The sequence below is a fragment of the Streptomyces sp. NPDC051909 genome (genome assembly GCF_040681095.1).
Classification (GTDB): Bacteria; Actinomycetota; Actinomycetes; order Streptomycetales; family Streptomycetaceae; genus Streptomyces.
The window spans coordinates 284,827-341,216 of the sequence record NZ_JBFAYA010000004.1; the positions used below are offsets into that span (position 1 = coordinate 284,827).

General features: G+C 73.0%; 50 protein-coding genes (2 of these 50 only partly in view). 25 read left to right on the top strand and 25 right to left on the bottom strand.

Translation table 11 applies throughout. The features are described from left to right. Positions 1–14 carry the 5' end (the start) of an FAD-dependent oxidoreductase gene (locus AB0M18_RS08810; protein ID WP_365756107.1) on the bottom strand. 1,408 nt of this gene lie to the left of the window's left edge, so the window shows 14 of its 1,422 coding nt (coding positions 1–14); it begins with the start codon at positions 12–14; its stop codon lies off the left edge, out of view. Beyond that, positions 11–1,468 carry an FGGY family carbohydrate kinase gene (locus AB0M18_RS08815; protein ID WP_365756108.1) on the bottom strand — a complete coding sequence of 486 codons (1,458 nt, stop codon included), beginning with the start codon at positions 1,466–1,468 and terminating at the stop codon, positions 11–13. The genes AB0M18_RS08810 and AB0M18_RS08815 overlap by 4 nt, the downstream gene beginning before the upstream one ends. Positions 1,469–1,796: 328 nt before the next feature. Here AB0M18_RS08815 and AB0M18_RS08820 point away from each other — a divergent pair, with 328 nt between their 5' ends. Together AB0M18_RS08820 and AB0M18_RS08825 are read left to right on the top strand one after the other, a co-directional pair. Further along, entirely contained in the window at positions 1,797–2,792 is a 996-nt protein-coding gene (locus AB0M18_RS08820; RefSeq protein WP_365756109.1) for a hypothetical protein, read from the top strand. Between the two features lie 107 nt (positions 2,793–2,899). Continuing rightward, positions 2,900–4,432, top strand: a complete 1,533-nt coding sequence (locus AB0M18_RS08825; protein WP_365756110.1) for an amino acid permease — start codon at positions 2,900–2,902, stop codon at positions 4,430–4,432. Between the two features lie 110 nt (positions 4,433–4,542). Here the strand turns inward: AB0M18_RS08825 and AB0M18_RS08830 are convergent, their stop codons facing one another. Further along, positions 4,543–5,340 carry a GntR family transcriptional regulator gene (locus tag AB0M18_RS08830; RefSeq protein ID WP_365756111.1) on the bottom strand — a complete coding sequence of 266 codons (798 nt, stop codon included), beginning with the start codon at positions 5,338–5,340 and terminating at the stop codon, positions 4,543–4,545. 232 nt (positions 5,341–5,572) lie between these two features. Here AB0M18_RS08830 and AB0M18_RS08835 point away from each other — a divergent pair, with 232 nt between their 5' ends. Next, positions 5,573–6,913 (top strand): DUF2252 domain-containing protein, encoded by a 1,341-nt coding sequence (locus tag AB0M18_RS08835; protein WP_365756112.1) that lies wholly within the window; start codon positions 5,573–5,575, stop codon positions 6,911–6,913. 36 nt (positions 6,914–6,949) lie between these two features. Here the strand turns inward: AB0M18_RS08835 and AB0M18_RS08840 are convergent, their stop codons facing one another. The 7 genes from AB0M18_RS08840 to AB0M18_RS08870 all read right to left on the bottom strand — a co-directional run bounded on the left by AB0M18_RS08840 (position 6,950) and on the right by AB0M18_RS08870 (position 14,757). Beyond that, on the bottom strand, positions 6,950–8,344 hold the full coding sequence (locus AB0M18_RS08840; protein WP_365756113.1) for an FAD-dependent monooxygenase: 1,395 nt from the start codon (positions 8,342–8,344) through the stop codon (positions 6,950–6,952). A 154-nt stretch (positions 8,345–8,498) separates the two neighbouring features. Then, entirely contained in the window at positions 8,499–9,035 is a 537-nt protein-coding gene (locus AB0M18_RS08845) for a helix-turn-helix transcriptional regulator (protein ID WP_365756114.1), read from the bottom strand. Positions 9,036–9,078: 43 nt separating this feature from the next. Continuing rightward, a complete protein-coding gene (locus AB0M18_RS08850) occupies positions 9,079–11,103 on the bottom strand; it encodes an NADPH-dependent 2,4-dienoyl-CoA reductase (RefSeq protein WP_365756115.1) in 2,025 nt (674 codons plus the stop codon). Between the two features lie 150 nt (positions 11,104–11,253). Next, positions 11,254–11,661: a PTS fructose transporter subunit IIA gene (locus AB0M18_RS08855; protein WP_365756116.1), complete on the bottom strand. Its 408-nt coding sequence runs from the start codon at positions 11,659–11,661 to the stop codon at positions 11,254–11,256. Beyond that, positions 11,658–12,299 carry a dihydroxyacetone kinase subunit DhaL gene (gene dhaL / locus AB0M18_RS08860; RefSeq protein WP_365756241.1) on the bottom strand — a complete coding sequence of 214 codons (642 nt, stop codon included), beginning with the start codon at positions 12,297–12,299 and terminating at the stop codon, positions 11,658–11,660. Before dhaL ends, AB0M18_RS08855 begins: the two co-directional genes overlap by 4 nt. 40 nt (positions 12,300–12,339) lie before the next feature. Then, entirely contained in the window at positions 12,340–13,332 is a 993-nt protein-coding gene (dhaK, locus tag AB0M18_RS08865) for a dihydroxyacetone kinase subunit DhaK (protein ID WP_365756117.1), read from the bottom strand. A 387-nt stretch (positions 13,333–13,719) separates the two neighbouring features. Continuing rightward, complete coding sequence (locus AB0M18_RS08870) at positions 13,720–14,757, bottom strand: PP2C family protein-serine/threonine phosphatase (protein ID WP_365756242.1); 1,038 nt, start codon at positions 14,755–14,757, stop codon at positions 13,720–13,722. A 411-nt stretch (positions 14,758–15,168) separates the two neighbouring features. Between AB0M18_RS08870 and AB0M18_RS08875 the strand changes: the two genes are divergently transcribed. Next, positions 15,169–17,673 (top strand): polysaccharide lyase 8 family protein, encoded by a 2,505-nt coding sequence (locus AB0M18_RS08875; RefSeq protein WP_365756118.1) that lies wholly within the window; start codon positions 15,169–15,171, stop codon positions 17,671–17,673. On the opposite strand, the gene AB0M18_RS08880 is transcribed toward AB0M18_RS08875, so the two are convergent. Then, positions 17,555–18,004, bottom strand: a complete 450-nt coding sequence (locus tag AB0M18_RS08880) for an AMP-binding protein (protein ID WP_365756119.1) — start codon at positions 18,002–18,004, stop codon at positions 17,555–17,557. The two genes, AB0M18_RS08875 and AB0M18_RS08880, sit on opposite strands and share 119 nt — an antisense overlap. Before the next feature lie 326 nt (positions 18,005–18,330). Here AB0M18_RS08880 and ppsA point away from each other — a divergent pair, with 326 nt between their 5' ends. Then, positions 18,331–20,778, top strand: coding sequence for a phosphoenolpyruvate synthase (ppsA, locus tag AB0M18_RS08885; RefSeq protein ID WP_365756243.1), 2,448 nt, complete (start codon positions 18,331–18,333; stop codon positions 20,776–20,778). Positions 20,779–20,892: 114 nt separating this feature from the next. Beyond that, positions 20,893–23,664: a cation-transporting P-type ATPase gene (locus AB0M18_RS08890; protein ID WP_365756120.1), complete on the top strand. Its 2,772-nt coding sequence runs from the start codon at positions 20,893–20,895 to the stop codon at positions 23,662–23,664. On the opposite strand, the gene AB0M18_RS08895 is transcribed toward AB0M18_RS08890, so the two are convergent. The 7 genes from AB0M18_RS08895 to AB0M18_RS08925 all read right to left on the bottom strand — a co-directional run bounded on the left by AB0M18_RS08895 (position 23,661) and on the right by AB0M18_RS08925 (position 31,100). Further along, positions 23,661–24,749 (bottom strand): hypothetical protein, encoded by a 1,089-nt coding sequence (locus tag AB0M18_RS08895; protein WP_365756121.1) that lies wholly within the window; start codon positions 24,747–24,749, stop codon positions 23,661–23,663. The genes AB0M18_RS08890 and AB0M18_RS08895 overlap by 4 nt on opposite strands. Positions 24,750–24,920: 171 nt before the next feature. Further along, complete coding sequence (locus AB0M18_RS08900; RefSeq protein ID WP_365756122.1) at positions 24,921–25,154, bottom strand: phosphopantetheine-binding protein; 234 nt, start codon at positions 25,152–25,154, stop codon at positions 24,921–24,923. Positions 25,155–25,189: 35 nt separating this feature from the next. After that, positions 25,190–26,542 carry a 2-oxo acid dehydrogenase subunit E2 gene (locus AB0M18_RS08905; RefSeq protein ID WP_365756123.1) on the bottom strand — a complete coding sequence of 451 codons (1,353 nt, stop codon included), beginning with the start codon at positions 26,540–26,542 and terminating at the stop codon, positions 25,190–25,192. 1 nt (position 26,543) lies between these two features. After that, a complete protein-coding gene (locus AB0M18_RS08910; RefSeq protein WP_365756124.1) occupies positions 26,544–27,557 on the bottom strand; it encodes a pyruvate dehydrogenase complex E1 component subunit beta in 1,014 nt (337 codons plus the stop codon). Further along, positions 27,554–28,612, bottom strand: coding sequence for a pyruvate dehydrogenase (acetyl-transferring) E1 component subunit alpha (gene pdhA / locus AB0M18_RS08915; protein ID WP_365756125.1), 1,059 nt, complete (start codon positions 28,610–28,612; stop codon positions 27,554–27,556). The genes AB0M18_RS08910 and pdhA overlap by 4 nt, the downstream gene beginning before the upstream one ends. Then, positions 28,612–30,423: an acetate--CoA ligase gene (gene acsA, locus AB0M18_RS08920; protein ID WP_365756126.1), complete on the bottom strand. Its 1,812-nt coding sequence runs from the start codon at positions 30,421–30,423 to the stop codon at positions 28,612–28,614. The genes pdhA and acsA overlap by 1 nt, the downstream gene beginning before the upstream one ends. Next, positions 30,420–31,100, bottom strand: coding sequence for a CBS domain-containing protein (locus AB0M18_RS08925; protein WP_365756127.1), 681 nt, complete (start codon positions 31,098–31,100; stop codon positions 30,420–30,422). Before AB0M18_RS08925 ends, acsA begins: the two co-directional genes overlap by 4 nt. 167 nt (positions 31,101–31,267) lie before the next feature. Here AB0M18_RS08925 and AB0M18_RS08930 point away from each other — a divergent pair, with 167 nt between their 5' ends. After that, positions 31,268–31,531, top strand: a complete 264-nt coding sequence (locus tag AB0M18_RS08930; protein ID WP_365756128.1) for a DUF1918 domain-containing protein — start codon at positions 31,268–31,270, stop codon at positions 31,529–31,531. 113 nt (positions 31,532–31,644) lie between these two features. Here AB0M18_RS08930 and AB0M18_RS08935 read toward each other — a convergent pair whose 3' ends face one another. Beyond that, positions 31,645–32,256: a CBS domain-containing protein gene (locus tag AB0M18_RS08935; RefSeq protein ID WP_365756129.1), complete on the bottom strand. Its 612-nt coding sequence runs from the start codon at positions 32,254–32,256 to the stop codon at positions 31,645–31,647. Between the two features lie 220 nt (positions 32,257–32,476). Here AB0M18_RS08935 and AB0M18_RS08940 point away from each other — a divergent pair, with 220 nt between their 5' ends. Together AB0M18_RS08940 and AB0M18_RS08945 are read left to right on the top strand one after the other, a co-directional pair. Further along, entirely contained in the window at positions 32,477–33,508 is a 1,032-nt protein-coding gene (locus AB0M18_RS08940; protein ID WP_365756130.1) for an ATP-binding cassette domain-containing protein, read from the top strand. Continuing rightward, positions 33,505–34,323, top strand: coding sequence for an ABC transporter permease subunit (locus AB0M18_RS08945; protein ID WP_365756131.1), 819 nt, complete (start codon positions 33,505–33,507; stop codon positions 34,321–34,323). The genes AB0M18_RS08940 and AB0M18_RS08945 overlap by 4 nt, the downstream gene beginning before the upstream one ends. A gap of 31 nt (positions 34,324–34,354) precedes the next feature. Here the strand turns inward: AB0M18_RS08945 and AB0M18_RS08950 are convergent, their stop codons facing one another. Both AB0M18_RS08950 and AB0M18_RS08955 read right to left on the bottom strand, forming a co-directional pair. Further along, positions 34,355–34,900, bottom strand: a complete 546-nt coding sequence (locus tag AB0M18_RS08950) for a flavodoxin domain-containing protein (RefSeq protein WP_365756132.1) — start codon at positions 34,898–34,900, stop codon at positions 34,355–34,357. Beyond that, positions 34,900–35,586, bottom strand: coding sequence for a hypothetical protein (locus tag AB0M18_RS08955; RefSeq protein ID WP_365756133.1), 687 nt, complete (start codon positions 35,584–35,586; stop codon positions 34,900–34,902). Before AB0M18_RS08955 ends, AB0M18_RS08950 begins: the two co-directional genes overlap by 1 nt. A gap of 239 nt (positions 35,587–35,825) precedes the next feature. Between AB0M18_RS08955 and AB0M18_RS08960 the strand changes: the two genes are divergently transcribed. Next, positions 35,826–36,737 (top strand): universal stress protein, encoded by a 912-nt coding sequence (locus AB0M18_RS08960; protein ID WP_365756134.1) that lies wholly within the window; start codon positions 35,826–35,828, stop codon positions 36,735–36,737. A 78-nt stretch (positions 36,738–36,815) separates the two neighbouring features. On the opposite strand, the gene AB0M18_RS08965 is transcribed toward AB0M18_RS08960, so the two are convergent. Further along, positions 36,816–37,403 (bottom strand): CBS domain-containing protein, encoded by a 588-nt coding sequence (locus AB0M18_RS08965; protein ID WP_365756135.1) that lies wholly within the window; start codon positions 37,401–37,403, stop codon positions 36,816–36,818. Positions 37,404–37,690: 287 nt separating this feature from the next. On the opposite strand from AB0M18_RS08965, the gene AB0M18_RS08970 reads away from it, so the two are divergent. From AB0M18_RS08970 to AB0M18_RS09025, 12 genes are all read left to right on the top strand, one after another. Continuing rightward, on the top strand, positions 37,691–39,211 hold the full coding sequence (locus AB0M18_RS08970; protein WP_365756136.1) for an ATP-binding protein: 1,521 nt from the start codon (positions 37,691–37,693) through the stop codon (positions 39,209–39,211). Next, positions 39,208–39,423, top strand: a complete 216-nt coding sequence (locus tag AB0M18_RS08975) for a hypothetical protein (RefSeq protein WP_365756137.1) — start codon at positions 39,208–39,210, stop codon at positions 39,421–39,423. The genes AB0M18_RS08970 and AB0M18_RS08975 overlap by 4 nt, the downstream gene beginning before the upstream one ends. 170 nt (positions 39,424–39,593) lie before the next feature. Beyond that, positions 39,594–40,478 carry a universal stress protein gene (locus tag AB0M18_RS08980; RefSeq protein ID WP_365756138.1) on the top strand — a complete coding sequence of 295 codons (885 nt, stop codon included), beginning with the start codon at positions 39,594–39,596 and terminating at the stop codon, positions 40,476–40,478. A gap of 130 nt (positions 40,479–40,608) precedes the next feature. Further along, positions 40,609–41,070 (top strand): hypothetical protein, encoded by a 462-nt coding sequence (locus AB0M18_RS08985; protein WP_365756139.1) that lies wholly within the window; start codon positions 40,609–40,611, stop codon positions 41,068–41,070. Next, complete coding sequence (locus AB0M18_RS08990; protein ID WP_365756140.1) at positions 41,067–41,966, top strand: hypothetical protein; 900 nt, start codon at positions 41,067–41,069, stop codon at positions 41,964–41,966. The genes AB0M18_RS08985 and AB0M18_RS08990 overlap by 4 nt, the downstream gene beginning before the upstream one ends. Next, positions 41,950–43,350, top strand: coding sequence for a V-type ATPase 116kDa subunit family protein (locus AB0M18_RS08995; protein WP_365756141.1), 1,401 nt, complete (start codon positions 41,950–41,952; stop codon positions 43,348–43,350). Before AB0M18_RS08990 ends, AB0M18_RS08995 begins: the two co-directional genes overlap by 17 nt. Continuing rightward, a complete protein-coding gene (locus AB0M18_RS09000) occupies positions 43,347–43,760 on the top strand; it encodes an ATP synthase subunit C (RefSeq protein WP_365756142.1) in 414 nt (137 codons plus the stop codon). Before AB0M18_RS08995 ends, AB0M18_RS09000 begins: the two co-directional genes overlap by 4 nt. Before the next feature lie 3 nt (positions 43,761–43,763). After that, positions 43,764–43,982 carry a V-type ATP synthase subunit F gene (locus AB0M18_RS09005; RefSeq protein WP_365756143.1) on the top strand — a complete coding sequence of 73 codons (219 nt, stop codon included), beginning with the start codon at positions 43,764–43,766 and terminating at the stop codon, positions 43,980–43,982. A gap of 56 nt (positions 43,983–44,038) precedes the next feature. After that, positions 44,039–44,512: a hypothetical protein gene (locus tag AB0M18_RS09010; RefSeq protein ID WP_365756144.1), complete on the top strand. Its 474-nt coding sequence runs from the start codon at positions 44,039–44,041 to the stop codon at positions 44,510–44,512. Further along, a complete protein-coding gene (locus AB0M18_RS09015) occupies positions 44,500–46,218 on the top strand; it encodes a V-type ATP synthase subunit A (protein ID WP_365756145.1) in 1,719 nt (572 codons plus the stop codon). The genes AB0M18_RS09010 and AB0M18_RS09015 overlap by 13 nt, the downstream gene beginning before the upstream one ends. After that, on the top strand, positions 46,215–47,612 hold the full coding sequence (locus tag AB0M18_RS09020; protein ID WP_365756146.1) for a V-type ATP synthase subunit B: 1,398 nt from the start codon (positions 46,215–46,217) through the stop codon (positions 47,610–47,612). Before AB0M18_RS09015 ends, AB0M18_RS09020 begins: the two co-directional genes overlap by 4 nt. Beyond that, entirely contained in the window at positions 47,609–48,247 is a 639-nt protein-coding gene (locus AB0M18_RS09025) for a V-type ATP synthase subunit D (RefSeq protein ID WP_365756147.1), read from the top strand. Before AB0M18_RS09020 ends, AB0M18_RS09025 begins: the two co-directional genes overlap by 4 nt. Before the next feature lie 103 nt (positions 48,248–48,350). Here AB0M18_RS09025 and AB0M18_RS09030 read toward each other — a convergent pair whose 3' ends face one another. Together AB0M18_RS09030 and AB0M18_RS09035 are read right to left on the bottom strand one after the other, a co-directional pair. Continuing rightward, entirely contained in the window at positions 48,351–48,545 is a 195-nt protein-coding gene (locus tag AB0M18_RS09030) for a hypothetical protein (RefSeq protein WP_365756148.1), read from the bottom strand. A gap of 76 nt (positions 48,546–48,621) precedes the next feature. Beyond that, positions 48,622–49,488 (bottom strand): universal stress protein, encoded by an 867-nt coding sequence (locus AB0M18_RS09035; RefSeq protein ID WP_365756149.1) that lies wholly within the window; start codon positions 49,486–49,488, stop codon positions 48,622–48,624. Between the two features lie 367 nt (positions 49,489–49,855). On the opposite strand from AB0M18_RS09035, the gene AB0M18_RS09040 reads away from it, so the two are divergent. From AB0M18_RS09040 to AB0M18_RS09050, 3 genes are all read left to right on the top strand, one after another. Continuing rightward, positions 49,856–51,907 carry a SpoIIE family protein phosphatase gene (locus AB0M18_RS09040; RefSeq protein ID WP_365756150.1) on the top strand — a complete coding sequence of 684 codons (2,052 nt, stop codon included), beginning with the start codon at positions 49,856–49,858 and terminating at the stop codon, positions 51,905–51,907. Between the two features lie 133 nt (positions 51,908–52,040). Continuing rightward, entirely contained in the window at positions 52,041–52,727 is a 687-nt protein-coding gene (locus tag AB0M18_RS09045; protein ID WP_365756151.1) for an NAD(P)-binding domain-containing protein, read from the top strand. Positions 52,728–52,809: 82 nt separating this feature from the next. Further along, on the top strand, positions 52,810–53,403 hold the full coding sequence (locus AB0M18_RS09050) for a TetR/AcrR family transcriptional regulator (protein WP_365756152.1): 594 nt from the start codon (positions 52,810–52,812) through the stop codon (positions 53,401–53,403). 137 nt (positions 53,404–53,540) lie between these two features. Here the strand turns inward: AB0M18_RS09050 and AB0M18_RS09055 are convergent, their stop codons facing one another. Further along, positions 53,541–56,390: the 3' portion of a carbohydrate binding domain-containing protein gene (locus AB0M18_RS09055; RefSeq protein ID WP_365756153.1), read on the bottom strand. 144 nt of this gene lie beyond the right edge of the window; 2,850 of the gene's 2,994 nt are visible here — the last part of the coding sequence; its start codon lies beyond the right edge, outside the window; it ends in the stop codon at positions 53,541–53,543.

Genomic DNA, 56,390 nt, shown 5'->3' on the forward strand with positions numbered 1-56,390 from the left:
CTGGTGACGGTCATACGGCCGGGTTCCCGGCGCCGTCCCCGTCCGCGAGCAGTCGCGCCACGGCCGTGCGGAACCGGCCGAGGCGCTCGGCGGCCTCGTCGGCCGACGCCCGGGGCTCGTACACGGCGGACGGCTTCCAGTCGGGCACGGCCTCGTGGACGGCGAGGCCCGGGTCGTGGCCGAGCCGCGCGACCGCCGCGACCCCGAGGGCGGTGGCGTCGGGGAGCGCGGAGACCTCGACGGGGCGCTGGAGCAGATCGGCCTGGGTCTGCATGAGGAGGGCCGAGCGGGTCAGGCCGCCGTCGACCCGGAGCGCGGTGAGCGGTGCGCCGAGGTCGGCCGCGGCGGCCCCTGCGAGCTCGGTCACCTGGGCGGCGATGCCCTCGCACAGGGCGCGCACCAGGTGGCCGGGTCCGGTGTCGAGGCCGAGTCCGGTGACCGCGCCGCGGACGTCGCCGCGCCACCAGGGCGCGGCGAGGCCGGCCAGGGCGGGGACTAAGGTGACGCCGCCCGCGTCGGGGACGGCGCCGCCGACCGGGTCGAGCTCCTCGGGGCCGGCGATCACGCCGAGGTCGGTGAGCCAGCGCACGGCGGACGCGGCGGTGTAGACCTGCCCGTCCAGGCAGTACGCGGTGCGGCCGGCCAGCCGCCAGGCGACGCAGGCGACCAGGCCGGTGTCGCTGCGGCGCGGCGCGGGCCCGGTCTGGGCGAGCAGGAAGGCCCCGGTGCCGTAGGTGCACTTGGCGCTGCCGGGGGCGGTGACGTCCTGGGCGAGCAGCGCGGCCTGCTGGTCGACGAGCAGCCCGGTGAGGGGGAGCGGCGGCCCGAAGGCGGTGGTGGTGCCGACCGGGGTGTCGGCGTCCACGACCCGGGGCAGCCGCTCGCCGCCGAGGCCGTACGCGTCGAGCGCCGTGTCCGACCAGGCGAGGGTGTCCAGATCGAGCAGTCCGGTGCGGCCCGCGGTGGCCGCGTCGGTGACGAAGGCGCCCGTGAGCCGGTGTACCAGCCACGCGTCGCTCGTCGTGACCACCCCCGCGCCGGTCAGGTGGCGGCGGATCCAGGCCATCTTCGGGGCGGCGAAGTAGGGATCGACCGGCAGACCGGTGATCCGTGTCAACTCGCTTGCGTTCGCGTGGAGGTCGGAGCAGATGTCGGCGGCTCTGCGGTCCTGCCAGACGAGTGCGTCGGTGAGCGGCGTGCCGGTCGCGGGATCCCAGGCGAGTACGGTCTCGCCCTGGTTCGCCAGGCCCACGGCGACGACCGGTTCACCGGCCTCGGCGAGGGCGGCCCGGCCGGCCGCGACCACGGAGTCGTACAGCTCACCGGGGTCGACCTCGACCCGTCCGCCGGGCAGGGCGCGCGGGTGGACGGGGGCGAAGCCGGTGCCGAGCACCCCGCGCCCGGGATGGACGACGAGGGCCTTGGTGCCCGACGTGCCCTGGTCGACGGCGAGTACCGGGCCCGTCATGTGTGCGACTCCCTGCCGGTCATGGGTTCCTGGAGTTCCTTGATCGCGTTCCTGAGCGTGGAACCGGTCAGCCTGTCGGTGCGGGAGCCCCGCGTCAAGGCTTCCGGATGGAAGCCGTCAGGTCCGGACCTACTGCTGACCGCAAGTCAAATTCGGTCGCTGGCTTGATACTTGCGATCACGGAGAAAAATGGATCGGTCACGTCCGGCTACCTCTATAGTGATCGCCGATCAACGGCCGGGTCGGCCGGGACGCCCCCGGGGACTGACCACCCCCTCCGCCCACCGCACCGAGGAATCATGTCGCCCACCCCCCGCCCCGCCTTCTGATGGCCGCGCAAGGCTTCCGGCCCGTCTACCATCCGGCGGGCCACGACCATGCCCTGCGCGGCGCCGTCCAGGAGCTGCGCACCGGGCGCTGGGTGGCGATGGCCCGATTACTCGACGAGACCTCCGGCTGGTCCGGCTGGACCCGGCGCACCCAGGTCCTCGCCGCCGTGGCCGCGGGCACCGACGTCGTCGAGGCCTGGCGGGTCGAGCAGCCCGACTCCGCCGTCGCCGGCGTCATGCACGCGCGCGTGTCCGTCGAACGCGCCGTCCGCGCCCACCGCACCGCCCACCCCCGCACCCGCGAACTCTGGCAGGAGGCCTGGACCGCCTGCCTGGAGGCCGCCGACCGCGCCCCCGCCGACCCGGTGCCCTGGGTGTGCCGGCTCGCCCTCTCCGTACTCGACGCACAGCAGCGCATGGAGGAGCACCGCGCCGCGCCGCCCGCGCCGATGCTGCCCTCCGGCCCCTGGGGCCTGCTCGCCGAGGCCGAGAAGCGCGACCCGTACAACCGCGAGGCGCACCACCGGATGCTCCAGTTCGTCTACGCGCGCCGCCCCGGACCGCTCTCCGAGGCCGTCAACTACGCCCAGTGGGCGTCATCGACGGCACCCGTCGGCTCCGCCCTGCACGCCCTTCCGCTGTACGTCAGGGTCGAGCGCTACCGCCGCGAGCGCGGCCATGAGCGCGCCCTCGACCTGCACTGGGTCGCCGAGGACGCGGTGCGCGACGCGGACCGGGCGATGGACGCCTGGTTCCTGTTCTGCGCCACCGACGAGGCCAGCCTGCTCGACCTCTGCCACCTGGCGCACGGCCTGTACGGCGCGCTCAAGTTCGCCGACGCGGCCCGGGTGTTCGAGGCCCTCGGCCCGTACTGGACCCCCCAGCCCTGGGCGTACCGCACGGACCGCCCCGACGAGCGCGGCCTCGCCGAGGAGGTCTTCCTGCGGGCCCGGGCGCGCTGCCTCGGCGGCCCGGGGGCCCGCGGCGGACCCTGACCGTCCGCGTGCCCCTTCCCGCGCGCCCCGAGGCGCCGCGCACCTCGAGCCCGCCGCGCCCAGCCCCCGTACGGCACGGTCCGTCCCCCCTTCCCCCGGAGGAACGCATGTCACGCACCGCTCCCACCGACGCGATACGCAAGCCGCCACCGGCCGCGCGGGACGAGGAGGCCCGGCTCAGGGAGCTGGGCTACCAGCCCGTCCTCGCCCGCCGGATGGGCGGCTTCGGCAACTTCGCCATCAGCTTCTCGGTCATCTCCATCCTGTCCGGCTGCATGACCCTGTACGGCTTCGGCCTGAGCACCGGCGGCCCCGCCGTCATGCTCTGGGGCTGGGCCGGCGTCGGTCTGTTCGTGCTCTGCGTCGGCCTCGCGCTCGCCGAGGTCACCAGCGCCTACCCGACCTCCGGCGCGCTCTACTACATGGCCGACCGACTCGGCGGGCGCCGCTGGGGCTGGTACACCGGCTGGCTGAATCTGCTCGGTCTGCTGGGCGCCATCGCCGGCATCGACTACGGCGCCGCACTGTTCACCGGAGCCTTCCTCAACCTCCAGTGGGGCTTCGAGCCGACGCCCGAGTCGACCTTCCTGATCTTCCTGGTGATCCTGCTGGTGCACGCCGTGCTCAACCTCAACGGCGTCCGCGTGGTCAGTCTGCTCAACTCGATCAGCGTGTGGTGGCACCTCGCCGGGGTCGCCCTGATCGTCGGCGCGCTGGCGATCGTCCCCGACCACCACCAGTCCGCGAAGTTCGTCTTCACCGAGTTCGTCAACGACACCGGCTGGGCCAACCCGCTGTACGTGGCCGCGATCGGCCTGCTGCTCGCCCAGTACACCTTCTCCGGATACGACGCCTCCGCCCACCTCTCGGAGGAGACCTCCAACGCCTCGGTGGCCGCCGCCAAGGGCATCGTCCGCTCCATCTGGGCGTCCTGGATCGCCGGCTTCGCGCTGCTCGCCGGACTCACCTTCGCCATCCAGGACTACGCGGGCACCCAGGGCACGGCCACCGGAGTCCCGCCGGCGCAGATCCTGCTCGACGCGCTCGGCGAGGGCGGCGCCAAGGCGCTGCTGCTCGTGGTGATCGTGGCCCAGCTCTTCTGCGGCAACGCCGAGGTCGCCGCCGCCAGCCGGATGGTCTTCGCGTTCAGCCGCGACAACGCCCTGCCGGGCTCCGAGATCTGGCGCCGCGTCAGCAGCCGTACCCACACGCCGGTTCCGGCCGTCTGGCTGTCGGTCCTGGCCGCAGCGGTCCTCGCGCTGCCCTCGCTCTCCTCGCCCACCGCCTACGGTGCCGTCACCGCCATCAACGTCATCGGCATCACCCCGGCCTATGCCATCCCGATCCTGCTGCGGCTGCGCGCGGGCCGGCGCTTCGTGCCCGGCCCGTGGAACCTGGGCCGCTGGAGCAGGCCGATCGGCTGGACCGCGGTGGTGTGGGTGGCCCTCGTGACCGTGCTCTTCTGCCTGCCGCAGAGTTCGCCGGTCACCTGGAAGACGATGAACTACTCGGTGATCGCGCTTGCCGTGGTGCTCGTCCTCGCCACCGTCTGGTGGTACGCCGCCCGTCGCTCGTACGGCACGCCGCAGTCCTACGGCAGCGCCCGCGAGGAGGCGGAGGTCGCCGAGGGCATCGTCTGACGGAGCGGCCCGCACGGGACCGGAGCGGCCCGCACCGGACCGGCCCGGTACACGTCCGTGCGCCGGGCGAAGCGTCCGGGACGGAGGCGGCGGCGGGGTGGAGCCCGGGCTCAGCCGCCGAACTCGTAGGTCCAGGCACCCGTCCGGGCCGCGAACTCGATGTCCGTGACCTCCAGGGCGTGCCCGTGCTGATCGCTCACCACCCGGTGGACGGACAGCCGGGCCGCGCCCGTCTGGTGCGTCCGGTCCGGTGCCGCGTCCGGCGGGGCGACCGGCGGGGCGGCCGGGACGCCGACCGACTCCCGGTGGATGGTGCGCAGTCCCGCCTGCCGCATCCAGTGGTAGAGCAACCGCAGGTCGGGCTGCCCGCGCCGATCGTGGCACCCCCGGTACCGGGCGAGCTGGGGGATCTCCGCCAGTGCGGGCCGGGAGAACCACGTCACCGACTGCTGCACCGGCTCGCCGGCCGGGGCGAGCACGAGGTGGCGGTGGACCAGCGTCGGCTCGCCGGGCGCCAGACACAGGCGCACGGCGAGCGCCGCGGGCGGCGCCTCCCAGGAGAGCGCGGCGCGCACCAGGGCGTCGGCGGCCCGCGGACCGCCGGGGAAGGTGCGCCGGTGCGGGTCCCGGGCCGGGAGGCGCGGTTCGTGCGCGGTCTCGTGCGCCGGGTCGGCGGCGAAGGTGCCGCGCCGGTCGGTCACCACCAGCCGTTCGTCGCGCAGGAGTTGGAGCGCGCTGCGCACCGTCTGCCGGTTCACGTGGTAGCGGTGGGCCAGGAGGCGTTCGGAAGGCAGCCGGCTGCCGGGGGAGATGCGGCCCTTGCTGAGGTCGTCCCGCAGTGCGCGGGCGACCCGGAGGTAGAGCGGAAGCGTCGCGCTCGACCGGTGCTCGGGAACGGGCTCGGCCATGTCTCGACCCTCTCTGTCATGCATCGTTCAGCCATCGCTCGGCGTGATCGCCCGAGCCGTGTGGGTGATCATTCCTATCATTGGTCTAAACCATTCGGGAAGTGCGGTCGGCGAGAGTGGCCGAAACGAGCACCGGGCCGTGTAATGGATCGCACCGGTCGGGGAACCCACCGGCGGCAGCGGAGCATGCGGCGGCAGCGCGGCACGGCGGCGGGAAGGCGGGTGAGGTCGGATGGCGACACCGTCCGAGCGGGCTGAGATGGGCAAGGCCGCCCGCAAGCGGGTGCCCCGCTCCTCGCACGGCCGCTGGATCCCCTCGTCCCAGCGCCCCGACGCGCTCACCGTCCTGGAACGCGAGTCCGTGGACCGGATTCCCGAGTTCGTCCCGATCCGCTACGGCCGCATGGCCGTCTCGCCCTTCGCCTTCCTGCGCGGCGCCGCGGCTGTGATGGCCGCCGACCTCGCCGCCCAGCGGCACACCGGACTGACCGTCCAGCTGTGCGGCGACGCCCACCTGCTGAACTTCGGCGTCTACGCGTCACCCGAACGGACCCTTCTCTTCGACGTCAACGACTTCGACGAGACCCTGCCCGGACCCTTCGAGTGGGACGTGAAGAGACTCGCCGCCTCCGTCGCCGTCGCCGCCCTCCAGAACGGCACCAGCAAGGCCAAGGCGCACCGGGCCGCCCAGGTCGCAGCGGAGGCCTACCGGCAGGCCATGCGCCGCCTCGCCAAACTCGGCGAGCTCGACGTCTGGTACGAGCGGATCGCCGTCGACGACCTCGTCCCCCTGGTCCGCGGCGCCGACCGGACCCGGATGGAGAGCCGGATCGCCCGTGCCCGCGGCCGCACCAGCATGCAGGCGCTCGGCAAGCTCACCGCCCTGGACGACTCCGGCCGCCGGCACATCGTCGAGGACCCGCCGCTCCTGGAACGCGTCACCGACCTCGACCGGATCACCCTCGGCAAGATCTTCAGCGACTACCGCAGCTCCCTGTCCGAGGAACGCCGGCTGCTGCTCGACCGCTTCCACTTCGTCGACGCCGCCCGCAAGGTCGTCGGCGTCGGCAGCGTCGGCACCCGCTGCTTCATCCTCCTCCTGCAGGGCCGCGACGACAGCGACCCGCTCTTCCTCCAGATCAAGGAGGCCGGCGCCTCCGTACTGGAGGAGTACCTCGCCCCCAGCGCCTTCACCCACCACGGACGCCGGGTCGTCTGTGGTCAGCGTCTGACCCAGGCCGCCAGCGACATCTTCCTCGGCTGGATGACCGGCCCGGAACAACGCCACTTCTACTGGCGCCAGTTGCGCGACATGAAGGGCTCCGCCGAGGTCGAGACCATGTCCCCGTCCCTCCTGCGCGAGTACGCCCGCCTCTGCGGCCGCGCCCTCGCCCGCGCTCACGCCCGCTCCGGCGACCGCATAGCCATCGCCGCCTACCTCGGCACCTCCGACGTCTTCGACCGCGCCCTGGCCGACTTCGCCCTGCGCTACGCCGGCCAGAACGCCGACGACTACGCGGCCCTCAGCGCCGCCATCGCCTCCGGCGTGGTGACGGCGGCCCCGGGGGTCTGAAACGGTCCGAACCCCCGGAGCCGCCCCTCCTCGACCTCAGGCCTCCGTGCGCCGCATCGGCGGCCCCGCCGGAGTCGGCGGCACCGGGCCGAACAGCGCCGAGCGCAGGACCGGCGGTGCGAAGAGCACCGTCAGCGGGTCCGTCAGGGTCAGGGCCCTGCGGAAGGCCGCGCCGACCACCGGGTCGCCGGAGGCGCGCTGCTGGACCCGCTTCAGGTACCAGCCGGTCACCCGGTCCATCGCGCCGCTGCGGGCCGCGTCACCGGTGGCGCCCGGCATCTTCTTGTCGGCCCCCGCCGAGATGTCCCAGGCCTGCCGGGACGCGTCGAGGAGGGCCCGCTGGACCCGCCGCGTCGTCGGCGTCCGCCGCGGGTCCGCGAGGGCCTTGCGCAGGGCGACCGCGCTCATCGCGGCGACCGCCATGCCCTGCCCGTAGATCGGATTGAAGGAGCACAGCGCGTCGCCGGTCGCGAGGAAGCCGGCCGGGCGGCGGCCCGGACGGTCGTAGCGGCGGCGGATGTTGGCGGTCTTGCGGAAGCCGTAGACCGGGGTCAGCGGCTCCGCCTTGGCGATCCAGTCGCCGATCACGGGATGCGGCAGCCGACGGGCGTAGTCCTCGAACAGCGCCTCGTCCGTGGGCGGTTCGTCGCCGCGCAGGCCCGACAGGGTGACCACGTGCCGCCCGTCGCCCAGCGGCAGGATCACACCGCCGTACACCTGACCCGGGTGCGGCACGATGTAGTAGCCGAGCGCGTCGACCGAAGGATCCGGCTCCGGGGAACGGAAGATGCGCGTGCCGTACGCGAGCCCCGTGTCCAGGGTCTCCTCGTGCGGCGCCTCCGCGCCGATCCCCGCCAGCCAGTCCGCCGCACGGGTCGAGCGGCCCGAAGCGTCCACCACGAGGTCCGCCTCCAGCGGATACGGCTCCTTCGACGCGCCCGCACCGCGCTCGCGCAGCAGCACACCGCGCACCCGCTCCGCGTCGCCGAGCAGGCCCACCGCCTCGGTGCCCTCGATCCGCTCGATCCGGGGATCGGCGAACACCCGCTTGCGCACCAGCCATTCGAGCTGGTCGCGCGGACCGGCGAAGAAGTGCACCGAGGCCTCGGTCCGCGCGTACCACTGCCCGTTCTGCCACTGCACCATGTCCGCGGGCATCCCGACCTTCGGCGCGCCAAGGCCCGCCAGCTCGGCCATGAACCCGGGAAGGAGCTCGTCGAGCGCCTGCTGACCGCCCTCGATCAGCACATGGAGGTGCCGGCCCTGCGGCACCCCGGGCCGTGCGTCCGCCTGCTCCGGGAAACGGTCGCGCTCGACGACGGTGACCCGCTCGGCGTGCTCGCTCAGCACCCGCGCGGCCAGCAGACCCGCGAGACTTCCCCCGACGACCACCGCATGACGTGTCCTGCGAGGTCCCAACTCGTCGGTCATCCTCGCCCTTTCGCGTATGGAGATGTTGACCAGTCAGTATCCACCCCGGGCCGGGGGCGCGTCGCGGGCGGCACGGGGCGCACGGGGGCGTACCGGCCGGCCACGCGCAGGCCTCACAGGCCTCACAGGCCCCACGGGCCCCGCCGCGCCCCCGTCACTCCGCGGCGAGCTCGCCGATCGCGTGGCTCAGCCACTCCACCCAGAAGCGCTCCAGGTCGATTCCGCCGCGCAGCACCAGATGGCGCAGCCGGTCGGGCTCGCTCGCGCGGCGCTCCGGCGGGAAGTCGCGGGTCTCGATCTCCAGGTACTCGTCCAGCTGCCGCCGGTGCAGGGCGAGATGGCGCTCCAGTTCGGCCCGCAGCCCGGTGCCGCCGACCACCGCCGCGGCCCGCATCCGCAGCAGCAGCCCGGACCGCATCGGCTTGGGGTCCTCGGCGGTGTCCACCCAGGCCGCCAGCTCGGCGCGGCCCGCCGGCAGCACCTCGTACTCCTTCTTCTGCCCGCGCGCGGGCACCGGGGCGGGCAGGGCACGGATGTACCCCGCCTGCTCCAGCTTGCCGAGCTCGCGATAGATCTGCTGGTGCGTGGCCGACCAGAAGTAGCCGATGGACCGGTCGAAGCGGCGGGTCAGTTCGAGGCCGGAGGACGGCTTCTCGAGCAGCGCCGTCAGGATCGCGTGCGGGAGGGACATGGACGCATCCTAGGTTCGACCGGCCGGACGGCGGGGCGGGCGCCTACAGCGCCGCGGCGAGCCGCGTGCCCTGGTCGATGGCCCGCTTGGCGTCCAGCTCGGCGGCCACGTCCGCGCCGCCGATCAGATGCGCGGTGCGCCCGGCGGCGACCAGCTCCTCGTACAGGTCGCGGCGCGGCTCCTGCCCGGTGCACAGCACCACCGTGTCGACCGGCAGCAGCTGCCGCTCGCCGTCGATGGTGAGGTGCAGGCCCTCGTCGTCGATCCGGTCGTAGGCCACGCCCGCGACCATGGTGACGCCTCGGTGCTTCAGCTCGGTGCGGTGGATCCAGCCGGTGGTCTTGCCGAGGCCCGCGCCGACCTTGCTGGTCTTGCGCTGCAGCAGGTGCACCTGGCGCGGCGGCGCGGTGCGCTCGGGGGCGCGAAGGCCGCCCCGGGAGGCGTAGGAGGTGTCGACGCCCCACTGCTTGAAGTACGTCTCCGGGTCCTGGCTCGCGCCCTCGCCGCCGTCCGTGAGGAACTCGGCCACGTCGAAGCCGATGCCGCCGGCGCCGAGGATCGCGACCCGCTCGCCGACGTGGGCGCGGTCGCGCAGCACGTCCAGGTAGCCGACGACACTCGGGTGGTCGACGCCCTCGATCCCGGGCACGCGCGGGGAGACGCCGGTGGCGACGACCACCTCGTCGAAGCCGTCCAGGTCGGCCGCCGAGACGAAGGTGTTCAGGCGCACCTCGACCCCGCGCTCTTCGAGCTGGACGCGGTAGTAGCGCAGGGTCTCCTCGAACTCCTCCTTGCCCGGCACCTGCTTGGCGACGTTCAGCTGCCCGCCGATCTCGGCGGCGGCGTCGAACAGGGTGACCGTGTGACCGCGTCCGGCGGCCGAGACCGCGCAGGCCAGGCCCGCCGGGCCGGCGCCGACGACGGCGATCCGCTTCGCCAGGCGGGTGGGGGAGAGGACGAGCTCGGTCTCGTGGCAGGCCCGCGGGTTCACCAGGCAGGAGGTGATCTTCAGGCTGAAGGTGTGGTCCAGACAGGCCTGGTTGCAGCCGATGCAGGTGTTGATGGTCTCGGCGCGGTCCTCGGCGGCCTTGGCGACGAAGTCGGGGTCGGCGAGGAACGGGCGGGCCAGCGAGACCATGTCGGCGCGGCCGTCGGCGAGGATCTCCTCGGCCACCTCGGGGGTGTTGATGCGGTTGGAGGTCACCAGCGGCACCGACACCGCGCCCATCAGCCGCTTGGTCACCCAGGTGTAGGCGCCGCGCGGCACGGAGGTGGCGATGGTCGGGATGCGGGCCTCGTGCCAGCCGATGCCGGTGTTGATGATGGTGGCGCCCGCCGCCTCGATCTCCTTGGCGAGGGCGACCACCTCGTCGAGGGTGGAGCCGCCGGGGACCAGGTCGAGCATGGACAGGCGGTAGACGACGATGAAGTCGCTGCCGACGCGCTCGCGGATGCGGCGCACGATCTCCAGCGGGAAGCGGACCCGGTTCTCGTAGGAGCCGCCCCAGCGGTCGGTGCGCTGGTTGGTGGCGGAGGCGATGAACTCGTTGATCAGATAGCCCTCGGAGCCCATCACCTCGACGCCGTCGTAGCCGGCCTCCTTGGCGAGCTCGGCGCAGCGGGCGTAGTCCTCGACGGTCTGCTCGACCTCGGCCTCGGACAGCTCGTTCGGCACGAAGGGGCTGATCGGCGCCTTGAGGGGGCTCGGCGCGACCAGGTCCTGGTGGTAGGCGTACCGCCCGAAGTGCAGGATCTGCATCGCGATCCGGCCGCCCTCGGCATGCACGGCCTCGGTGATCACCCGGTGCTCGGCGACCTCCTCGGCGGTGGTCAGCTTGGCGCCGCCGTCCCAGGGCCGTCCGGCCTCGTTGGGCGCGATGCCGCCGGTGACGATCAGCCCGACCCCGCCGCGGGCGCGCTCGGCGTAGAAGGCGGCCATGCGCTCGAAGCCGTGCTCGGCCTCCTCGAGACCGACGTGCATGGATCCCATGAGCACCCGGTTGGGCAGGGTGGTGAACCCGAGGTCCAGCGGGCTCAGCAGATGCGGGTACGGGGTGTTCGGGGCCATCGGGGCGCCTCCTCGCGCGGGGTCGTCCCGACTGTTGTAGACGACGCGCCCGCGCTTGTGCAACAAGTTGCATAAGCGCGGGGCGGCGATGTGCGGGACGCCACAGCGGCGGGCCCCGCCCCTCCCCTGTCCTGCGGCTCCCGGGGGACCTCACTCCTTGCGGTACGCGTACGCCTCCGACGCCGCCGCCACGACCGCGTCCAGGTCGCCCCCGGCGCTCGCCGTCACCACCGCGGCCACCGCGCCCTCCACGAACGGCGCGTCCACCAGCCGCGCGCCCTCCGGGAGCTCGTCGCCCTCCGCGAGCAGCGCCTTCACGGTCAGGACCGCGCTGCCCAGGTCCACCAGAAGCGCCACCCCCGCGCCGCCGTCCACGGCCTTCGCCGCGTCCGTGATCAGCTCGGAGCTGGTGCCGAGGGTGCCGTCCGGGAGGCCGCCGGCCGGGCGGACCGGCGCCGTGTCCCCACCGCCCGCGAGCCCCCGCGCCAGCTCCGCCACCGACGCCGCCACGGCCGCGCTGTGCGAGACGAGGACGATCCCCACCCGGCCCGCCGTCATCCCGCCACCTCCGCGCTCTCCGCCGTTTCCGCGAGCGCCGCGAACAACAGCGCGGACGAGGTCGCCCCCGGGTCCTGGTGCCCGATCGACCGCTCACCCAGATAGCTCGCCCGGCCCTTGCGCGCCCGCAGCGGTACGGTGGCCAGCGCGCCGGCCTCCGCCGCCTCCCGGGCCGCCGCGAACGAGGTCCCCAGCGCCTCGGCCGCCGGCACCAGGGCGTCCAGCATCGTCTTGTCGCCCGGCCGCGCCCCGCCCAGCTGCGCCACCGCCGCCACGGCGGCCGTCAGCGCCTCGGCGAGCGTCGGCCGGGAGATCCGCTCGGCGTCTCCCAGGGCCTTGCCGGCGCGGCGCAGCAGCGTCCCGTACAACGGCCCGGACGCCCCGCCCACCGTGGAGATCAGCTGCCGCCCGGCGGCGACGAGGACCGCCCCCGGCGTCCCGGGCGGCTCCTTCTCCAGGGCCGTCCTCACCGCCGCGAACCCCCGCTTCATGTTGACCCCGTGATCGGCGTCGCCGATCGCCGAGTCCAGCTCGGTCAGGCGGTCCGCCTCCCGGTCCACGGCGCCCGCCGCGGCCGTCAGCCAGTCGCGGAAGAACTCCGCGCCGTAGGTCTCCCCGGACGTCTCCCCGCCCGGCATCTCGCCCGTCTCCCCGCCCGTCACCTCGGTCATGCTCCCCTCACCGTCCCCAGCGCAGCGCCGGCGTGCCGACCGGCGCGTCCCACAGCCGCAGCAGCTCCTCGTCCGCCTCGCACAGCGTCACCGAGCAGCCCGCCATGTCGAGCGAGGTCACATAGTTGCCGACCAGCGTCCTGGCGGTCGGCACCCCGCGCTCGCCGAGCACCCGCTGCACCTCCGCGTTGAACCCGTACAGCTCCAGGAGCGGCGTCGCCCCCATCCCGTTCACGAGCGCCAGAACCGGCCCCTGCGGCCGCAGGTCGTCCAGGACCGCGTCCACCGCGAAGTCCGCGATCTCCCGCGAGGTCATCATCGGCCGCCGCTCGCGACCCGGCTCCCCGTGGATGCCGACGCCCAACTCCAGCTCGCCCTCCGGCAGATCGAAGGTCGGCGAGCCCTTCGCCGGCGTCGTACAGGCGCTCAGCGCCACCCCGAAGCTGCGCGAGCGCTCGTTCACCCGGCGGGCGATCGCCTCCACCCGCTCCAGCGGCGCGCCCGCCTCCGCCGCCGCGCCCGCGATCTTCTCCACGAACAGGGTGGCGCCGGTGCCGCGCCGCCCGGCCGTGTAGAGGGAGTCGGTCACCGCCACGTCGTCGTCGACGAGCACCTTGGCCACCTGGATGCCCTCGTCCTCGGCGAGCTCCGCCGCCATCTCGAAGTTCAGCACGTCCCCGGTGTAGTTCTTGACGACGAACAGCACCCCGGCGCCGCTGTCCACCGCGGCCGCCGCCCGCACCATCTGGTCGGGCACCGGACTGGTGAACACCTCGCCCGGACAGGCCGCCGCGAGCATCCCCGGCCCCACGAACCCGGCGTGCAGCGGCTCGTGCCCCGAGCCGCCGCCGGACACCAGCGCCACCTGCCCGGCCACCGGCGCGTCGCGCCGCAGCACGACTCGGTTCTCCACGTCCACGGTCAGTTCGGGATGTGCGGCGGCGAAGCCGCGCAGCGCGTCGGCGACCACGGTCTCCGGAACATTGATCAACATCCTCAACGGTGTCTCCTCGGGAGGCTGGCAGATGGGCCCGTGAGCTGGGTTTTCGCAGGTCATCGCGGGTGTGCGTGATCGATGGCCTTGGCGTTCCACGGCGGTCGGCGGCGGAGTCTGCCGGTGCCGGTGCCGGTGCCGGTGCTGACTCGACGCCGACTTCGACGACGGGGCGTCAGGTAGTGGTCGGGGTCGGATAGGGGCGTCGACGGGTGATCTCTTCGGCAGTATCGACCTTGCGGTGGGGAAGTTCACGCAGATCTGACAGATACGCGCCCACGTGCGGGGGGGCACGCGGAGAAGCGAAGGGAGCAGGGGAGGGGCCGGCGCCCGGATGCCGCACAACGATGACGCTGCCGGTGGGCGTTGACCGTATGGTCGCGGTTCCGTGCCTCAGCGCTCACGCAGGCGTACGGCGAGGGCGGCGATGTCGTCGTCGAGACGCCCTCTGCTGTAGCGGAGGAGGTCGCGGTGCAGGGCCGTGAGCAGTTCGCGGGGCGGGGTCGGGGGCTGGTCGCGCATCCAGGCCGCCAGTGGGAAGAACTCGCCGTCCCGCGCGCGGGTCTCGGCGATCCCGTCGGTGTAGAGGAGCAGCAGGTCGCCGGGGGCGAAGTCATAGGTGTCGACGTTGTAGTGATCGCCGATCAGCTCGGCGAGGCTGAGCAGCGGCGACGGGGCGGCGGGCTCGAGGACGCGGAGCTTCCCCCGGTTCAGGAGCAACGGCGGGGGGTGTCCGCAGTTGAGGATGTCGATACGGCTGTCCTCGTGCGGGATCTCGACGAGCAGGGCGGTGGCGAAGCGCTCCATCGGCCCCTCGGGGGGAAAGGCGGCGTTGTAGCGGGTGCTGCCGGCGTCCAGCCGGCGCGCGACGTCGACCATGTCGGTCTCGACGTGGGCCGCCTCCCGGAAGGCGTTGACGATGGCCGCGGCCGCCCCCACCGCCGGCAGGCCCTTGCCCCGTACGTCACCGATGAGCAGCCTCAGTCCGTACGGCGTGTCGACCACCTCGTAGAAGTCCCCGCCGATGCGGGCCTCTGCCGCGGCCGCGAGGTACAGCGACTCGATCTCGATGTTCCGGAAGCGGCGCGGCAGGGGGCTCAGCACCACCTGCTGCGCCGCGTCGGCGACGAGTCGTACCTGGAAGAGGGTGCGTTCCCGCTGGAGCCGGACATGGCTTCCGTACGCGGCGGCCACGGTGACCGCGATGATGCCTGCGGCCGTCCACCACGTTCCCAGATCGGGGAAGACGAGACTGAGACCGATCATCAGAAGGAGGCAGACCGTGCCCAGCAGCACGGTGGGAAGGACGGGCCACATGGAGGCGGCCAGGGCCGGTGCCGCGGGCAGCAGACGGCTGAAGGCCATGTCCGGTGGAGTGGCGTAGGCCAGGCCGGCAATGGCGATGGTCAGGATGACCGGCGACAAGCGCACGATTCTTCCCGGGCCGGGGAGCCGGCGGAGCCGCAGCCGTCCAGACTCGATCACACCTCACAGAATATCCGCGGGGCGAGGGCGCGGCGCTCTGGCGAATCGGAGACGGCTGCCTGCCCCGGACGGTTCGCTGACCTGCGACGTCCCATGGGCGGTGCCGCGGCTGCCCCAGGATCTTCCGACACGGACGTGGGGGCATCGGTCTCACCCGGGCGGCGGCCGAGGCGCAGTCCTCGGCAGAGGCCTGCGGGCTCGCGCCGCCCGCCCCCTGGGGCCCTCGGTGACGGATCGTCAAATGATCGATGCGATCAAACGGTCGCAAGTCTTGAGCGTTCAATCGACAGGGTGCTAGAAAGCGCTTACTGGATCGTTTGGCGACCTTCTTCCGTCCTCCTGCCCACGGAGCGCCTCATGACGTCATCGTCCCCCCAGCCTCTCTTCTCGCCCTGTTCCCGTCGCGGCTTCCTGGCCGGTACCGCGGCGGCGAGCGCCGCTCTCGCCGCGGGGCTGTCCGCCGGCCCTGCCATCGCCGCGGCGGAGGAGCCCGTACCGGCCCTCGCCGCGGCGGAGGAGCCCGTACCGGCGGACGAGTTCGCACGACTGCGGGCGAGGTGGCGCACCTTGTACCTCGGTGGAGGCTTCAGCCCCACGGCCGAGCCCTTCCGGTCGAAGCTCGCCACCCTCGGCGCCCAGGCCGCGTCCTGGCAGCGCTCGATGTCCCCGGCAGCCGGATCGCTGTGGCCGGACGCGGTGTTCGCCGATCCCGAGCCCGACACGGACACGGAGTCGTACGGCTTCTCGGAGAAGATCCAGGCCAGCTACGACCGTATCCGGGTCCTCGCGGAGGCGTTCTGTCAGCCCGGCACCGGACTCACCGGCGACGATTCGCTCAAGTCGGCGATCCTGCTCGCCATCGACCACATGAGCAGCCAGGTCTACAACACGTCCCAGGCGCGCTACGGCAATTGGTACAACTGGCAGATCGGGGCACCACAGCGCCTGCTCGACATCTGTGTCCTCATGTACGAGCACCTCTCCGCGGACCGGATCGCGGCGGCGGTGCAGGCCGTCGACCACTTCGTGCCGGACTCCGTGGTCGCGAGCTACACGGGCACGAGCACCGGCGCGAACCGCGTCGACCTGTGCCGCGTGCTCGCGTTGCGGGGCATCCTCGACGGTGCGCCCGCCAAGATCGCCCTCGCCCGGGACGCGATCTCGCCGGTCTTCCCGTACGTGACGTCGGGCGACGGCCTCTACGAGGACGGCTCGCTGATCCAGCACACCTACGTGGCGTACACCGGCTCCTACGGCGCGGTCCTGATCGACGGGCTGAGCCGGCTGTTCGCCCTGCTCGGCGGATCCACCTGGGCGATCACCGACCCGAAGCGGCAGCTGTTCCTCGACTCGGTGGAGAAGGCGTACGCACCGTTCCTGCACGACGGCCTCATGATGGACAACGTGTCGGGTCGGGCCATCAGCCGCGGCGTCGCCGCGAGCGACCCGCTGAGGATCCAGCAGGACGACCACACGCGCGGCCACGGCGTGATCGCCTCGATCCTGCTGCTCGGCCTCGGCGCGAGCGCGGAGGAGAACACCCGCTGGCGCGCCCTGGCCAAGGGATGGCTCACGCGGGACCACTACGGCGACGTCACGTCGGGGCGCACGCTGGGCGTGGCCGCGCTCTCCCGGGTCACGGCCCTTCTCGACGAGGCCGGCGTCAAGGCGTCCGCCGAGCCGACGGGTCATCGGATGTTCCCCGCAATGGCCCGATCCGCCCACCGGACCGGCCTGTTCACCGCCTCCGTCTCGCTGGCGTCGAAGGCGATCACGTACTACGAGAACGGCAACGGCGAGAACGTCCGTGCCTGGCACACGGGTTCAGGGATGCTGTACTGGTGGGCCGACGGGGACGGTGCGGGCGGCGGCCAGTACAGCGACGGCTACTGGCCGACGGTCGATCCGTACCGGTTGCCCGGAACGACCGCGTCGCGCAAGCCGCTCGCCGACGGCGAGGGCGGCATCTGGGGCGCGGCCAGGCCCGACACCACCTGGGTCGGCGGTGCGACCGACGGCACCTACGGGACGGTCGCCCAGGACCTGCGCGGACTGGCGTCCACGATGCGGGCGAAGAAGTCGTGGTTCTTCCTCGACGACGCGGTGGTGTGCCTGGGTGCCGGCATCACGAGCACGGACGGATTCGGCGTGGAGACGGTCTTCGACAACCGCAGCCTCGGCCGTGACGGCGCGGCGGAGCTGCGGATCGACGGCCGCGGTCAGCCGGCCGGCCTCCCGTCGAGCGCTGTGTTCCCGGACGCCCGCTGGGCGCACCTGGCAGGCCACGGCGGTTATGTCTTCCCAGGTGGCACGTCGCTCACCGCGGTACGCGAGGAGCGTACGGGGACATGGAAGGCGATCAACGGAGGCGGCTCCACGGACCCGGTCACCCGCCGGTACGTGACGCTGCTCGCCGAACACGGAACGGACCCGGCCGACGCCTCGTACGCCTACGTCCTGATGCCGGGGGCGAGCGAGGCGCGGACCGCGGCACGGGCCGCGGACTCCGACTGGCTCGACATCATCGCCAACTCCGTTGCGCGGCAGGCCGTTCGGGTCCCCTCGCTCGGCTTCACCGGAAGCACGTTCTGGGAACCCGGCACCGCGGGAAAGGTCACCGTGGACGCACCGCTGAGCGTGCAGATCCGCGAGCGACGCGACGGCACCGCCACCGTGTGCGTCAGTGATCCGAACCGGACGGTGAAGGGATGCACCGTCACGTGGCGGCGGCCGGTGAAGGCCGTCACCACGAAGCCGTCGACGGTGACGAGCGCGGAGACGGGGCGCGAGCTGAAGCTCGTCTTCGGCGATCTGCGCGGTGCCGGGGGCGCGACGCAGAAGGTGACCGTCCGGCTCGTGTGAGGATCGAGCGACCGGCCGGGCCGGGCAGCGGCCGGGCCCGGCCGAAGGCGTGGAACAGCGGCAGGCAGCCGAGCACCACGTCCTCGGCGGTGAGGCGGAACAGCGACCGTACGGCGATCTCGGAATTGCGGGCGAGAATGGTGTGGGTCAGCTCGGCGCCCTTGGGCAGGCCGGTGGTGCCGGAGGTGGAGAGGATGACGGCGGTGTCCTCGTCGCCACCGAGGGCGGCCGGGGCGGGCTCGGGGTGGTCGGCGAGCAGTCCGGTGAGCGAGCCGGCCGCGATCGGGACGACGGCGACCTCCATGGCGGCGGCGTCGGGTTCGAACCTCACCGCGCAGCAGTGGGGCGCCAGGGACCGTCGGCACCCCGCACGGGGCCGACCGGGCCCGGCCGCGCACGGACCGCTCGGCCCCTTCCGATTGATCCCCTCGGCACTGGGCCGGCGCCCTTGCCGGCGGGAGGGTGGGAGGACGACACCCTCGGACCGAGGTCCGGACCCCGGAGAGGTGAGGACGATGCAGCACATCCGGATCAGCCGCCGGCCCCAGCCGCGCCGTCGGCCCGGCCCCCTCGACCTGCGGACGCCGTCCGGCCGCCCGCTCCCGTACTGAGCCCTCGGCCCGAGCCGTGGAGGACATCGTGAGCGCCATCAGGGACCTGGAGTCCAGGGTCGTGCCGTTCACCGTGCTCGGCCGTAAGGATGTCGGCCGGGTCGGTGGCAAGAACGCCTCGCTCGGCGAGCTGACCACCCGGCTCACCGCCGCCGGCCTCCGTGTCCCGCCCGGATTCGCCACCACGGCGGAGGCGTACGAGGAACTCCTCGGCGCCGGTGACCTGCGTGAACGCGTCGCGGCCCAGATCGACCGCCTGCACGAGGGCGCCCGGCTCGACGAGGTCGGGGCCGCCATCCGCTCGCTGTTCCTCACCCGGCCGCTGCCCGCGCCGCTGCGGGACGCCGTGCTCACCGCGTACGAGAAGCTCGCCGAGCGGACCGGCATCCCGAAGCCCGAGGTGGCCGTGCGCAGCAGTGCCACCGCCGAGGACCTGCCGGAGGCCAGTTTCGCCGGCCAGCAGGAGACGTACCTCAACGTCCGCGGCGGCGAACAGCTCCTGGACGCGTGCCGGCGCTGCTACGCCTCGCTCTTCACCGACCGGGCCATCGACTACCGCGAGCGCATGGGCTACGACCACCTCGCCGTCGCCCTCTCCGTCGGTGTCCAGCTCATGGTCCGCTCCGACCTGGCCGGCGCCGGCGTCGCCTTCACCCTCGACCCCGAGAGCGGCTTCCCGGAGGTCGTCGTGGTCAGCGCGGCCTGGGGCCTGGGGGAGACCGTCGTCAGCGGGCAGGTCGACCCCGACGAGTACACGGTCTTCAAACCGAGCCTGAAGGACCCGGCGCTCGACCCCGTGATCGACGTACGGATCGGAGCCAAGCGCCTGAAGACCGTGTACGCCGACAGCGGCCTCACCCGCACCGTCGACACCCCCGACGGCGAACGCGGCCGGCGGGTGCTCGACGACGACGAGGTCCGCACCCTCGCCCGGTGGGCCGTGGCCGTCGAGGAGCACTACGGCTGCCCCATGGACCTCGAATGGGCCAAGGACGGGCGCACCGGCGAACTGTGGATCGTCCAGGCCCGCCCCGAGACCGTGCAGTCCCGCCGCCGCGCCACGACCCTGCGCCGCTGCCGCCTGACCGCCACCCCCGTGCCCCCGCCCCTCGTCGAGGGGATCGCCGTGGGCGAGGCGATCGGCCGCGGACCCGTCGTCGCCCTCGACACGCCGGTCGACCTCGACCGCTTCCCGCAGGGCGGCGTCCTCGTCACCACCGTCACCGACCCCGACTGGGAACCGGTGATGAAGCGGGCGTCCGCGATCGTCACCGACCACGGCGGCCGCACGTCGCACGCCGCCATCGTCAGCCGTGAACTCGGCGTCCCCGCCGTCGTCGGCACCGGCGACGGCACGCGTCTCCTGCGCGACGGCGCGCCCGTCACCGTCTCGTGCGCCGAGGGCGAGCACGGCAGGGTCTTCGAGGGTCTGCTGCCGTACGAGGAGACCGAGACGGACCTCGCGGACCTGCCCGCCACCCGGACGCACGTCATGCTCAACCTGGCCGATCCGTCGGCCGCGTTCCGCTGGTGGCGGCTGCCCGCCGACGGCGTCGGGCTCGCCCGGCTCGAGTTCATCGTCGCCCACCAGGTGAAGGTCCACCCGATGGCGCTGCTGCACCCGGAACGGCTCGACCCCCACGACCGGCGGCTCGTCGACCGGCTCACCGAGGGTTACCCGGACCCGGGGCGGTACTTCGTCGACCGGCTCGCCCAGGGCATCGCCAGGATCGCCGCCTCCCGCTGGCCCGCCCCCGTCATCGTGCGCACCAGCGACTTCAAGACCAACGAGTACGCCAAGCTCCTCGGCGGGCGCCCCTTCGAACCCGACGAGGCCAACCCGATGATCGGCTGGCGCGGCGCGAGCCGGTACTACAGCCCGGGCTACCGCGAGGGATTCGCCCTCGAATGCCGGGCGCTGCGCCGGGTCCGCGACGAGATGGGCCTGACCAACGTCGTCGTCATGATCCCGTTCTGCCGCACCCTCGGCGAGGCCGACCGGGTGCTCGGCGTGATGGCCGAGGAGGGGCTCGTCCGCGGCGAGAACGGGCTTCGTGTCTACGTCATGGCCGAGATACCGGCCAACATCATCCTGGCCGAGGAGTTCGCGGAACGCTTCGACGGCTTCTCCATCGGTAGCAACGACCTCACCCAGCTCACCCTCGGCGTCGACCGCGACTCCGAGGCCCTGGCCCATGTCTTCGACGAGCGGGACCCCGCCGTCGTCCGCAGCATCGCCCTGCTCGCCGCGCGCGCCCACGCCGTCGACCGCCCGGTGGGCCTGTGCGGCCAGCGGCCCAGCGACGACCCCGGCTTCACCGCGCTCCTCGTCCGCGCCCGGCTCGACTCCATCTCGGTCGCGCCGGACAGCTTCGCGACGGTCAAGCAGCATGTGGCCCGCGCGGAGGCCGCTGAGGAGGGTGACGCGGGGGAATCGGGCGCCGCGGGCGAACCGGACGGCGCGCGCGGCGGTGACGGGCGGGGAGCGCCGTGACCACGCCCCTCGGCAGGACGGGCGGACCGGCACAGGGCGGACCGGTACGGGGCGGACCGGTACGGGGCGGACCGGCACCGCCCCGGCTTCCGTACCACGGCCCGGGGACCGGCGATGGGTGACCGCGCCGAAGGCCGTACCACCGTCCGGCCGGCCCCCGCGGCCGCCGAGGCGCCACTGCCCTTCGACCCCAGCGAGCCGCTGCCCCGGCTGCGCCGCGAACTGGCCACCGGACCCGACGGACTGTCCGCCCGCGAGGCCGCCCGCCGCCTCGCGGTCCACGGGCCGAACGAGGTACGCCGCAAGGCGCACGCCTCCTTCGTACGCGAAGTCGTCGGCCAACTGGTCCACCCCCTGGCGCTGTTGCTGTGGGCCGCCGCCGCCCTCGCGTTCGTCGCGGACCTCGCCGTGCTCGGCTGGGCGATCCTCGCGGTCATCGCCGTCAACGCGGGCTTCGCCCTGCTCAAGGAACGTCAGGCCGAGCGCGCGGTGGAGACCCTCGCCCGCTATCTGCCCGAACACGCCCTCGTCGTACGGGACGGCAGGCCGCTCACGGTCGAGGCCCGCGACCTCGTGCCGGGCGACGTGATCGTCCTGGAGGAGGGCGACAAGGTCCCGGCGGACGCGCGGGTCACCGAGGGCGGGGTCGAGGTCGACCTGTCGATGCTCACGGGGGAGACCGCACCGGCCGAACGCCTGGCCGCGCCCGGACTCCTCGGCGCCCCGCTCCTGGAGGAGCCGAACCTGGTCTTCAGCGGTACGACCTGTGTCGAGGGGCAGGCCAGGGCCGTGGTGTTCGCCACCGGCGACCGCACCGAACTCGGCCGGATCGCCGCGCTCAGCCAGCGCACCCGGCGCGAGACGAGCCCGCTGGAGCGGCAGGTCAAGAAGGTCGCCTGGCTGATCGCCGGCGTCGCCACCGGCATGGGTGCCGTGTTCCTCGTCGTCGGCGTCGCGGTGGGCCTGCCCGTGACCGACTCCCTGATGTTCGCCATCGGACTCCTCGTCGCCAACGTCCCCGAGGGGCTGCTCCCGACCATCACCCTCGCCCTCGCCGTCGGCGTCCGTGCCCTGGCCCGCCGCGGCGCCCTCGTCAAACGGCTCAGCGCGGTCGAGACGCTCGGCTCCACGAACGTCATCTGCACCGACAAGACCGGCACCCTCACCCGCAACCGCATGCGTCTGCACGCGCTCTGGACCCCCGCACACGGACCGGAACCCGGCACCTGGACCCGGGAGTTGGCACGGGAAGCGGCCCTGTGCACCACCGTCACCCGCGACGCCGACGGCGAGACCCACGGAGACCCCACGGAGGCGGCGCTCGTCGCCGGAGCCGCCGAGCAGGGCGTCCCTGTCGATCTGGCCGTGCGCGACGCGGACCGCCGAGCCCTGTTCCGCTTCGACCCGCGGCTGCGGCTGATGTCGGTGGTGCAGCACGGCGGAGTCGGGGAGGAGAGCACCGGCGGGGCGCGGATCATCGTCAAGGGCGCGCCCGAGGCGGTGCTGTCCCGCGTACGGCCCGGCGCGGAGGCCGACTCGGAGACGGACGTGGACCGCGCCCGTACGGCCGCGGAGGCGCTCGCCCGGGACGGCATGCGGGTCCTCGCCGTCGCCGTACGCGCACTGGCGCCGGGCGCCGTCCCGCCGGCCCGGCGCCAGGACGCCGAGTCGGAGCTCACCCTGCTCGGTCTCGTCGGCCTGTACGACCCGCCGCGCCCCGAGGTCGCGGCGGCGGTCGAGCGCTGTCACCAGGCCGGCGTGAAGGTGCATGTCGTCACCGGCGACAACGGCGCCACCGCCGCGGCCGTCGCCCGCGAGGTCGGCATCGGAACACCGCGCCTCGACGTCGTCGCGGCCTCCGAGTCGATCGCGGACGCCGAACTGGACCGGCTGCTTCTCGCGTCCGACAGCGAGATCGTCTTCGCCCGCTCCTCGCCCGAGACCAAGCTCAAGGTGGCCGACGCCCTGCGCGCCCACGGCCGGATCGTCGCCATGACCGGAGACGGCGTCAACGACGCCCCCGCTCTGCACCGCGCCCACATCGGCGTCGCCATGGGCCGCTCGGGCACCGACGTGGCCCGCGAGGCGGCCACCATGGTGCTCACGGACGACGACTTCGCGACCATCGTCGCCGCGATCGAGTCAGGGCGCCGTGTCTACGACAACGTACGCAAGTTCATCGTCTACATCTTCGCCCACGCCACCCCGGAGATCGTGCCCTTCCTCGTCTTCGCGCTCTCCGCCGGAGCCGTGCCGCTGCCGCTCACCGTGCTCCAGATCCTCGCCATCGACCTCGGCACCGAGACCCTCCCCGCCCTCGCCCTCGGCCGCGAGCGCTCCGAGCCCGGCATCATGGAACGCCCGCCCCGGCCGCGCCACCAGGGCGTGATCTCCCGTGACATGCTCGTCCGCAGCTGGGGCTACCTGGGCCTGACCTCCGCCGCGCTCGTCATGGGCGGCTTCTTCTACGTCCTCTGGCGTGCGGGCTGGCAGCCCGGCGACCCCACCGGGGACGGAAGCCCTCTGCACCACGCGTACGTCACGGCCACCACCGCCACCTTCGCCGGCATCGTCACCTGCCAGGTCGGCACCGCCTTCGCCGCCCGCACCGACCACGCCGCCCTGCGCGATATCGGCGTGCTCTCGAACCGGCTCCTCCTCGCCGGCATCGCCTTCGAACTCGCCTTCACCGCCGCCCTCGTCTACGCGCCCCCGCTCCAGCACCTCTTCGGCACGGCCGATCTGCCGTGGGACGTCGTCCTGATCATCGCGACCTTCCCGGTCCTGGTATGGGGAACAGACGAACTGCGGCGCGCCGTGCGCCGGCGCCGGTCCGCCGTCCGAGGCCAGGGGGCGTCCGTCGGATCAGGGCCGGACACGACCTAGGGCCGGGACATCCTGACGGGTCCGATCGTGTGGGTCGCCACGGGGATCCCATCGACGCCCGTGGCGAGGAAGGCCAGCTCGCCACCTTCGTACGGCACGCCGAGCATCACGGTTTCGCGAAGTCTCGTGCCGGCGATCGGGAGGTCCTCGATGCCGTCGGCGTCGTGGAGGACGCCAGTCTCCGCGCCGGATTCCTCGGGCTCGTCCGCGTCCAGGAACACCGGTACGCAGGTGCAGGAGAACAGAGGGGCGCTCCCCGTGGCGTCATCGGCGGCGTGGATCCAGGTCCGGCCCTCGTGATCCAGCCGTTCCAGCACTCGCAGGGCCGGCACCGGCCCGCGACGCAGCACCGCGCCTCGGCGGCGTGCCAGAAGTCCTGTCGTCAGCAGGGAGAGCCCGGGCAGCCCACCGGCCAGGGCCAGCAACTGCCGGCCGAACGCGTCATACGGCTCGGCGGCCAAGCGCCGCCACGGTCCGTCCTCCAGTACCACCACGGTGGTCCCGAGGCTGTAGTCCTCGGGGAAGAGGGCGTCGACGGTGCTGCGACGCCCGTCAGGGGTGCGAACACGCAGCGACATGTCCGTACGGCCGGTGACTTCGGCCTCGATGCGCGTCGCCCGGGCGTCCTGTCGCTCGTCCGCGGCCACGGCGCGCAGGCCCAGGACGATCGCGCCCGCGGCGACGGCGCACAGCACCAACCCGGCGGCGATTGGGATCGTTCCCCGCCTCAGCGGACCGAGCAGCTCCGGCCACCGGTGCTCCGCGCCTGCGGCGGTCAGCCTGACGAGCCGGCGCTGCTGCCGTCGCGCGGCCAGTCGGTTCCACGCCGCCGCCCAGCCGAAGCCGAGGGCCGCGATGACCGCCAGATTCGCCGCCCGGGACGCCGCGGAGGCGGAGGGAAGCTCCTCCCATGCCACGATGGCCGCCAGAACCGGTGCGCCGACAAGGGCGAGCTCCGGAAGCCGGGCGAACCAGTACAACAACCCGATCGCCAGGCCGACCTGCACCATGCCGATCCAGTCCGGACCGCACGGGGCCGCGTCGCTGCACATGGGCACCGGTTCCATGGCGATCGCGGCGGCCACTGTCGTCAACAGAGTCAGGACGGACCACAGAGGCTTCGCTGGTCGAGCAGCTGGAACGGAGCGGGCACGCGCACGCCACCCAGCGAACCCGGTTCGCTGTGCCGTCGGTTCGAGTCCAGTCGTCAGGGGTTGGCGTCATACGCCACCCGCTGACCTCACTGACCAGCACGGTCATTCGGTGCGGGGCCTCGCCGCCGGCGCCCCGCTCCCGTGCATCAGGCGATCGGCGCATCCGTCCCAGGTGACGAGAGCCGGGTAGTCGTCCTCCGTGAGTTCCACGCCGCTGAGTTCGGCGAGTGCCTCGACGAACTCGAGGAAGTCCAGCGAATCCAGCTCGTACGCGTCCCGCAGGGACGCCTCGGGGTCGAGCCCGGTGAAGTCCGCGTCGGGGACGATGCGCTGCACGGCTTGTCGGACGAACGTCCTTGCCTCGTCGCGGTTCACAGGTCCTCCGGTTGCTGCAGGAGTGTGTCCAGGGTGGTGAGGAAATGAGCGCCGGTGGCGCCGTCGGCCGCGCGGTGATCGGCGGACAGCGTCGCCGTGACGGTGGGCCGCACGCCCAGGAGCCCGTCGACGGCGACCGGGCGGTCGACGATCCGGCCGAGGCCGACGAGGGCGACCTGCGGCGAGTAGACGACCCCGAACACGGCCTCGACGCCCTGGTCGCCGAGATTGGTGACGGTGATGCTGGGGTCGGCGGTCTCGGAGGAGCGGAGGTGGCCATGACGTGCCCGCGCCACCAGGTCCCTGAGCGCGGCCATCACCTCGGCCACGGAGAGCGTGTCGGCGTGGGCGAGGGCGGGGGCGACGAGGCCGCCGCCCCGCAGGGAGACCGCGACCCCGAGGCGGACCTCGTCCGCGGGGGTGAAAGCGTCGTCGAGCCAGTGCCCGTTGAGCTCGGGCACCTCGCGTGCCGCGAGGGCGACCGCCTTGAGCATGAGTGCGGCGGGCACCAGACGCGCGGACAGCGGAAGGTCACGGTTGCGCGCGTGCATCCAGTCCAGCGCGGCCGCCAGGTCCACGGTCGTGGAGAGGTAGAAGTGGGGGATCTCCCTCTTCGAACGGGACATCAGTCGGGCGGTCGCCGTCCGCGCCGCGTCGCGGTGCAAGGGGGGCGCCGCCCTGGCGGCGGCGCGGACGTCGTCCGCGCGGACGCTGCCGTTGCTGCCCGTGCCGGACACCTCCGCGAGATCGACCCCGAGTTCGCCGGCCAGCCTCCTCGCGAGGGGAGAGGCCGGCACACGCGCCGGCCCGCCCGCACTCGGCGCGGGCCCCGGCCGCTGCTCCGGCGCGCCGGTTCGCGGGGTTCGGCGCTCGGCGGCCCGCGGCCGCCGGTCGGGCGTCGCGCCGACGTCGCCAGCGGCGCCCGTGTCGTCACCCGGGCCGGGCGCGGCCGACGGCTGCCCGTCCGGTGCCGGCGGACGCGCCGGCTCCGCGCCCGCCACGTCCGCCCGGGTGATCCTCCCGCCCGGGCCCGAACCGTGGACCGCCGCCAGGTCGACGTGCCGGTCCTCCGCGAGACGGCGGACCAGGGGAGTGGCGAGGGGAGCCCCCTCGACGGACGTGCCGATCCGGGCCAGCGGAGTGCCCACCGGCACGGTCGTGCCTTCGTCGACCAGGAGTTCGTCGACCGTGCCGCTGTCGAAGCACTCCACCTCGATCGCGGACTTGGCGGTCTCGACCACCGCGATCACATCGCCCCGGGTGACCCGGTCACCCGGGTGAACCAGCCACTGGGACAGGGTCCCCTCGTCCATGTCGGCGCCCAGGGACGGCATGGTGAACTCGGCCATGTCAGCCCACCGCCCGCCGTGCCGCCGCCACGATTCCGGCCTGCTGAGGGAGCGCGGCCTCCTCCAGGTGCCGGGCGTACGGAATCGGGACCTCCGCCGCGCAGACCCGTTCGACGGGCGCGTCCAGGTCGAAGAACGCCTGCTCGGTGATCCTCGCCGAGATCTCGGCGGAGAGGCTGCCGCTGCGCCATCCCTCATCGACCAGAACGGCGCGATGGGTCCGCCGGACGGAGTCGAGGATCGTGGCGTCGTCCAGCGGCCGCAGCGTGCGCAGGTCCACGACCTCGGCTTCCACGCCCTCGCCGGCCAGCTCCTCCGCCGCGGCCAGGGCCTTGGCGAGGCTGCCGCCGTAGGCCACGATCGAGACGTCCGTGCCCTTGCGGCGTACCACCGCGCGGTCCAGATCGACGTCCCGTACCGTCTCGTCGAGCACCCCGGTCGCGTTGTACAGACTGCCGTGTTCGAAGATCAGCACGGGGTCGGGGTCGGCGAGGGCGGGCGCCAGCAGATGACGGGCGTCGTCGAGGGTGGCCGGAGTGAGGACCCGGATGCCGGGGATGTGGGCGTACCAGCCTTCGAGGCTGTGCGAGTGCTGGGCGGCGAGCTGGCGCCCGGCGCCCGTGGTCATCCGGATCACCAGCGGCACGCCGAGTTGACCGCCCGACATGTGGCGCAGTGTGGCGGCGTTGTTGAGGATCTGGTCGAGCGCGAGCAGACTGAAGTTGACGGTCATGATCTCGACGATCGGCCGCATGCCCGCCAGCGCGGCGCCTATCCCCGCCCCCACGAAGGCGGACTCGGAGAGGGGAGTGTCCCGGACCCGGTCCGGCCCGAACTCCTCCAGGAGTCCGAGACTCACGCCGAAGCAGCCTCCGTAGCGCCCCACGTCCTCGCCCATGAGGAAGACCCGGTCGTCCGTCGCGAGGGCCTCCCGCAACGCCTCGCGCAGAGCCTCGCGATAGGTGAGGGTCCCTTCGTCGGCCGGTGCGCTGCCGGCCTTGCCCCGGGTGTTCATGACGGCACCTCCTCGTTCCGCCCGGTGACGTGGCGCAGCAGGCTCTCCGCCGGTTCCTCGGGGGCCTGTTCGGCGGCGTGGACGGCCTGGTCGATCTCCTCGGCGACCTCGCGTTCCAGCTTCTCCAGGGCGCTCTCGTCGAGCGGACCGGCCGCCCGCATCCGCTCGGTCAGGAGGGTGACGGGGTCGCGGCGCTTCCACTCCTCGATCTCGTCCTTCGAGCGGTAGCGGTCCGGGTCGTACATCGAGTGCGCGCGGAAACGGTACGTCCGAGCCTCCAGGAAGTGCGGACCGTTCCCGGCACGGATGGAGGCCACTGCTCCGCGCGCGGCCTTCTCGACCGCGTGCACGTCCATGCCGTCGACGGCCCACGCCGCCATCCCGTACGAAGCGGCCCGCATGGCCAGGTCCGTCTGCGCGTGCTCTCGGGCGAGCGCCGTGCCCATCGCGTACAGGTTGTTCTCGCAGACGAAGAGCACGGGAAGCTCCCACAACGCGGCCAGGTTCGCGCTCTCGTGGAACTCGCCCTCGGCGAAGGCGCCGTCCCCGAAGAAGCAGCAGGTCACGCCGGACCGGCCGCGCATACGATCCGCCAGTGCCAGACCCACGGCGACGGGCAGCCCGCCGCCGACGATCGCGTTGCCGCCGTAGAAGCGCCGTCCGGCGTCGAAGAGATGCATCGACCCGCCGCGGCCGTGGCTGCAACCGGTGACGCGCCCGTACATCTCCGCCATCACGGCGTCGGCCGGTACCCCGCGGGCCAGCGCGTGTCCGTGCTCGCGGTACGTCGACACCACCGCGTCCCGCTCGGCGAGGGCCTGCTGGACCCCGACGGCGACCGCCTCCTCGCCGATGTACAGGTGCACGAACCCGCGGATGGCCGCCGCGCTGTACAGCTCCACACACCGCTCCTCGAAGCGACGGATGAGCAGCATCTCCCGGAGCAGATCCAGGTCGTGCGCGTTCTCGGGAGTGACCGAGCCGGTCTCCTCACGGGCCCGGTGCGGGCGCTCGGTGGCCGAACGCCCCGCAGAAGCCCCTCGCTTGGCGCCCATCACCGCTCCTCTCCGGACGACGGCGCGGCGCTCCCCGGCTCCTCCGGGGACTCCAGGGTCGACACGTCGCCCTCGGGCAGGCCGAGTTCACGCGCCCGCAGCAGTCGGCGCATGACCTTCCCGCTGCGGGTCTTCGGCAGGTCCTGCGCGAAGTCGATCTCGCGGGGTGCGACGGCGGGGCCGAGGCGCCGCCGGGCGAACGCGAGGAGCTCACGGCGCAGTCCGGGACCCGGCGCGTACTCCGGGCGCAGGGAGACGAAGGCCTTCACGATCGCGCCCGCCACGGCGTCGGGCCGGCCGATGACACCCGCCTCGGCGACCGCCGGGTGCTCCATCAGCGCGCTTTCGACCTCGAAGGGCCCCACCAGATGCCCCGCGGACTTGATGACGTCGTCGGCGCGTCCCACGAACCAGTACCAGCCGTCGGCGTCGCGGGTGACCAGGTCGCCGGTCAGGTACCAGCCGTCGGCGAAGCACGCCTCGTACCGGCGCGGCTCGTGCAGATAGCCCCGGAACATCGACGGCCAGCCGCCGGCCCTGAGGGCGAGCTCTCCTTGGGCATCAGGCCGTTCCAGGACCTGGACACGGCCGTCGGTGACCCGGGTGCGGCCGTCGTCCCCGCACTCCAGCACGGCGGCATCGACGCCGGGGAGCGGTCGTCCCATGGATCCGGGGCGCACCGGGTCGGCGGCGAAGTTGGCGATCATGATCGCACCGGTCTCGGTCTGCCACCAGGTGTCGTGGACGGGCAGTCCGAGTACGTCCCGACCCCAGCGCACCGCCTCCGGGTTGAGGGGTTCGCCGACGCTCGCGACGAAGCGGAGCGCCGACAGGTCGTACTGCTCGGGAGGGGTCCGGCCCTCGCCCGGGCGGGGCGTGGCCCGCATGAGCATGCGGAGGGCCGTCGGCGCGGTGTACCAGACCGTGACGTGCTGGTCGGCGAGGACGCCGTACCACCGCCGGGGATCGAAGTCCCCTTCGTCGACGACGGTCGTCACCCCGTGGGTGAGCGGGGCGATGATCCCGTACGACATCCCGGTCACCCACCCCGGGTCGGCCGTGCACCAGAAGACGTCACCCTCGTGAAGGTCCAGCGCGTAGGCGGCGGTGGCGTGATGGGCGACCACGGCTTCGTGGACGTGCATCGCTCCCTTCGGCGTCCCGGTGGTGCCGCTGGTGAAGTGCAGCAGCGCCAGGTCCCCGGGGTTCGTCGGTGGGACCGTGAACTCCGCGGAGGACTGGGCCATGAGGGCGGGGAAGGACGACGTGTCCGGGGGAGGGTCGTCACCGGGGTCGAGCAGCAGGACGTGACGCAGGCCGGGGAGCCTGTCGCGGACGGGTGCGACCTTGCGCTCGTACAGTCGGCGCGTCGTCACGAGCGCCCGCGCGTCACCCAACTCCATGCGCAGCGCCACGGGTTCGGGGCCGAAGGCGGTGAACAGGGGGCACAGGACGCGGCCCGCGCGCAGTGTGCCAAGGACGGCGGCGTACAGCTCGGCACGGCGGCCGAGAAGGGTGAACACCCGCTCTCCCGGGGCGACTCCGAGCGCGTCGAGCGTATGGGCGAAGCGGGAGCTGAGCTCGGCGAGCCGTGCGTACGTCAGCGTCGTGACCGATCCGTCGACCGCGACACACCGCAGAGCCGCACGCGCCCCGTGCCCGTCGCGCAGCTGCCGGTCGACCGCCTCGTAGCCGATGTTGAGGCCGCCGCCGGGCAGGCCCGCGAGTCGTGCACGTGCCCGCTGCCAGCCGAAAGCGGCGCGTGCGCTCTCGTAGTCGGGCATGACCGGCTCCACCCACAGGGACTTCATCGCGGGGGCTCCACGTCGAGGGCGAGGTTGTCGTACGCGTAGTCGATCGACTGGTGGAGCGCGACCACCCCGTCGACGGAGCGGCACAGCCGCTCGATCACGGGGATGTCGCCGCGCGCCTCGACGCGTCCGGTGAGCGTCACCACCCCGTCCTTCACGCTCGCGTCGATCGTGCCGGGGGCGAGCCGCAGCGTGGCGCCGAGAACGTCCCGCGCGATCTCCTCGTGGATCGCGGAATCGCTGCGGAGGAAGGGGCGCAGCAGGTCGCCGCGGCTGACGATGCCGACGAGCCGTCCGGTCTCGTCGATCACGGGCAGCCGCTTCACGCCCTTGCGGTGCATCGTCCGGGCGGTCTCGACGAGGTCCCACTCCGGCCGCGCGGTGGCGGCGGGGGAGGTCATCAGCTCTTCGGCGGTCTCGGCATCGCGGGGGGATCCGTGTTCCCGCGACAGGAGACGCACGCCTGCCCAGCGTCCCTCGAGGTCGGGCAGCTCGGCCGTGGTCCGCAGGAGGTCGGCCTCCGAGACGACGCCGATGGGGCGTCGCTCGTCGTCGACGACCGGGGCGGCGGTGATGTCGTTGTCGTTGAAGAGCCGGACGATCTCCTTGAAGGGCGTCGCCCGGTCGATGGTGACGACCTCGTGCGTCATCACCTCGAATACGGTGCGGTGCTGCATGGCCCTCCTCCTTCCCGGAGCCCTGCATGCCGGCATTCCCCACCCTGACCCCCTCGGCGTCACCCGTGGAGTGCCGAATGGTCCCCATCTGGGACGGTCGGCCCCATGACGGCCCCCCGAACGAGGCGGAGAGTGGAGGGGTGGGGTACTCCCGGGAGGAGAGGGCCATGGCCGGAACAGGAACGCAGCGCCGACCCGAGGACTCCCACGCCGGCGTCGGCCTCTGGGCCCGGGTGGGGGACCGCCTGATCGTCGGCGGCGCGGTCGTGGGTGACGACGGTCGCGACGGCGAGATCGTCGGTCTGCACCACGCGGACGGCAGCCCGCCCTTCGATGTGCTGTGGTCGGACACGGGGAAGATCACCCTGGTCTTCCCGGGGCCCGACGCGCGGGTCCAGCATTTCCCGGCGCATCGAGTCACGGAGCGTTGAGTCACGGACCCGGCGCATCGAGTCACGGGACGCCGCGAGTGACGGGACGCCGCGAGTGACGGCACAGTGACGGCACGCCGATGGCCCCGGACGCCCACGGGACCCCCGGACGCCTACGGGACGCGGGTGTCGAACTCCGCCACGGCGTCCACCACACCCGGAACCGCCCGGGTCAGCTGGAGCAGCAGGTTCACCGAGACCGAGTCGGGCACGTGCCCGCCGAGGGTGACGACGCCGTCCGCCGCTCTCACCGTGAGCATGGTCTCTCCTTCCGCGGCCTCTCCTTCGGGGATCAGGTGCGTGAGGAGTTCGTGCCGCACGTCTTCGGCGAGCTCGGCGTCGGACCGCAGATAGACCTTGAGCAGATCTCCCCGGCTGACGACGCCGACGAGACGTCCGTCGTCGTCCACCACGGGAAGACGCTTCAGATGCCCGCGCCCCATCAGCCGGGCGGCGCCCGGGATCGTGGCGCCGCGCGGGACCGTGACGGCGGGCACCGACATCAGGTGCCGCGCGGTGGTCCCCGGCCGGCCTTCGCCCGGCACCTTGCCCATGACATCGGCCTCCGACACCACTCCCACGACGCGCCCCTCGGGAGACAGCACCGGCAGAGCGCTGATTCGCCAGCGACTGATGGCGGAGACGACCTCCTTGACCGGGGCGTCCAGTCCCACGGAGACCACCGCGTGCGTCATCACGTCGTCGACCGTGCGCGGGTGCTTCATCACGCCACCTCCGGTGCCTCGGCAGCCCCTCGTCGGCCACTCGGCCGCCCCACCACATCGAGCCTGCGCCGACACACGGGGGCCGGGCATGGGCCGATCGGGGTCGAGCCGGTGCCGAACAGCCCTGGCAGCCGCGCACCGCGCACCGCGCACCACGCACCGCGCGCCCCGGATCCGCGAGAAGCGGGCGAGGGCAGAACGGCGGGCACAGACTGGACGTATGGGCGTGGAGCACGCCATCGCGCTGGACCGGCTGACCAAACGCTACGGGTCCGTCGTCGGTGTCGAGGAACTGTCCCTGACCGTCGGAGCGGGTGAGGTCTTCGGCTTCCTGGGGCCCAACGGGGCCGGGAAGACGACGACGCTTCGCTGCCTCGTCGGGCTTCTCAAGCCAACAGCCGGCCGCATGCGGGTGCTGGGCCTCGACCCGGTCGCCGAGCACCCCCGGCTCGCGCCCGAGCTCGGCTATCTGCCCGGGGAGCTGCGCTTCCACCCCGAACTCACCGGTGCCGAGACCCTCGACCTGCTCACGGCACTGCAACGGGTGCCGTCGTCCCGTCGCACGGAGCTGTGCGCGCGCCTCGACCTGTCCGAGCGGGATCTGCGACGCCCGGTCCTGGCCTACTCCCGAGGCATGAAACAGAAGCTCGGTCTCGTCCAGGCCCTTCAGCACGACCCCCGGCTCGTCGTGCTCGACGAACCGACCGAGGGACTCGACCCCCTCGTGCAGGAGACCTTCTACGAGCTGATGGCGGAGGCGGCCGGGGCAGGCCGCACGGTGCTGCTGTCCAGCCATGTCCTGCCGGAGGTCCAGCGTGCCTGCGGTCGGGTGGCGATCGTCCGCGAGGGGCGGCTCGTCACCGTCGAGCGGGTCGCCGCGCTGCGAGAGGCCAGGGCGCGGAGGATCCGTGTCACGCTCGGGGGCGGTCAGGGCGGTCAGGGCGGTCAGGGCGGTCAGGGCGGTCAGGGCGGTCAGGGCGGTCAGGGCGGTCAGGGCGATCGGACCGATCGGACCGACCGGACCGACCGGTTCGGCCCGCCCCGTCTCGGGGAGGCGGACCGCTGGAATCCACGATGGCAGGGCGACCGGGCCGAGTTGCTGGTCCCGCCGAGCGAGGTCGTGGCCACGCTGCGTGCGCTGCTCGCCCTCCCGGTCGTCGACATCACGGTGGAGGAGGCCGGTCTCGACGAGGCGTTCCTCGACCTCTACCGCGACAGCGGCGGTCACCGTACCCCCGAGGAACCGCCGTGAGCCGCCGGTGGCCGCTGCTGTGGCTCGCCCTGCACCGCAGGCGGCGCATGCTGATCGGCCTGCTGATCGGCATGGTGGTCTTCGAGGCGCTGATCGTGGTCGTCACGAACACGATCCCGCCCGGCCGGCTCTTCTCGGGCGGCGGCAGTCCGCCGTCGGCGTACCGGGCGTTCAGCGGTTCCAGCGGAGACGTCTCCATAGCGAGCTACCCCGGCCTGCTCGGGGCGGGACTGACCCATCCCTTCTGGATCGCGCTCCAGCTGACCGTGATCGGCTCCCTCGCGGCCGCCGCCGTCGCCGCGGACGTGGAGTCCGGAACGATCGAGCTGGTGATGGTCCGCCCGGTCACCCGCACCCGCCTCCTCGCCGAACGCACCGCGGCGCTCCTCATCGCCTCCGCGGCCCTGACCGCCGCCGCCACGCTCACCGTCGCCGCCGGCGTGGCGCTCTCCCCGGAGATCCACGCGGACGTCGGCCTCGGCGGAGTCTTCGCGGCCGGACTCATGGGATACGGCTTCGCCCTGTGCCTGATCGGCCCCGCGCTCGCCGTGTCGGCCGCCGGGCGGCGACGGGCGCAGGTCCTCGGCACGGTGATAGCGATCGGAGCGGTGGGGTTCGCCGTCAACTTCATCGCCCTCGCCTGGGAGCCCGCGGCGTCCCTGCGCTACATCAGCCCGTTCCACTACTACGCACCAGGAGACGCCCTCGCCCGCGGCGCCGTCCTCTGGGCCGACCTCGCGGTCCTGACGGGCGTGGGCGTGGCCGGCCTCCTGGCGGCCCACCTGCTGCTCCGCCGCCGCGACCTCGCCCCCTGACCCGGGCCGGGGGCGAGACGTACGGCGTCGGTCAAGCGACCTGGAGGGCCGCGCCCCACGCCCTCGCGCGCTCGCGCTCACCCTCGCGCAGCGGGCCCTCGGTGTCCTCGATGACGAACCCCTCCGGTTCCGCGACGAGTTCGTAGCCGTGACCGCGCAGCCGGCGCGCGATGCCGCCGGCGGCGCCGCCTGCCAGACGCATGTCCGCCCGCGTGTCGAACGCCGCGGCGGCATGGGTGCCGGTGTGGGCCTTCGGGAGGGTGTGGTGGAACCAGTCGCGGACGCCGGGGCCCTCGGCGTCCGGCAGGGGCGTGAACGCCCGCTGCTCCTTCTCCGCCTCGTTCGCCTCCGACTTCAGCCCCATCTTCCGGCTCATCCCCGTGGTCATGCCCCGCATATGGGTCGGCCCGCCGACGACCAGCAGGTCGGTGGCGCCGATGCGCTCCGGCAGCGCGTCGTTCACCGCCACGCACTCGACCTCGGCGTTCGGGTGCGCCTGCCTGACGCCTTCCCCGATCGCGTCAGCGATCTCCCGCGTGTTGCCGAACAGGCTCTCGTACACGATCACAGCACGCATCACGACTCATCTCCTCGACTGCTTCGTTCTCCGGCGTCTCCGGCCTCTCCGGCCTCTGCGGCCGCTTCGATCGTCCGCAGTGCCCCGCGCAGCACGATGCCGACCCCCGGTGACACGAGAGTCCAGTACCGGCCGAACCGTGCGGTGGACTCGGGGTCGGTGCAGGCGGTGCGCGCCTCGTACGTCAGCAGGGACCGCCGCGCCCCGTAGGGGTGGACGACGAAGGCGGCGGCCATCTTCGCCCAGCCGGGCTCCTCGAAGCCCGCGAACTCCCCCGGTTCGACGCGACGCCACTCGATGGTGGGCTTCCAGACCTTGCCGACCGCCCCGAAGGCGATCTCGCGGCCCGGGTTCTCTCCCAGGGGGACCCAGGGTTGGGCCTCCCGGTCCGCCTGCTCACCCTGAACACCACGGGCGGCGGTGTCGAACAGATCGGACACGCGCATCGACGGCGGTGTGGCCACCGGCCGGCGGCGCATCCGGTCCGGCACTCCACGTGCCCACATGACCACGTCGAACAGCGGCGAGTGTATGGACAGCATGTCCAGATCACGGGCCGCGCCGTACACCACGTCCGGAGCGGCGGTGATCACACCGCACTCCAGACGGGAGAACCGGAACTCCGGCAGAGCCGCGTCGAGCAGGAGAGGCTCGGCGCTCGCGGCGACGCTCGGGTCTGTACGCATGTGGACCTCCCGGATCCGACTCCACCAGTCTGGCCCACAGGACACGCACCCCGCTGGGGTCGAACGGGCCCCATCGCCTCGCGGCAGGGCCTCCCTCGGGCTCCGCGACCGGAGGGCCGACAGGTCTCGAAAGGGACCGAAGGACCCATCCCCGGGGGTCCCGGCACGGTGCCAGCGTGGAAGGTGCCGCACCGGGGGACCTTCGTCCCCGGCCCTGGGACGCATTCCGAGGAGGAGCGATGAGCAGCGACATCCCCGTCCATCCGGAGCTCGGCACCGTCATCGCGGGGATCGACGGCTCCCCGTCCGCCCGGACGGCCGCCCTGTGGGCCGCCGACGAGGCGGCGCGGCGCGGCCGGTCCGTGCATCTCGTGCACGCCGCCGATACCGACCGGCGAGCCCTGATCGTCCGCGCGGAGACTCTTCAGGCGGTACGGGAGGCCGGGCGCGACCTGCTCGACGAGACGGCCACGGCGATTCAGGACCGCCACCCCGATCTGACCGTGGTCAAGGAGCTCAGCAAGCTGGAACCGGTCGCGGCACTCCGTGCGACCGCCGGCCACCGGGGCACGATCGTGGTGGGCAACCGGGGCCTCGGCGGGTTCGCCTCGCTGATGCTGGGCTCGGTCGGACTGGGCGTCGCCGCTCGTTCGACCGTACCGGTGATCGTCGTGCGCGGCGACGGCGAGCGACCGGAGACGGGTACGGTCACCGCGGCCGTGCACGGAGCCTCGGACCTCGCATGGCTGCCCGTCGCGGCGGCCGAGGCCGAGGCGCGCAAGGCCTCGCTGAGACTGCTGAGCGGGTGGAACATGCTCACCCACGTCGGCAGCGTCGCGACCAGGCTCGACGACCCGGACGAGATGACCCGGACACGGGTCCAGGAAGTGAGGGAGATCGCCGATCTCCTCAGGCACTCCCACCCGGAACTCGACGTCAGCCACCACGTCGAGAGGGGCACCAGCACCCCCGGCATCCTGGTCGACGCCAGCGCTCACACGGACCTTCTCGTCATGGGCACCGAGCACCGTGCCCTGGGCGTGGCGCCGGCCCTCGGACGGGTCGCCCACGTCGTGCTGCACCATGCCCACTGCCCCGTGCAGATCGTCCCGTCCCGCTTCACGGACTGGGAACGCCGGGAGGAGCGGTGAGGTCCGCGCGATCCGTCGGTTCCCGTGCTCGTCCCGGCTGCCCGCCCCCGTGCTCTGCCGTCGTACCCGCCCCCGTGCTCAGTCGTCGTATCGGATCCTGTCGACGACAGCCGCGACGCCGTCCACGCTGCCGCACAGCCGCTCGATCACCGGCGCCAGCCGCCGGTCGGGGAGAGTCCCGCTGAGGGTCACGACGCCCTCCGTGACGTCGACGCTCACGGCGGAGGGGGCCAGGCGCAGAGTGCGGGTGAGGACGTCCTCGACGACCTCCTCCTGGATCGCGTGATCGCGGCGCAGGAAGAGCTGGATGAGGTCGCTGCGGCTGAGCACGCCCACGACCACGCCCGTCTCGTCGACGACCGGCAGGCGTTTGATGCCCCGCCGGTCCATCACCCGGACCGCGCGCACCGCGCTCCACTCCGGCTGGGCCACCACAGCCGGACTCGACATGAGTTCGCCGGCACTGTTCCCCCCGCCGCCGTTCGCCTGGCGGCGGACGAGATCGCGTTCGGAGACCACACCGAGCGGGCGGTTCGCCTCGTCGACGACGCACACGGCGGTGATGTCGAACTCGTCGAGCAGCCGGGCGATCTCCCGCAGGGACGCGTCCGGGCGGACGCTCACCGTGGTGGGGGTCATCAGATCGGCGACGCTGCGGTGCCTCATGACGTGTCACTCCCGGTCGTGGCGGCGATGCGCCGTCTCACCTCGTCCGTCAGGGCCACCGGACGCGGCGACGCGGCGACACGGCGACGCGGCGACACGGCGACCAACGCACGGCTACGACCTTCACATTCCTCGCGGCCGCCGTCGCCCGAACAGGGCCGAACGGGGTTCTCGGCAGGGCTGACCGGGCCCTCACGGCCCGGGCCCGGGGCCCGTATCGTGAGATGCATGGGGCGAAGACCCCTTCTCCTCGCCCCTGAGAAATGTCCTTGGAAGGGGAGAGAACAGTGGGAACTCTGACCACCCCTGTCGCCCGGCCTCAGGGGCTCTACGACCGTGAGGCCGAGTGGGACCGGCTTGTCGCATTCGTCGACGATCCCCGTCCGGGGCCCGCGATCGGCGTCCTCACCGGTCCACAGGGGCACGGAAAATCCTTTCTGCTCAAAGCCCTGGCCCGCGCCACGGGCGGGTTCTATTTCGCCGGCCAGGAAGCCGCTCAAGCTGAGACCCTCCGTGCGCTCGCCGAGCGGTACGCGCGCCATGCCGGTCTCGCGCGGGCACCTCGATGGACGGAGTGGCGGGACGCGCTGCTCGCACTGGCGGGCTCGGGGCGCGAACCGGCGGCGCTGGTCGTCATCGACGGATTTCCCGAGGTCGTACGGCAGAGCCCAGGGCTGCCGGCCACGATCAGCGAGGTGTGCCATCAGCTGGGCGGCGGCCCGGACGGTTCCTCCCGGCTCCGGCTGCTGCTCTGCGGCAGTACGACACCGGTGATGAGCCGCCTGCTCAACGCCTCGGCCGGATGGGTGGACCAGGTCGTGGAGATGGCCCCGCTGGACTACCGGCAGGCAAGGGAACTGTGGGCGATCGACGACGTCGGGCTGGCGTTGCGCGTGCACGCCGTCGTCGGCGGCAGCGCGGCCTTCCGCTTCGACCCGGCGGGCGACCGGCCCCCGGTCGGCTTCGCCGACTTCGACCGGTGGGTACAGGAGCGGGTGCTCAGCCCGAGGCTGCCGCTGTTCTGGAAGGCCGGGCACATCCTGGGCCGGGTCCCGGACGGCTGGGACATGGCCTCGTGTCACTCCACCGTGGCCGCGCTCGCGGCCGGCCGCTCCACACCGGGGGCGATCGCCGACTGGCTCGACCGGCCGGCGACGGACGTGCCGCACATCCTGTCCCACCTCGAAGTACGCGGCCTGGTACGCGGCGAGCCCGACGCCTTCCAGCCGGGGCTGATCCACTACCGCATCACCGAACCCCTGCTGGCCTTCGACCACGCCGTGATCCGCCCCCACCGCTCCGAGCTCGTGGACGCGGATGCCGCAGGGATCGAGGAGATCTGGCGACGGGCACGGTCCACGTTCGAAAGAGACGTGGGCGCCCCGCACTTCGCCCGGATCTGCCGGGAGTGGGCGGTCCGGTTCGCCCCGGCGGCGCTCTTCGGAGACGCGCCCGCGTCCGCGCTGTCGGGTTCTCTCCCGCATGCCACCACTCAGGCCGAGGAGATCGACGTCGTGGTGCGCGGCGAGCAGGGCCGCCGTCCCGGCCCGCTGCTGTCGATCGGCTCGGTCTCCTGGACGCACCCCATGGACACGCCCCACCTCGAACGGCTGCGCGGGCACCTGGCGCGCCTCGCCGCTCTCGGCGAGGACACCGACCGAACCCGCCTCGTCTGCTTCGGAGCCGCCGGGTTCGGTCCGGGACTCCGGGAGGCCGAAGGGGACGGGGAGGTGCTCCTCGTATCACCCGAACGGCTGTACGGCGACGGTGTGCGGCCGCGCAACCCTCAGGAAGGAGGACGTCCGTGACCGACAAGGCAAACCCGTCCCGCAGGCGGGAGACCAGGGCCACGGCCCGGCCCGACCGGCAGGAGATGCCGAGCGGCCTGCTTCCCGCGCCGCAGAAGCCGGCGACGCGGATCCCGGTGAAGGCGAAGGGGATCGCGGTGAAGGCGAAGGGAATCCAGGCACGTCCCGGGCGACCCGTGAGCACTGTTCGTGTGAGCACGCTCTTCCTGTGACCCTCTGAGGACCACCGGCTTGTCGGCATGATCGGTGAAGCGGATCCTGCCCGGCGCAGCGGATCCTGCCTGGTGAAGCGGATCTTGCCCGGCACCGGTCGGGCTCTGCTCTGTGGCCGTGGAGCGTCGCCGGGGTGACGCTTGGGACGGGGGCTGAGCGAAGGAGCGCCGTGAGTGGTCTGGTGATCGTGGGAGCGGACGGCTCGGCGTCGAGCCTGGTCGCCGTCGAGGCGGCGGCCCGGGAGGCCCGGTGGCGAGACGCGGGGCTGCGGATCGTGAACGCCTTCCACTGGCCGGTGGCGAGTGTGCCGCTGTGGCAGGCCCTGCCGATGCCGGACGAGGGCGAGATACGGAAGATGACCGAGGGCCTGCTGGCCGAGGCGGTACGCCGTGCCAGGACGGCGGCACCATCGGTGGACGTCACCCATGCCGTGGTGGTGGGGGAGCCGGTCACGGTCCTTGAGGCACAGTCGCGCGCGGCGGAGCTGCTGGTCGTCGGGTCCCGGGGCGTGGGCGGCTTCGTGGGGCTGCTGCTGGGCTCCACGGCGGTGCACCTCGCGGCACACGGCCGATGTCCTGTGCTCGTGGTGCGGGACCGGGCGGAGTCCGGCGGGCCGATCGTGCTGGCGGTCGACGGCTCGCGGGCCGGCGAGGCGGCGGTGGACTTCGCATTCGCGGAGGCCGCGCTGCGCGGCGTGGGCCTCGTCGCCCTGCATGCGTGGACCACGTGGAACGCCCCCGTGCCTCCGCCGCAGGATCCCGCCGAACCGTACGCGAGCGGTCCGGGCATGCTCGCCCAGGCGGAGGAGCGTCTGCTCGCCGAGGCGCTCGCGGGTCGCCGGGAGAGGTACCCGGAGGTCCCGGTCGAGCTCCGCGTGGTGCACGGTGCCACCCGTGAGGCTCTGGTCGAGGCGAGCAGCGCCGCGCAGCTCCTGGTCGTCGGCGCACGGGGGCGCGGTGGTTTCGCGGGCCTGCTGCTCGGCTCGGTGAGCCAGGCGGTGCTGCATCACGCGCACTGCCCGGTCGCCGTGGTGCGCCCTCTGGGCGAGCGCTGACCCGGGGGAACCCTCCTGCGGTCGGTGGGACGACCGCTTTCCTCGGGCCCGGGTCGCGGGTCGCGGTTCGAGGCGACAGCGCGCGCGGGGGTGGCGAGACTGGAAACGACGTGAGAGAGGAGGTCGCCGGATGCGACTGCGGTCCTTCCTCGCACGGTTCCGGCGGGTCGGCGCGCCCGGTGCGGCCGTCGTCGCCGTGCCCGCCGACCGGGCCGTCGATCCCGCCGCGGAGCTCGGTCCGGTGCTCGCCCGGCTCGCGGGCGTCCAGGAGGAGGCGTCGGAGATCCGCGCCCTAGCCGGGGACGAGGCCGCGGCCCTCGTACGGACGGCGGCCCGTCGGGCCGCCGAGATCGTGGCCGATGCCCAGGAGCAGGCGGTTCGGGTGCGGGCGGAAGCCGTGGCTTCCGCCCTGGCGGCGGCCCGCCGTGAGGAGACCGCCCTTCTCGCCGCCGGCCGGAGCGCGGCGGAGCGGGTGCGCGCACGCGCCGACGAGCGGATTCCCGGTCTCGCCGACCGCGTGGCCGAGTACGCGCTCGGCCGCCTCGACACCATGGGGAGCGACGAGTGGGCGCCGGGTGGGTCGCCGGTGTGATCAGGGCCAGAGCTCTGACGTCCCAGCGACTGGGTGCCGCCGCCACCCGGGAGCTGGCCGCGAGCGCGTCCCTCCCGCATGCCCTGCGCAGCCTGGCCGGCTCGCCCTACCGGGAAGCCGCCGCGGACGCCTCGCTCGCCGACGCGCAGCGCGGAGTCGCGGCGGCGCTGCTGTGGAATCTGCGGGTCCTGGCGGGATGGCTGCCGCCCGCCGGAGCGCCCCTGCTGCGGCCGCTCGCGGCGGGCTTCGAGATCGCGAACGTCGAGGCGCTCCTGAAGTCCTTCTCCGGCTCGTCGCCCCCTCCCCGGGCCTACCGTCTCGGTGCGCTCGGCACGGCGTGGCGACGGCTCGAACGGGCCGATTCCCCGGGCGCCGTCCGCCGGATGCTCGCCGCCTCGCCCTGGGGCGACCCCGGTGCCGAGACCGCCTGGGGCGTGAGCGTCGGCATGCGGATGGCCGCCGCCGCGCGGACCGCGGAGGTGGGGCCCGCACGCACCTGGGCCGAGGGCAGGGCAGCCCTGTTGACGGCCCGCGAGATGTTCGTCCACGGGCACGTCCTGCCGACGCCGGTACGGCGCCGCGCGGCGGACGTCCTGGGAGACCGGGCCCTGCGGGCAACCGGCCTCCGGGACTTCCGCGACCGGCTGCCCGCCGGAGCCCGATGGGCCGTGGAAGGCGTCGCAGACCCGGCGGACCTCTGGCGGGCGGAGGCCCGCTGGTGGGCGGTCCTGGGCCGGGACGCGGAGGACATGCTGCGCGGCTCCGCGTACGGACCCGCCACGCTCGTGGGCGCGGTGGCCGCGCTGTCCGTGGACGCGTGGCGCGTACGAGCGGCCCTGGAGCTCGCGGCGCGGGGCGGAGGCCCCCTGGAGGTCTTCGATGACCTGGTCGGTTGAACACCTGCTGCCGGTACGGATGCGGCGCGTGGCGCTCGTCGCCCCGTCGGCCGCGCTGCGGGACACCCTCGTACGCATCGCCGACTCGGGCTGCGTCGAACTGGACCGGCCGGGCAGCGGGGAGTCCGCCCCGGCCGAGGCATCGCGGGGGCTCCCGTCCGACAGGGGTCCCGGAGCGAGGCTCGCGCCGACCGCCCCCGACCTCGACGCGCTGAGGCAGGAGCGTCGCGAGGACCTGCTGGCCGGTGAGGCACAGCTGGCGGCCATCGACCGGGGCGCCGTCCGGCGCGGGGAGGTCGCGGCGCTGACGGGCTGGTGCCCTGCCACGGACGTGCCCCGGCTGGCCGCACGCCTCGCCGCCGTGGGCGCGGCGCTGGTCGTCCTCCCGGCGCCGGGCGGGGTCGAACCCCCGACGCTGCTGCGGGGTTCCCGGGGCGCGGCGGACTCCTTCGCGGGGCTGGTGACCACCTACGGCACGGTGCCCTACCGGGACGTGGACCCGTCATGGCCCTCCGGTGTCGTCTTCGTCGTGATGTTCGGCGTCATGTTCGGGGACGCCGGATACGGACTGCTGCTGCTCCTCCTGGCTCTCGCGCTGCGTCGCGGTCTCCCTCCGTTCCTCGCGCGATACCGCCGGATTCGGCCCTTCCTGGCCGGCGCCGGGACGGCCACCGTCCTGGCGGGCATCGCCTACGGGGAGTTCTTCGGACCGACCGGGATCCTTCCCGTCCTGTGGCTGGATCCGCTCGACTCGCCGGAGCGGCTGCTGACCGCCTCGATCGCGTTCGGCGGGGTGCTCCTCGCGCTCGCCTACGTGGCGGGGACGGTCAACCGATGGCGCGAGGGCGGCCCGGCGCGGGCCGTGTACGCCCCGTCCGGCTGCGCCGGATTCGTCGTGTACGCGTCCCTCGCCCTGGTGGGCGCGGGGTGGTACCTGGACCAGCGGGCCTACCTGGTCGCGGGCGCCGTACTCGCCCCCCTGGGCCTGCTTCTCGCGGGCGCGGGATTCCTCGCCGCCACGCCCGGCGGCGCGGCGGGCCTGGCCGAGACCGGCGTGCGCCTCTTCGAGGTCGTCGTGCGGGCCGGCACGAACACCGTCTCCTTCGCCCGGCTCGCGGCCTTCGGCCTCACCCACGCCGCCCTGGCACACCTCATCTGGCAGGGGACCACCGGCCTTGCCCGGCAGGGGCCCGCGCCGCTCGCCGCGGCGGTCGTCCTCTTCACCGTCGCCACGGCCGCCGCGTTCGCCCTGGAGGCACTGATCGCCGGAGTCCAGGCCCTCCGCCTGGAGTTCTACGAACTGTTCTCACGGGTCTTCGAGGCGCAAGGACGTCCGTTCCGCCCCTGGCACGTGCCCCTGGCCGACCCGGAGGTCACCACATGATCGCCTGGCTGATCGCACTCCCGTTCCTCGCCGCCGGCTTCTGGGCCTTCCGCACGCTGGCCCGACGCGACGGGAAACGCTCCGTCCGATGGTTCCTGGTGTCGAACCTGCTGATGCTCATGGGAGCCCTCGCCCTCCTGGTCGTGGGCCTCGCCGGGGTCGCGCTCGGCGCGCCGGCCCAGGCCGCGGCGGCCGAACCCAACGGGTCCGCCCTCATCGCCGCGGCCATCGCGGTGGCCGGCGCGTCGATCGGCGCGGCCGTGGCCGTCGCCTACACCGGCGCCGCCGCGCTGGCCGCGCTCAGCGAACGGCCCGAACTCTTCGGCCGGGCGATGGTCATCGTGGGACTCGCGGAGGGCATCGCCGTCTACGGTCTCGTGGTCGCCATCCTGTTGATTGGAAAGGCATGAGAGATGGGGACCGTCGCGGCCGTCGGCGAGCACATGAGAGTGCGCGGACTCGCCCTTGCCGGTGTCGACGTGTTCGAGGCGGAGCGCGCGGAGGACGTACGCGAGGCCTGGTGGGCGCTTCCGGACGACGTGTCCCTCGTGATCCTCACCCCCGCGGCGGCCGAGGCGCTGGGCCCGCAGCTGGCGGACACCCGGTTCCTCACGGCGGTGATGCCGTCGTGATCGCGAGGCGGACCCGGCCCGGTCGGCGGGCACGGCCGGAGCGGGAACTCGTCCCGGTGCGCGACGCCTTGCTCCGTGCGGCGCGCGCCGACGCCGACACCGCCCTGGCGAGAGCGGCCCAGGAGGCCGACGGGCTCGTCGCGGCGGCACAGGCCGAAGCCGCCGCGATCCTGGAGCGGGCCCGGCGCCAGGGAAGAGCCGAGGGGACGGCAGCCGCGAAGGTGCGCCACACCGCCGCCCGCCAGGCCGCCAGAGACCTCGAACTGGCGGCGGAGTCCGCGGCGTACGCGGACCTGCGCGCCCGGGTACGCGAGGCGGTCCGCCGGGCGACCGCCGACCGGGACGCCCAGCGGCGGCTGCGGCGTCGCGCCCACGCGCTGCTCGGCCCCCGAGCCGCTACAGCCGCCGCTCCGGAAGGCGGGCTGACGGCGGCGGCCCCGGGCCGCAGAGTCGACCTCACCCCCGACACGCTGAGCGACCGGGCGCTGGAACGGTTCGGAGCGGAGGCGGAGGCTCTGTGGACGCCGTGACCCCGCCCCGGGTGCGGCGGGTGGCGGGACCCCTGGTCGAGGTCGACTACACCGACGGCATGGCCATGGGGGAGCTGCTCCTGCTGGGCGAGGCCGGACTCACCGCCGAAGTGGTCGCGATCAAGGGCGAGGTGGCCACCCTCCAGGCGTACGAGTACACCGGCGGACTGGCCCCCGGCCACCCGGCCCGGCGCCTGCGCAAGCCCCTCTCGGTGCGGCTGAGCCCCGGCCTCCTCGGCGGTGTGTTCGACGGTCTGCTCAGACCTCTCGCCGGAGTCGGCGAACGCCTGTCACCGGGAGCGTCCGCGCCACCACCGGGCGAACGGACCTGGGCCTTCAGCCCATGCGCGGCCGTCGGACAGCATGTGACGGAGGGCGGCGTACTGGGAGACCTGGGCGGAGCCGCGCGTACGGTGCCCACCCGCCTCCTGGCACCGCCCGGCTGCACAGGACCCGTCGACCGCATCGCGCCGGAGGGCCGGTACGGGGAGGACGAGGTGCTCGCGGTGGTCGCCGGGACGCCGGTGCGCATCGCGTCCGAATGGCCCGTACGAGCACCCCGTCCCGTACGGGAACGACTCGTCGCCCGCGAACCGCTCACGACCGGCCAGCGGGTGGTCGACCTCCTCTTCCCCGTGGCCCGGGGGAGCACGGTCGCCGTCCCCGGCGGGTTCGGCACCGGAAAGACCATGCTGCTCCAGCAGATCGCCAAGTGGTGCGACGCCGATGTCATCGTCTACGTCGGCTGCGGAGAGCGCGGCAACGAGATGGCCGAAGTGATCGACGAACTCTCGCGGCTGGAGGACCCGCGCACCGGCGGCCGGCTCTCCGATCGCACCGTGACCATCGCCAACACCTCCAACATGCCGATGATGGCGCGCGAGGCGAGCGTCCACACCGGAGCCACGGTCGCCGAGTACTTCCGGGACATGGGCCTCGACACCGTGGTCATCGCCGACTCCACGTCCCGCTGGGCGGAGGCGCTGCGGGAGTTCGCCGCCCGCATGGGCCGACTGCCGGCCGAGGAGGGCTACCCGGCGGACCTCGCCTCCGAACTCGCGGCGTTCTACGAACGCGCGGCCGCCGTACGGACCCTGGGGGACGCCCCGGGCTCCGTCACCGTCATCGGGGCGGTCTCCCCGCCCGGGGGAGACCTCACCGAACCCGTCACCGCGCACACCGAGCGCTTCGTGCGGTGCCTCTGGTCCCTGGACCGTGACCTGGCGTACGCCCGTCACTATCCGGCCGTGTCCTGGCCCGACTCCTTCTCCAGGGACGCCGCCGCGCGGGCGGCCGGGGAACCCGACGCGGCGGCCGAGCGACGCGGGAGGGTCGCGGCGCGCCTCGCCGAGGCCGACCGGCTCGCCGGCCTCGTCGAGCTCCTCGGACTCACCGCCCTGCCGCCGCGTGAAAGGGTCAGCGTCCTCGGCGGCAGGCTGATCCGCGAGGGCCTCCTCCAGCAGAGCGCGCTCTCGCCCCGGGACGCGTACTGCACACCGCGCAAGACCGCGGCTCTCGCGGACGCCCTCCTGGCCGTCGTCGACCGCTGTGCCGCCCTCGTCGACGCCGGCACGGACGTGGAGACCGTCGAGGCCGTCGACTTCACCCCGGTCCTGCGGGCCCGCGACGCGGCCGGGCCGGACGACACGGCCGCCGTCGCAGCGGCCCGCGACACGGTGCTGGCACGGCTGGCGGAACCGCCATGAGCGGCGGATACGAGGTCGAGTACACCGCCGTACGGGAGCTGCACGGCCCGCTCGTGGTGGTCGACGGAGTCGCGGGCGTGGGATGGGACGAGTACGTCCGGATCACGCTCGACTCCGGCGACCGGCGCCACGGGCTGGTCCTGGAGGTCGACGGGGACCTCGCCGTGGTGCAGGTCTTCGAGGACACGGTCGGGATGAGCCCGGACACCACGCGGATCGCCTTCGCCGGAACGCCGCTGCACGTGCCGGTCGGCGACGGCTGGCTGGGCCGGGTGTGCAACGGACGCGGCGACCCCGTCGACGGCGGACCGCCGGTCCTGGGCGCGGTCCGGGCGGCGATCGGCGGCACACCGATCAACCCGGCACGCAGAGAACCGCCGACGGAGCCGGTCCTGACCGGTGTGGCCGCCGTCGACGTCCTCACCACCCTGGTACGCGGCCAGAAACTGCCCGTCTTCTCCGTCGCCGGTCTGCCTCACCTCGAACTCGCGATCCAGGTCGCCGCCCAGTCCTCCTGCGGAGACGAACCCTTCAGCGTCGTCTTCGCAGGGATGGGCCTGACCCACGCGGACGCGGCCCTCGTGCGCGCGGGGCTGGCGGAACGCTCCGCCGACGGGGAGCTGGTCCTCCTCCTGAACACCGCGGACGACCCGGTGATCGAACGGCTCCTGACACCACGGCTCGCCCTCACCGTCGCCGAGGACCTGGCGTTCCGCGGCGGCCGTCACGTCCTCGTCGTCATGAGCGACATGACGGCCTACGCGGAAGCGCTGCGCGAGGTCTCCGCCGCCCGAGGAGAGATCCCCGCACGGCGCGCCTACCCCGGCTATCTCTACAGCGACCTGGCCTCGCTGTACGAACGCTGCGGCAGGATCCGCGACCGTCCGGGATCGGTCACCGTCGTCCCGGTGCTCACCATGCCGGCCGGCGACATCACGCATCCTGTCCCCGACCTCACCGGATACATCACCGAGGGCCAGATCGTCCTGTCGAACGCGATCCACGCCCAGGGCGTCTACCCTCCGGTCGACGCGCTCGCCTCGCTCTCCAGGCTCATGCGCAAGGGTGCCGGAACCGGCCGCACACGCGAGGACCATCTTCCGGTCGCCGCGCAGCTGATCGCCGCGCTCGCCCGCGCCCGGCAGGCACGGGAGCTCGCCGATCTCATCGGCGAGCAGGCCCTGAGCACCGTCGACCGGAGGTACCTGGACCTGGAACAAGGCTTCCTGCGTCGCTTTCTCGCGCAGCGGCCCGGTGAACCGCGCTCCCTGGACGAGTCCCTCGACGAGGCGTGGCAGGTCCTCCTGACGCTGCCCGCCGGCGAACTCGGGATGCTTCCGGAAGACCTGCTCGGAGCCAGGAAGGCATCGGCCGACACGGAGGAGGACCGATGAGCGGGCGACGTGTCCCGCCGGGCCGGGCGGGTCGGCTGCGCCTGCGCCTGCGTCTCGACACGGCGCTGAGAGGAGCCGACGTGCTGGAGCGCAAGCTGCTGTTCCTGCTGGAGCGGGAACGAGCGATGCGGCAGGCCGAGGAGGACGCGGCCCGGCTCTGGGCGTCCCGGCTTCACGAGGCCGAGACCTGGTTGCTGCGCGGCATGCTGCTGAGCGGGGAGCAGGCCCTCGCCCAAGCGCCCGCGGCGGGCCGGGCGACGGCCGAGATCACGTACACGACCACCATGGGCGTACGGCACCCCGCCGGCGTGACGTGCGCACCCGCTGCCCGCTCACCGGATGATCTTCCGCCGCGCAACACGGCCCTTGCGCGGGCCGAGACGGTCTACCGCGACGTGGTCAGGGCGGCGGCCGACTACGCGGCCGCGCACGAGGCGCTCCGGCTCGTGGCCGCCGAGATCCGCAGGACCCGCCAACGCGTCCGCGCCCTGCGCCACCACTGGATCCCCCGGCTGAGCGAGGAACTGGCCGCCGCCGAACAGAGCCTGGAGCAGACGGAACACGAGGAATCCGTCCGCAGACGGTGGGCGTCCGCACCGACCGAGCCGACGGGCGCGGCGACGTCACACACCTGACACACCTGACCACGGGGTCGGCCGGCTGCTGATGGCGGGCGTTCTCGTCGGAAGGGATACCGCCGGATGGCTCATCACCTCGGAGACTTCCGTCGTCGGGCTCCTACAGCCCCTGGGACAGCAGCAGTTCGTGCGCCAGCCGGGCACCGTGTGCCGCCTGCTTCTCCCGTTCGACGTCCTCCGAGGGGATCTGCTCCAGCCCTTCGGCCAGCGCTCTGACGGCCTGGGCCAAGACCTGCACCTGGTCCTCCAGGGTGCGCAGCCGCTCGTGCTCATCGGGGGCGATGCTCTCGGACATCACGTCTCCTTCTCGTGGGAACGGGTGACTTCTTCCGGTCTGCGGGAGAGCCGTGCTGGGCCCGGTCGGGGTCGGCTCAGTCATGGGGGACGACGGCGACTGGGCAACGCGCGTGGTGCAGAGCGGCGTGGGCCACGGGGCCGAGGCGTGGTGCGAGCGGGGGATGGTGCCTGCGCCGGCCGACGACCAGCAGTTCGGCGCCCTCGGCGGCGCGCACGACGGCCTCGGCCGGGCTTTCGAGGCGGACGGCATCGACCGGTTCCACGGCGGGGAACCTCTCGCGCCACGGGCGGAGGACCTGCCCCAGCTGCTTCCGGGCATCCTCCGTGATCTCCTCGGTGACCTCGTGGTCCACTCCCCAAGGGGTGTGCGCGTGGAGCGGCAGGCTTCGGCCGTGGACGACGCGCAGGGGCACGCCGCGGGCCGCGGCGGCCTCGAAGGCGAAGGCGAGCAGGCCGTCGCAGGGGCCGTGCAGCTTGAGCGCGACCACAACGCCGCCGGTGGCGGGCGACGTGCCCTTTTCGCGGGGCTCTGAGCGCACCAGGACCACGGGCCGCGTGGCCCGTGCCACGACGGCCATGCTGACGGAGCCGAGGAAGTAGCTCTCGGCTGACGTCAGGCCGCGCGAACCCAGTACGGTCAGCTCGTCCTCCGACGCCGCCTTCACCAGGGCGTCCTGCGCGTCGTCGGCGACCAGGTTGCCGACGATCACGAGGCCCGGGTGGCGGGCCTGGAGTTCGGCCTGCGCCTTGTGCACCAGCCGCTTCGCCCAGTAGTTCTGATCGATCTCCGACGCGGCACGGACCGGCTCGGGCGCCAGCATGGGCCAGGCATGCATCAGGCGCAGCGTGACCCCGCGCCGCTCCGCCTCGTCGGCGGCCCAATGAGCGGCTGCCATGCTCTCGGGCGAGCCGTCCAGACCGACCGTGACGACTGGCTCCATGGCAACTGCCTCCCTCTCGAACGGCGCCGCGGGGAGAGGCGCACGGGCGTCGGCAACCACATGCCGAAGCCCGCCTCTCCCTCATCCGAGAAGTACCCCAGATCGTCCTGCCGCGCATGCGGGCCGCGACCCGAGGCCGCATCGACGGAATGCGTGGCTTCACGGCAGCGCGGCGGGCCGCTGCGGGGGCGAGCCCCGTTTCCACGCCGCCGCGATGTGCGGCCCGTAGCGGGTGCCTGCACGATGGATGGGTGGGGCCGCGAGGCCGGTACCCCACGAGCTCGCGTCGGGAAGGCGGGTCATGGTCGGCCGACCGTCTCCGAAGAATGCCGATCCGGTTGCCTCGCTGGACGCGGAGTCCGCCGCGGTGCTGGACGGACTGTTCGGCCAGGCGCCGGTCGGCATCGCCGTCTACGACACCGAGCTGCGGCTCGTACGTGTCAACCCGGCCCTGGAACGCCTGAGCGGCACGCCCGCCGAAGAGCTGCTCGGGAAGCGGGTCCACGAGCTGCTCGCCGGGGCGGAGGCGGACGCCGTGGAGGAGCGGCTGCGCACGGTACTGCGGACCGGACGGCCCGTCGCGGCCGAGGAGCAGCACGGCGGCACACCCGCGGACCCGAAGCGCGAGAGGGTCTGGTCGGTCTCCTCCTTCCGGCTGGCCGAGCCGTCCGGCCGGGTGCTCGGCGTGGCGTCCGCCGTCGTCGACATCACCGACCGCCACCAGGCCGGGCGACGCCTGGCCCTGCTGAGCGAGGCCGGGGAACGGATCGGGTCCACCCTCGACGTCACCAGGACCGCCGAGGAGCTGACGGAGGTCATGGTGCCGGAGCTGGCCGACTTCATCGCCGTCGACCTGCTGGACGGCGTCGCCCTGGGCGAGGAGCCGCCCCCGGGGCCGGTGCCCGGCGCGGCGGTGCTGCGGCGGGCGGCGATCCGCTCGGTGCTCGCCCACGCGCCGGAGGCGACGTATCCGGTGGACGCCCTGATCACCTACCACCCGGATACTCCGCAGGCCCGCTGCATGGCCACCGGTACGCCGCGGCTGATCCCGGTCCTCGCCGAGGACGCCGACTGGCTGGACCGCTATCCCGAGCATGCGGCGAAGGTCCTCGAAGCGGGCGTGCACTCCGTGATGACGCTGCCTCTTCGCGCCCGCGACGTCACCCTGGGCCTTGTCCACCTGTACCGGTGGCGGCGACCGGACGCGTTCCGAGAGGACGACCTGGCCCTGGCCGTCGAGCTGGCGGCGCGCGCGGCCCTGTGCCTGGACAACGCGCGCCGCTACACCCGCGAGCACCAGGACGCGCTCACCCTGCAACGCGGCCTGCTGCAGAGCGGAGTCCCCGAACCCGGCGCGCTGGAGGTCGCCCACCGCTACCTCCCGGCTCGCGCCCACGCCGGCGTCGCGGGCGACTGGTTCGATGTCATCCCGCTCTCCGGTGCCCGGATCGGCCTGGTGGTCGGCGATGTCACGGGCCGCGGCCTCGTCGCGGTCACCCGCGCGGCCCGGATGCGCACGGCCGTCCGCACTCTGGCCGGGATGGACCTGCCGCCCGACGAACTCCTCGCCCGCCTCGACGAACTGGTGCAGCGCACATGGCAGTTCAAGGAGGCGGCCGATGATCCCACCGAGGTCTCCGCGACGTGCCTGTACGCCGTCTACGACCCCGTCTCCGGGCGCTGTACGGCGGCGAGCGCCGGACATCTGCCACCCGCGGTGGTACGCCCGGGCGGGACGGCGGAACTCCTTCGGATGCCGGTCGGACTCCAGCTGGGGCTCGGTGGCCTGCCGTTCGAGGCCGTCGACGTCGACCTGCCCGAAGGCAGCCTCCTGGCCCTGTTCACCGACGGCCTCGTCCGCAGCCGCGCGGGCGACATCGACAGCTCGCTGAGCAGGCTGTGCGAGGCCCTGGCCCAGCCGGAGGCGCGCCTGGACACGCTCGCCCGTACGGCCGTCGACACCGTCCTGCCCTCCCAGGCGCCGGAGGACGACGCCGTACTCCTCCTGGCCCGTACCCACCTCCTCCCGCCGGACCGCGTCGCCACCTGGGATCTGGCCGGCGAGCCCGAGGTCGTCGCGAAGGCCCGCGCCATGACGGAACGCCAGCTCCGCGCCTGGCATCTTGACGAGATGGCTTTCACGACCGAGCTCATCGTCAGCGAACTCGTCACCAACGCCATCCGCTACGGCCACCCGCCCATCCGGTTGCGACTCATCCGCGAACGCTCGCTGATCTGCGAGGTCTCCGACACCTCCAGCACCTCACCCCATCTGCGCCACGCCGCGACCACCGACGAGGGAGGCCGCGGACTGTTCATGATCGCCCAGCTGGCGGACACCTGGGGCACGCGCTACACACCCACCGGAAAGACCATCTGGACCGGTCAGGTCGCGACACCGGACGCGGCCGCATCCTGAATTCCACTCGGTCCGTCTTCTTCAGGGCATCGGCAGAGGCTATTGAAATACCGAACCGCTCGGTTTAGATTTACATGGAGGACGCGAGACGGCTCCGTCGTGGCGTTCCATTCCTCCCGGAAGGACCCTCCCCATGCGTTACGCAGTGCTCGGCACCGGCATCGTCGGCAGGACCATCGCCGCCAAGCTGGCCTCCCTCGGTCACCAGGTCACCATCGGCACCCGCGACCCCAAGGCCACGCTCGCCCGTACCGAGCCCGACGGCTACGGAAACCAGCCGTTCGGGGAGTGGCTCGCCCTGCACGACCAGATCCGTCTGGAGGCGATCGCCGACGCGGCCGCCTGGGGTGAGACGGTCGTCAACACCACCGCGGGCGGCGGCAGCCTCCAGGCCCTGGAAGCAGCGGGCGCCGCGAACCTGGCGGACAAGGTGCTCATCGACATCGCCAACCCGCTGGACTTCTCCCAGGGCATGCCCCCGTCGCTGAACCCGGTCAACACCGACAGTCTCGGCGAGCAGATCCAGCGCGCCTTCCCCGAGGCCAGGGTCGTCAAGACCCTCAACACCATGAACTGCCAGATCATGGTCGACCCGTCGCGCGTCGCGGGCGAGCACACCGTGTTCGTCTCCGGCGACGACACCGGCGCCAAGCAGGCCGTCACCGACCTGCTGGTCTCCTTCGGCTGGCCCGAGAGCAGCGTCCTCGACCTCGGGGACATCACCACCGCCCGCGGTACCGAGATGCTGCTGCCGATCTGGCTGCGCCTGTGGGGCTCGCTCGGCCACGCCGACTTCAACTTCCACATCGCCGGAGCCTGAGTCGAGGGCGCCGCGGTCGCGGCCGCGGGCACCATGAAATCCGTACCGAACCGCTCGGTACGGATTCGCCTATCCTGGCCTCATGGGTGACACGGAGACCAGGAGTGCCGGGCGGCCACGCTCGGCCGAGAAGGACGCCGCCATTCTTCAGGCGGCACTCGAGCTGCTGGCCTCGCACGGCTACACCCGGATGAGCCTCAGCCAGGTCGCCGCCGCCGCGCAGGTCAGCAAGTCCACCATCCACCTGCGCTGGAAGACCAAGGCCGACCTTCTCACCGCGGCACTCGCGGCGCTGCGCATGGCTGACGCCCCACCCGCGAGCGGGGACACCCGCACGGATCTGATCGCCGTCCTGGAGGACTTCGCCGCCACGGTGGAACGGGTGCGCGGCATGGCCCTGATCGGCACCTGCCTCGCCGAGGAGGCCCACACACCCGATCTCCTCGCCCTCCTGCGCGAACGCACCGTCCTGCCCCGACGTGCCCTGCTGCGCCAGGTGCTCGAACAGGCCCGCGACCGCGGCGAGATCGGTGCCGGGGCGGACCTCGAAGTGGCCGTCTCCGCGCTCCTGGGCCCCTTCTACGCCGACTACATGGCCGACCGCGCCGGCCGCGACGGCTGGGCGGAGGACGCCGTCGACCTCGTCCTGACCGGCCTCCGGGCGACGGGCCGGTAGAGCTCCGGCGGCGTCTTCCCGCTCCCCGCACCGAGCGGTCGGTCCTCGACGTGCTCGTGGGCACGGCCGGATTTCGGCCGTGCCCACCATGCCGTCGGGCGGCGGAGAAGGCGCCGCCCGAGCCGCCCGGTACCCCGCTACCTCAGGTACGGCCCGTCCGCGCCGACCTTGCCCGGGGCGTTGTTGCCGCCGCCGAGGTCGAGGACGTAGACGCGCAGGTTGCCCTTGCCGGGGGAGCCGACACCGAGGCTGCCGTTGGTGACGGTCTTGACGTCACCGGTCACGGCGTCCTTGTACGTGCCGTTGGGGATGCCGCTGAAGGTGGCGCCGTCGGTGACGGCGACGAGTGCGAAGCTGTCCACGCCGCTCGCCGTGTCGGTGTAGCGGCGCTTGAAGGCCATGCTTCCCGAGACGCCCTCGGTGGAGTACTGGCCCATCTGCAGGGCGGGGATCGCCCGGCGGATCTGGTTGAGGCGCTGGAGGTGCTTGACCAGGGGCTGCTGGAGGGTGGTGGCCACGGTGCCGGTCGCACCGGAGACTGTCGAGAAGCCGCTGGCCGTGACGTCGCCGGCGATCTTGTCGCCGTAGTACGCGCGGCCCGTGGTGGCCAGCGGGCAGGTGGGCCCGCAGTCGATCTGCCTTCCGGCCTGGAACTCGATCTCCGAGCCGTAGTAGAGGGTCGGGATGCCGCGGAAGGTCCACATCAGCGCCATGTTCTCGGCCCAGGCGTCGGTGCCGCCGCTGTAGCGCGTGCTGGACTTGTTCGGGCCGTAGTCGTGGCTGTCGACGTAGACGACGTTGTACGTGGCGTCGTTGGTGGAGTCGTCGGAGTCCTTGCCGTTGTTGAAGGCGTTGGAGGCGTAGCCGAAGTTGTTGTGCATGCGCATGTCGATGATGTTCATGCCGCTGAACCGGCTGTGGTCCGGGGCGTGGTAGCTGTTGCCGTTCAGGAAGGCGTTGTTCGAGGTGGGCTGGCCCGCCGGGCCGAGCTGCTGCTCGTAGGCGTACATCTCCAGCGCCGCCGTGGCGTCGTCGAGCGCGTACTCCTTGCGTTCCTTCCAGGTGAAGAACTGGGCGGAGTGGTTGACCGAGCCGTGGTTCCACTTGTCGTTGACGAAGGCGGCGACCTCGCCGAAGACGAAGAAGTTCTTCGCGGCCTCGGCCCCGAACCTGCTCGTGACCCGTTCCTGGATGGCGGGCAGGAAGCGGCGGTTCCAGGTGGTGCGCGGGATGTGGACGGCGGTGTCGACGCGGAAGCCGTCGACGCCCATGTCGATGTACTTGTTGTAGGCGCCGATCAGGTGGTTCTGGACCGGGGTGCTCTCGGTGTCGAAGTCGGCCAGGTCCTCGTGGATCCAGCAGGAGCGGGAGTCCTCGCCCTCCCAGTTGCCCAGCCAGCACTGGTGGTAATACGCGGCCGGGAACATCTTCGAGGTGGGGCTGGGCCACTGGCAGTTGTAGATCGTGTAGCCCTCGGCGCTCTTGGCACCGGTCGGCACACCCCAGTTGAGGCAGGTATTGCCGGCGGGCTCCGCCGTCGACCACAGGTCGCCGTTGTAGTACGACTTCCCCGACACCGGATCGACGGTCAGGCCGTCGTACTCGAAGCCGTCCTGCCTCTGGTCGTAGTACCAGCTCCACTGGGAGTCGCGCACGCCGTACACCTTCGGTGTGAACAGGCCCTTGGCGCCCCAGCGGGAGGAGTGGTTGTAGACGACGTCCTGGTAGATCTTCATGCCCTTGGCGTGGGCGGCGTTGATCAGGTCCTGGTAGGAGGCGCCGGCGGACTCCAGCCGGGGGTCGACTCGGTAGAAGTCGTAGCCGTGGTAGCCGTGGTAGTCGTAGTCGGAGCGGTTGAGCACCACCGGGGTGATCCACACGGCGGAGAAGCCGAGCGCCTTGATGTAGTCGAGCTTCTGGACGAGGCCCTTGAAGTCGCCCCGGAACATGGGGTCGTCGTTCGCCGCGTTGCCGGACTTCACGTGCTGGCTGCCGCCCCGGTTGTTGGCGGCGTCGCCGTCGTTGAAGCGGGCGGTGAGGACGAAGTAGATCGGGTCCTTGCGCGGGTCACCGCCGAGCGGGGTGCCGGCGGCGGGCGGCGGCGGGGCGTCGCCCGTGGTGGCGCACTGCTGCGCGCTCGCGGCGGAGAGGTTGCCCGCCGCGTCCAGGGCCTTCGCGGTCCAGCAGTAGGAGGTACGGGCCTCCAGGCCGCTGACGGACAGGACGGTCGAGGCGGTGTCGGCGACCGAGGTGCCCTGGCTGCCGCCGGTGCGGGTGACCTGGTAGCCGGTGACGCCGACGTTGTCGGTGGACGCCTCCCAGGTCAGCACCGCGGAGGTGTTCGTGACGCTCGCGGCCAGACCCGTGGGCACGGACGGAGCGGTGGTGTCCGGTGTGACGGCCGCGCAGGGATCGGCGGCGTTCGCCTGCACGACCCGGTCCCTGACCGTGGAGTTCCCGGCCCCCAGCTGGTAGTTGGCGCCGTTGTTGTTGTCCCAGGTGCCGGAGCCGTTGTTGAACGTCGCCTGCCAGGTGGTGGCCGTGCCGAGGTCGACGGTCTTCTTCACCCAGCCGGAGCAGGCCGGTTCCATGCCGACGCCGGGGACGGTGGTCCAGTTGCCGCCGGCGGGCGCCCAGTGCAGGTTGACGGTGGGCCAGCCGACGGTGGTGGTCGAGTACCAGACGGTCGCCGCGTCGCCCTGCGGGGGCTGCGTCGAGCCGCACGGGTCGCTGTGGGCGACGGTTCCGCCTTGGACGGTGATCGTCCCTGTCCCCAGCTGGTAGTTGGCGCCGTTGTTGTTGTCCCAGGTGCCGCTGCCGTTGTTGAACGTCGCCTGCCAGGTGGTGGCCGTGCCGAGGTCGACGGTCAGCTTGACCCAGTCCGTGCAGGCGGCGGCCATCCGCGTGCCGGGGACGGTGGTCCAGCTGCCGCCGGCGGGCGCCCAGTGGAGGTAGTACGCCGACCAGTTCCGGGTCGGTGTGTGGTA

Excerpts from the sequence above, each read along its gene's own strand:
- AB0M18_RS08995 (WP_365756141.1), top strand. The coding sequence starts at position 41,950 with ATGACCTGGTCGGTTGAACACCTGCTGCCGGTACGGATGCGGCGCGTG.
- AB0M18_RS09020 (WP_365756146.1), top strand. The coding sequence starts at position 46,215 with ATGAGCGGCGGATACGAGGTCGAGTACACCGCCGTACGGGAGCTGCAC.
- AB0M18_RS08960 (WP_365756134.1), top strand. The coding sequence starts at position 35,826 with ATGAGCAGCGACATCCCCGTCCATCCGGAGCTCGGCACCGTCATCGCG.
- AB0M18_RS08965 (WP_365756135.1), bottom strand. The coding sequence starts at position 37,403 with ATGAGGCACCGCAGCGTCGCCGATCTGATGACCCCCACCACGGTGAGC.
- AB0M18_RS08840 (WP_365756113.1), bottom strand. The coding sequence starts at position 8,344 with ATGACCGACGAGTTGGGACCTCGCAGGACACGTCATGCGGTGGTCGTC.
- AB0M18_RS08890 (WP_365756120.1), top strand. The coding sequence starts at position 20,893 with ATGGGTGACCGCGCCGAAGGCCGTACCACCGTCCGGCCGGCCCCCGCG.
- AB0M18_RS09000 (WP_365756142.1), top strand. The coding sequence starts at position 43,347 with ATGATCGCCTGGCTGATCGCACTCCCGTTCCTCGCCGCCGGCTTCTGG.
- AB0M18_RS08940 (WP_365756130.1), top strand. The coding sequence starts at position 32,477 with ATGGGCGTGGAGCACGCCATCGCGCTGGACCGGCTGACCAAACGCTAC.
- AB0M18_RS08910 (WP_365756124.1), bottom strand. The coding sequence starts at position 27,557 with ATGAACACCCGGGGCAAGGCCGGCAGCGCACCGGCCGACGAAGGGACC.
- AB0M18_RS09045 (WP_365756151.1), top strand. The coding sequence starts at position 52,041 with ATGCGTTACGCAGTGCTCGGCACCGGCATCGTCGGCAGGACCATCGCC.
- AB0M18_RS09025 (WP_365756147.1), top strand. The coding sequence starts at position 47,609 with ATGAGCGGGCGACGTGTCCCGCCGGGCCGGGCGGGTCGGCTGCGCCTG.
- AB0M18_RS08855 (WP_365756116.1), bottom strand. The coding sequence starts at position 11,661 with ATGACGGCGGGCCGGGTGGGGATCGTCCTCGTCTCGCACAGCGCGGCC.
- AB0M18_RS08950 (WP_365756132.1), bottom strand. The coding sequence starts at position 34,900 with ATGCGTGCTGTGATCGTGTACGAGAGCCTGTTCGGCAACACGCGGGAG.
- AB0M18_RS08930 (WP_365756128.1), top strand. The coding sequence starts at position 31,268 with ATGGCCGGAACAGGAACGCAGCGCCGACCCGAGGACTCCCACGCCGGC.
- AB0M18_RS08815 (WP_365756108.1), bottom strand. The coding sequence starts at position 1,468 with ATGACGGGCCCGGTACTCGCCGTCGACCAGGGCACGTCGGGCACCAAG.
- AB0M18_RS08935 (WP_365756129.1), bottom strand. The coding sequence starts at position 32,256 with ATGAAGCACCCGCGCACGGTCGACGACGTGATGACGCACGCGGTGGTC.
- AB0M18_RS08845 (WP_365756114.1), bottom strand. The coding sequence starts at position 9,035 with ATGTCCCTCCCGCACGCGATCCTGACGGCGCTGCTCGAGAAGCCGTCC.
- AB0M18_RS08925 (WP_365756127.1), bottom strand. The coding sequence starts at position 31,100 with ATGCAGCACCGCACCGTATTCGAGGTGATGACGCACGAGGTCGTCACC.
- AB0M18_RS08830 (WP_365756111.1), bottom strand. The coding sequence starts at position 5,340 with ATGGCCGAGCCCGTTCCCGAGCACCGGTCGAGCGCGACGCTTCCGCTC.
- pdhA (WP_365756125.1), bottom strand. The coding sequence starts at position 28,612 with ATGGGCGCCAAGCGAGGGGCTTCTGCGGGGCGTTCGGCCACCGAGCGC.
- AB0M18_RS09005 (WP_365756143.1), top strand. The coding sequence starts at position 43,764 with ATGGGGACCGTCGCGGCCGTCGGCGAGCACATGAGAGTGCGCGGACTC.
- AB0M18_RS09050 (WP_365756152.1), top strand. The coding sequence starts at position 52,810 with ATGGGTGACACGGAGACCAGGAGTGCCGGGCGGCCACGCTCGGCCGAG.
- AB0M18_RS09030 (WP_365756148.1), bottom strand. The coding sequence starts at position 48,545 with ATGTCCGAGAGCATCGCCCCCGATGAGCACGAGCGGCTGCGCACCCTG.
- AB0M18_RS08985 (WP_365756139.1), top strand. The coding sequence starts at position 40,609 with ATGCGACTGCGGTCCTTCCTCGCACGGTTCCGGCGGGTCGGCGCGCCC.
- AB0M18_RS09035 (WP_365756149.1), bottom strand. The coding sequence starts at position 49,488 with ATGGAGCCAGTCGTCACGGTCGGTCTGGACGGCTCGCCCGAGAGCATG.
- AB0M18_RS08875 (WP_365756118.1), top strand. The coding sequence starts at position 15,169 with ATGACGTCATCGTCCCCCCAGCCTCTCTTCTCGCCCTGTTCCCGTCGC.
- AB0M18_RS08825 (WP_365756110.1), top strand. The coding sequence starts at position 2,900 with ATGTCACGCACCGCTCCCACCGACGCGATACGCAAGCCGCCACCGGCC.
- AB0M18_RS08820 (WP_365756109.1), top strand. The coding sequence starts at position 1,797 with ATGGCCGCGCAAGGCTTCCGGCCCGTCTACCATCCGGCGGGCCACGAC.
- AB0M18_RS08835 (WP_365756112.1), top strand. The coding sequence starts at position 5,573 with ATGGCGACACCGTCCGAGCGGGCTGAGATGGGCAAGGCCGCCCGCAAG.
- dhaL (WP_365756241.1), bottom strand. The coding sequence starts at position 12,299 with ATGCCGGGCGGGGAGACGTCCGGGGAGACCTACGGCGCGGAGTTCTTC.
- AB0M18_RS08905 (WP_365756123.1), bottom strand. The coding sequence starts at position 26,542 with ATGGCCGAGTTCACCATGCCGTCCCTGGGCGCCGACATGGACGAGGGG.
- AB0M18_RS08850 (WP_365756115.1), bottom strand. The coding sequence starts at position 11,103 with ATGGCCCCGAACACCCCGTACCCGCATCTGCTGAGCCCGCTGGACCTC.
- AB0M18_RS08955 (WP_365756133.1), bottom strand. The coding sequence starts at position 35,586 with ATGCGTACAGACCCGAGCGTCGCCGCGAGCGCCGAGCCTCTCCTGCTC.
- acsA (WP_365756126.1), bottom strand. The coding sequence starts at position 30,423 with ATGAAGTCCCTGTGGGTGGAGCCGGTCATGCCCGACTACGAGAGCGCA.